General features: G+C 58.1%; 62 protein-coding genes (2 of these 62 cut by a window edge). 28 read left to right on the top strand and 34 right to left on the bottom strand.

What is annotated here, in order from left to right; genetic code table 11:
- Positions 1 to 624: the 3' portion of an amidohydrolase family protein gene (locus AC2FF7_RS13445; protein ID WP_480869140.1), read on the top strand. It extends 258 nt beyond the left edge of the window; 624 of the gene's 882 nt are visible here — the last part of the coding sequence; its start codon lies off the left edge, out of view; the stop codon is at positions 622 to 624.
- A gap of 40 nt (positions 625 to 664) precedes the next feature.
- Here the strand turns inward: AC2FF7_RS13445 and AC2FF7_RS13440 are convergent, their stop codons facing one another.
- Complete coding sequence (locus tag AC2FF7_RS13440) at positions 665 to 1,300, bottom strand: DUF1326 domain-containing protein (protein WP_170355995.1); 636 nt, start codon at positions 1,298 to 1,300, stop codon at positions 665 to 667.
- A gap of 256 nt (positions 1,301 to 1,556) precedes the next feature.
- Between AC2FF7_RS13440 and AC2FF7_RS13435 the strand changes: the two genes are divergently transcribed.
- The 3 genes from AC2FF7_RS13435 to AC2FF7_RS13425 all read left to right on the top strand — a co-directional run bounded on the left by AC2FF7_RS13435 (position 1,557) and on the right by AC2FF7_RS13425 (position 3,657).
- Positions 1,557 to 2,042: a PACE efflux transporter gene (locus AC2FF7_RS13435; RefSeq protein WP_480869139.1), complete on the top strand. Its 486-nt coding sequence runs from the start codon at positions 1,557 to 1,559 to the stop codon at positions 2,040 to 2,042.
- A gap of 133 nt (positions 2,043 to 2,175) precedes the next feature.
- Entirely contained in the window at positions 2,176 to 2,865 is a 690-nt protein-coding gene (locus AC2FF7_RS13430; RefSeq protein WP_480869138.1) for an outer membrane protein, read from the top strand.
- Positions 2,866 to 2,934: 69 nt separating this feature from the next.
- A complete protein-coding gene (locus AC2FF7_RS13425) occupies positions 2,935 to 3,657 on the top strand; it encodes a glycosyltransferase family 25 protein (protein WP_480869137.1) in 723 nt (240 codons plus the stop codon).
- A gap of 44 nt (positions 3,658 to 3,701) precedes the next feature.
- Here AC2FF7_RS13425 and AC2FF7_RS13420 read toward each other — a convergent pair whose 3' ends face one another.
- Positions 3,702 to 4,352, bottom strand: a complete 651-nt coding sequence (locus AC2FF7_RS13420; protein ID WP_170355987.1) for a peroxiredoxin — start codon at positions 4,350 to 4,352, stop codon at positions 3,702 to 3,704.
- 208 nt (positions 4,353 to 4,560) lie between these two features.
- Between AC2FF7_RS13420 and AC2FF7_RS13415 the strand changes: the two genes are divergently transcribed.
- On the top strand, positions 4,561 to 6,000 hold the full coding sequence (locus AC2FF7_RS13415; RefSeq protein WP_480869136.1) for an aldehyde dehydrogenase family protein: 1,440 nt from the start codon (positions 4,561 to 4,563) through the stop codon (positions 5,998 to 6,000).
- A gap of 50 nt (positions 6,001 to 6,050) precedes the next feature.
- On the opposite strand, the gene AC2FF7_RS13410 is transcribed toward AC2FF7_RS13415, so the two are convergent.
- Positions 6,051 to 6,893 (bottom strand): bifunctional helix-turn-helix domain-containing protein/methylated-DNA--[protein]-cysteine S-methyltransferase, encoded by an 843-nt coding sequence (locus AC2FF7_RS13410; RefSeq protein WP_480869135.1) that lies wholly within the window; start codon positions 6,891 to 6,893, stop codon positions 6,051 to 6,053.
- Between the two features lie 116 nt (positions 6,894 to 7,009).
- On the opposite strand from AC2FF7_RS13410, the gene nth reads away from it, so the two are divergent.
- Complete coding sequence (gene nth, locus AC2FF7_RS13405; RefSeq protein ID WP_170355982.1) at positions 7,010 to 7,654, top strand: endonuclease III; 645 nt, start codon at positions 7,010 to 7,012, stop codon at positions 7,652 to 7,654.
- Positions 7,651 to 8,640 (top strand): adenosine kinase, encoded by a 990-nt coding sequence (locus AC2FF7_RS13400; RefSeq protein ID WP_496905781.1) that lies wholly within the window; start codon positions 7,651 to 7,653, stop codon positions 8,638 to 8,640. Before nth ends, AC2FF7_RS13400 begins: the two co-directional genes overlap by 4 nt.
- Positions 8,641 to 8,644: 4 nt before the next feature.
- Here AC2FF7_RS13400 and AC2FF7_RS13395 read toward each other — a convergent pair whose 3' ends face one another.
- Together AC2FF7_RS13395 and AC2FF7_RS13390 are read right to left on the bottom strand one after the other, a co-directional pair.
- On the bottom strand, positions 8,645 to 9,484 hold the full coding sequence (locus AC2FF7_RS13395) for a DUF547 domain-containing protein (RefSeq protein ID WP_496905780.1): 840 nt from the start codon (positions 9,482 to 9,484) through the stop codon (positions 8,645 to 8,647).
- Positions 9,481 to 10,854, bottom strand: a complete 1,374-nt coding sequence (locus AC2FF7_RS13390; RefSeq protein ID WP_496905779.1) for a radical SAM protein — start codon at positions 10,852 to 10,854, stop codon at positions 9,481 to 9,483. The genes AC2FF7_RS13395 and AC2FF7_RS13390 overlap by 4 nt, the downstream gene beginning before the upstream one ends.
- A gap of 144 nt (positions 10,855 to 10,998) precedes the next feature.
- Between AC2FF7_RS13390 and AC2FF7_RS13385 the strand changes: the two genes are divergently transcribed.
- Positions 10,999 to 11,676 (top strand): NYN domain-containing protein, encoded by a 678-nt coding sequence (locus tag AC2FF7_RS13385; RefSeq protein ID WP_480869131.1) that lies wholly within the window; start codon positions 10,999 to 11,001, stop codon positions 11,674 to 11,676.
- On the opposite strand, the gene AC2FF7_RS13380 is transcribed toward AC2FF7_RS13385, so the two are convergent.
- Entirely contained in the window at positions 11,664 to 12,149 is a 486-nt protein-coding gene (locus AC2FF7_RS13380) for an RNA pyrophosphohydrolase (RefSeq protein ID WP_480869130.1), read from the bottom strand. The two genes, AC2FF7_RS13385 and AC2FF7_RS13380, sit on opposite strands and share 13 nt — an antisense overlap.
- A gap of 139 nt (positions 12,150 to 12,288) precedes the next feature.
- Here AC2FF7_RS13380 and AC2FF7_RS13375 point away from each other — a divergent pair, with 139 nt between their 5' ends.
- Positions 12,289 to 14,316, top strand: coding sequence for an FAD-dependent oxidoreductase (locus AC2FF7_RS13375; RefSeq protein ID WP_480869129.1), 2,028 nt, complete (start codon positions 12,289 to 12,291; stop codon positions 14,314 to 14,316).
- Positions 14,317 to 14,355: 39 nt separating this feature from the next.
- Here the strand turns inward: AC2FF7_RS13375 and AC2FF7_RS13370 are convergent, their stop codons facing one another.
- Entirely contained in the window at positions 14,356 to 14,796 is a 441-nt protein-coding gene (locus AC2FF7_RS13370) for a DUF4399 domain-containing protein (protein WP_480869128.1), read from the bottom strand.
- Positions 14,797 to 15,023: 227 nt separating this feature from the next.
- On the opposite strand from AC2FF7_RS13370, the gene AC2FF7_RS13365 reads away from it, so the two are divergent.
- Positions 15,024 to 15,929, top strand: coding sequence for a LysR family transcriptional regulator (locus tag AC2FF7_RS13365; RefSeq protein ID WP_170355969.1), 906 nt, complete (start codon positions 15,024 to 15,026; stop codon positions 15,927 to 15,929).
- Positions 15,930 to 15,980: 51 nt separating this feature from the next.
- On the opposite strand, the gene AC2FF7_RS13360 is transcribed toward AC2FF7_RS13365, so the two are convergent.
- The 4 genes from AC2FF7_RS13360 to AC2FF7_RS13345 are packed head-to-tail and all read right to left on the bottom strand — an operon-like array spanning position 15,981 to position 18,894.
- The gene (locus AC2FF7_RS13360) at positions 15,981 to 16,883 is read right to left on the bottom strand and encodes an OmpA family protein (RefSeq protein WP_496905778.1); all 903 of its coding nucleotides are present in this window, start codon (positions 16,881 to 16,883) and stop codon (positions 15,981 to 15,983) included.
- Positions 16,880 to 17,452 (bottom strand): peroxidase-related enzyme, encoded by a 573-nt coding sequence (locus tag AC2FF7_RS13355; protein WP_353392798.1) that lies wholly within the window; start codon positions 17,450 to 17,452, stop codon positions 16,880 to 16,882. Before AC2FF7_RS13355 ends, AC2FF7_RS13360 begins: the two co-directional genes overlap by 4 nt.
- Positions 17,453 to 17,467: 15 nt before the next feature.
- Entirely contained in the window at positions 17,468 to 18,175 is a 708-nt protein-coding gene (locus AC2FF7_RS13350) for a GNAT family N-acetyltransferase (protein WP_480869126.1), read from the bottom strand.
- Positions 18,172 to 18,894: a competence/damage-inducible protein A gene (locus AC2FF7_RS13345; RefSeq protein WP_170755225.1), complete on the bottom strand. Its 723-nt coding sequence runs from the start codon at positions 18,892 to 18,894 to the stop codon at positions 18,172 to 18,174. The genes AC2FF7_RS13350 and AC2FF7_RS13345 overlap by 4 nt, the downstream gene beginning before the upstream one ends.
- A 51-nt stretch (positions 18,895 to 18,945) precedes the next feature.
- Between AC2FF7_RS13345 and sfsA the strand changes: the two genes are divergently transcribed.
- Positions 18,946 to 19,647: a DNA/RNA nuclease SfsA gene (gene sfsA / locus AC2FF7_RS13340; RefSeq protein ID WP_480869124.1), complete on the top strand. Its 702-nt coding sequence runs from the start codon at positions 18,946 to 18,948 to the stop codon at positions 19,645 to 19,647.
- On the opposite strand, the gene AC2FF7_RS13335 is transcribed toward sfsA, so the two are convergent.
- On the bottom strand, positions 19,640 to 19,951 hold the full coding sequence (locus AC2FF7_RS13335) for a hypothetical protein (RefSeq protein WP_496905777.1): 312 nt from the start codon (positions 19,949 to 19,951) through the stop codon (positions 19,640 to 19,642). The two genes, sfsA and AC2FF7_RS13335, sit on opposite strands and share 8 nt — an antisense overlap.
- Before the next feature lie 304 nt (positions 19,952 to 20,255).
- Here AC2FF7_RS13335 and map point away from each other — a divergent pair, with 304 nt between their 5' ends.
- A complete protein-coding gene (gene map, locus AC2FF7_RS13330) occupies positions 20,256 to 21,068 on the top strand; it encodes a type I methionyl aminopeptidase (RefSeq protein ID WP_170755223.1) in 813 nt (270 codons plus the stop codon).
- Here map and AC2FF7_RS13325 read toward each other — a convergent pair.
- The 4 genes from AC2FF7_RS13325 to AC2FF7_RS13310 are packed head-to-tail and all read right to left on the bottom strand — an operon-like array spanning position 21,056 to position 23,651.
- The gene (locus tag AC2FF7_RS13325) at positions 21,056 to 21,235 is read right to left on the bottom strand and encodes a hypothetical protein (RefSeq protein ID WP_170755222.1); all 180 of its coding nucleotides are present in this window, start codon (positions 21,233 to 21,235) and stop codon (positions 21,056 to 21,058) included. The two genes, map and AC2FF7_RS13325, sit on opposite strands and share 13 nt — an antisense overlap.
- A gap of 22 nt (positions 21,236 to 21,257) precedes the next feature.
- Positions 21,258 to 21,893 (bottom strand): HAD family hydrolase, encoded by a 636-nt coding sequence (locus tag AC2FF7_RS13320; RefSeq protein WP_496850762.1) that lies wholly within the window; start codon positions 21,891 to 21,893, stop codon positions 21,258 to 21,260.
- Positions 21,886 to 22,443: a 16S rRNA (guanine(966)-N(2))-methyltransferase RsmD gene (rsmD, locus tag AC2FF7_RS13315; RefSeq protein WP_496905776.1), complete on the bottom strand. Its 558-nt coding sequence runs from the start codon at positions 22,441 to 22,443 to the stop codon at positions 21,886 to 21,888. Before rsmD ends, AC2FF7_RS13320 begins: the two co-directional genes overlap by 8 nt.
- Entirely contained in the window at positions 22,440 to 23,651 is a 1,212-nt protein-coding gene (locus tag AC2FF7_RS13310) for an NAD(P)/FAD-dependent oxidoreductase (RefSeq protein WP_496905775.1), read from the bottom strand. Before AC2FF7_RS13310 ends, rsmD begins: the two co-directional genes overlap by 4 nt.
- Positions 23,652 to 23,750: 99 nt before the next feature.
- On the opposite strand from AC2FF7_RS13310, the gene AC2FF7_RS13305 reads away from it, so the two are divergent.
- The 4 genes from AC2FF7_RS13305 (at position 23,751) to AC2FF7_RS13290 (ending at position 25,280) form a co-directional block, all read left to right on the top strand.
- Positions 23,751 to 24,236, top strand: coding sequence for a peroxiredoxin (locus AC2FF7_RS13305; RefSeq protein WP_480869119.1), 486 nt, complete (start codon positions 23,751 to 23,753; stop codon positions 24,234 to 24,236).
- Positions 24,237 to 24,336: 100 nt separating this feature from the next.
- Positions 24,337 to 24,582, top strand: a complete 246-nt coding sequence (locus tag AC2FF7_RS13300) for a glycine zipper 2TM domain-containing protein (protein WP_480869118.1) — start codon at positions 24,337 to 24,339, stop codon at positions 24,580 to 24,582.
- Between the two features lie 10 nt (positions 24,583 to 24,592).
- Positions 24,593 to 24,940 carry an EF-hand domain-containing protein gene (locus tag AC2FF7_RS13295; protein WP_480869117.1) on the top strand — a complete coding sequence of 116 codons (348 nt, stop codon included), beginning with the start codon at positions 24,593 to 24,595 and terminating at the stop codon, positions 24,938 to 24,940.
- Positions 24,941 to 24,968: 28 nt separating this feature from the next.
- A complete protein-coding gene (locus AC2FF7_RS13290; protein ID WP_480869116.1) occupies positions 24,969 to 25,280 on the top strand; it encodes a hypothetical protein in 312 nt (103 codons plus the stop codon).
- On the opposite strand, the gene AC2FF7_RS13285 is transcribed toward AC2FF7_RS13290, so the two are convergent.
- From AC2FF7_RS13285 to AC2FF7_RS13270, 4 genes are read right to left on the bottom strand one after another with little or no spacing between them, the layout of a single operon-like run.
- The gene (locus AC2FF7_RS13285; protein WP_170355939.1) at positions 25,277 to 25,570 is read right to left on the bottom strand and encodes a 4a-hydroxytetrahydrobiopterin dehydratase; all 294 of its coding nucleotides are present in this window, start codon (positions 25,568 to 25,570) and stop codon (positions 25,277 to 25,279) included. The genes AC2FF7_RS13290 and AC2FF7_RS13285 overlap by 4 nt on opposite strands.
- A complete protein-coding gene (locus tag AC2FF7_RS13280; RefSeq protein ID WP_496905774.1) occupies positions 25,567 to 26,754 on the bottom strand; it encodes a GNAT family N-acetyltransferase in 1,188 nt (395 codons plus the stop codon). Before AC2FF7_RS13280 ends, AC2FF7_RS13285 begins: the two co-directional genes overlap by 4 nt.
- Before the next feature lie 45 nt (positions 26,755 to 26,799).
- A complete protein-coding gene (locus AC2FF7_RS13275; protein ID WP_496905773.1) occupies positions 26,800 to 27,567 on the bottom strand; it encodes a glycerophosphodiester phosphodiesterase family protein in 768 nt (255 codons plus the stop codon).
- Positions 27,564 to 28,019: a RidA family protein gene (locus AC2FF7_RS13270; RefSeq protein WP_170355934.1), complete on the bottom strand. Its 456-nt coding sequence runs from the start codon at positions 28,017 to 28,019 to the stop codon at positions 27,564 to 27,566. The genes AC2FF7_RS13275 and AC2FF7_RS13270 overlap by 4 nt, the downstream gene beginning before the upstream one ends.
- Before the next feature lie 315 nt (positions 28,020 to 28,334).
- On the opposite strand from AC2FF7_RS13270, the gene AC2FF7_RS13265 reads away from it, so the two are divergent.
- Complete coding sequence (locus tag AC2FF7_RS13265; RefSeq protein WP_480869113.1) at positions 28,335 to 29,132, top strand: MlaA family lipoprotein; 798 nt, start codon at positions 28,335 to 28,337, stop codon at positions 29,130 to 29,132.
- Positions 29,122 to 29,730: an MlaC/ttg2D family ABC transporter substrate-binding protein gene (locus AC2FF7_RS13260; protein ID WP_170355932.1), complete on the top strand. Its 609-nt coding sequence runs from the start codon at positions 29,122 to 29,124 to the stop codon at positions 29,728 to 29,730. Before AC2FF7_RS13265 ends, AC2FF7_RS13260 begins: the two co-directional genes overlap by 11 nt.
- Positions 29,731 to 29,802: 72 nt before the next feature.
- On the opposite strand, the gene AC2FF7_RS13255 is transcribed toward AC2FF7_RS13260, so the two are convergent.
- Genes AC2FF7_RS13255 through AC2FF7_RS13240 form a run of 4 tightly spaced genes read right to left on the bottom strand, consistent with a single transcriptional unit; the run spans position 29,803 to position 33,976 of the window.
- Positions 29,803 to 30,897 carry an ABC transporter ATP-binding protein gene (locus AC2FF7_RS13255; RefSeq protein WP_480869112.1) on the bottom strand — a complete coding sequence of 365 codons (1,095 nt, stop codon included), beginning with the start codon at positions 30,895 to 30,897 and terminating at the stop codon, positions 29,803 to 29,805.
- 5 nt (positions 30,898 to 30,902) lie between these two features.
- Positions 30,903 to 31,808 (bottom strand): carbohydrate ABC transporter permease, encoded by a 906-nt coding sequence (locus AC2FF7_RS13250; RefSeq protein WP_180885230.1) that lies wholly within the window; start codon positions 31,806 to 31,808, stop codon positions 30,903 to 30,905.
- Entirely contained in the window at positions 31,801 to 32,673 is an 873-nt protein-coding gene (locus tag AC2FF7_RS13245; RefSeq protein WP_170355925.1) for a carbohydrate ABC transporter permease, read from the bottom strand. Before AC2FF7_RS13245 ends, AC2FF7_RS13250 begins: the two co-directional genes overlap by 8 nt.
- 58 nt (positions 32,674 to 32,731) lie before the next feature.
- Positions 32,732 to 33,976 carry an ABC transporter substrate-binding protein gene (locus AC2FF7_RS13240; protein ID WP_480869111.1) on the bottom strand — a complete coding sequence of 415 codons (1,245 nt, stop codon included), beginning with the start codon at positions 33,974 to 33,976 and terminating at the stop codon, positions 32,732 to 32,734.
- A 219-nt stretch (positions 33,977 to 34,195) separates the two neighbouring features.
- On the opposite strand from AC2FF7_RS13240, the gene AC2FF7_RS13235 reads away from it, so the two are divergent.
- The gene (locus AC2FF7_RS13235) at positions 34,196 to 34,930 is read left to right on the top strand and encodes a response regulator transcription factor (RefSeq protein WP_170755211.1); all 735 of its coding nucleotides are present in this window, start codon (positions 34,196 to 34,198) and stop codon (positions 34,928 to 34,930) included.
- Positions 34,927 to 36,369: a sensor histidine kinase gene (locus AC2FF7_RS13230; RefSeq protein ID WP_170355920.1), complete on the top strand. Its 1,443-nt coding sequence runs from the start codon at positions 34,927 to 34,929 to the stop codon at positions 36,367 to 36,369. The genes AC2FF7_RS13235 and AC2FF7_RS13230 overlap by 4 nt, the downstream gene beginning before the upstream one ends.
- Positions 36,370 to 36,373: 4 nt before the next feature.
- On the opposite strand, the gene fliP is transcribed toward AC2FF7_RS13230, so the two are convergent.
- The 4 genes from fliP to fliF are packed head-to-tail and all read right to left on the bottom strand — an operon-like array spanning position 36,374 to position 39,570.
- The gene (fliP, locus tag AC2FF7_RS13225) at positions 36,374 to 37,105 is read right to left on the bottom strand and encodes a flagellar type III secretion system pore protein FliP (protein WP_170355918.1); all 732 of its coding nucleotides are present in this window, start codon (positions 37,103 to 37,105) and stop codon (positions 36,374 to 36,376) included.
- Entirely contained in the window at positions 37,105 to 37,392 is a 288-nt protein-coding gene (locus tag AC2FF7_RS13220) for a FliM/FliN family flagellar motor switch protein (protein WP_480869109.1), read from the bottom strand. Before AC2FF7_RS13220 ends, fliP begins: the two co-directional genes overlap by 1 nt.
- The gene (locus AC2FF7_RS13215) at positions 37,385 to 37,981 is read right to left on the bottom strand and encodes a FliH/SctL family protein (protein WP_480869108.1); all 597 of its coding nucleotides are present in this window, start codon (positions 37,979 to 37,981) and stop codon (positions 37,385 to 37,387) included. Before AC2FF7_RS13215 ends, AC2FF7_RS13220 begins: the two co-directional genes overlap by 8 nt.
- A complete protein-coding gene (gene fliF, locus AC2FF7_RS13210; RefSeq protein WP_496905772.1) occupies positions 37,981 to 39,570 on the bottom strand; it encodes a flagellar basal-body MS-ring/collar protein FliF in 1,590 nt (529 codons plus the stop codon). The genes AC2FF7_RS13215 and fliF overlap by 1 nt, the downstream gene beginning before the upstream one ends.
- 119 nt (positions 39,571 to 39,689) lie before the next feature.
- Here fliF and AC2FF7_RS13205 point away from each other — a divergent pair, with 119 nt between their 5' ends.
- Genes AC2FF7_RS13205 through AC2FF7_RS13185 form a run of 5 tightly spaced genes read left to right on the top strand, consistent with a single transcriptional unit; the run spans position 39,690 to position 44,287 of the window.
- Positions 39,690 to 40,187: a flagellar basal body-associated FliL family protein gene (locus AC2FF7_RS13205; RefSeq protein ID WP_496905771.1), complete on the top strand. Its 498-nt coding sequence runs from the start codon at positions 39,690 to 39,692 to the stop codon at positions 40,185 to 40,187.
- A 9-nt stretch (positions 40,188 to 40,196) separates the two neighbouring features.
- The gene (locus tag AC2FF7_RS13200; protein WP_496905770.1) at positions 40,197 to 40,664 is read left to right on the top strand and encodes a hypothetical protein; all 468 of its coding nucleotides are present in this window, start codon (positions 40,197 to 40,199) and stop codon (positions 40,662 to 40,664) included.
- Positions 40,661 to 41,233 (top strand): MotE family protein, encoded by a 573-nt coding sequence (locus AC2FF7_RS13195; protein ID WP_480869105.1) that lies wholly within the window; start codon positions 40,661 to 40,663, stop codon positions 41,231 to 41,233. The genes AC2FF7_RS13200 and AC2FF7_RS13195 overlap by 4 nt, the downstream gene beginning before the upstream one ends.
- A gap of 46 nt (positions 41,234 to 41,279) precedes the next feature.
- Complete coding sequence (gene motA / locus AC2FF7_RS13190; protein ID WP_353392759.1) at positions 41,280 to 42,149, top strand: flagellar motor stator protein MotA; 870 nt, start codon at positions 41,280 to 41,282, stop codon at positions 42,147 to 42,149.
- Positions 42,146 to 44,287, top strand: a complete 2,142-nt coding sequence (locus tag AC2FF7_RS13185; protein WP_496905769.1) for a hypothetical protein — start codon at positions 42,146 to 42,148, stop codon at positions 44,285 to 44,287. Before motA ends, AC2FF7_RS13185 begins: the two co-directional genes overlap by 4 nt.
- A 19-nt stretch (positions 44,288 to 44,306) precedes the next feature.
- Here the strand turns inward: AC2FF7_RS13185 and AC2FF7_RS13180 are convergent, their stop codons facing one another.
- Together AC2FF7_RS13180 and AC2FF7_RS13175 are read right to left on the bottom strand one after the other, a co-directional pair.
- Entirely contained in the window at positions 44,307 to 45,668 is a 1,362-nt protein-coding gene (locus tag AC2FF7_RS13180) for an MmgE/PrpD family protein (RefSeq protein WP_480869103.1), read from the bottom strand.
- Positions 45,665 to 48,109 carry a GcvT family protein gene (locus AC2FF7_RS13175; RefSeq protein WP_496905768.1) on the bottom strand — a complete coding sequence of 815 codons (2,445 nt, stop codon included), beginning with the start codon at positions 48,107 to 48,109 and terminating at the stop codon, positions 45,665 to 45,667. Before AC2FF7_RS13175 ends, AC2FF7_RS13180 begins: the two co-directional genes overlap by 4 nt.
- A gap of 371 nt (positions 48,110 to 48,480) precedes the next feature.
- Between AC2FF7_RS13175 and AC2FF7_RS13170 the strand changes: the two genes are divergently transcribed.
- A complete protein-coding gene (locus AC2FF7_RS13170; RefSeq protein WP_170755199.1) occupies positions 48,481 to 48,810 on the top strand; it encodes a hypothetical protein in 330 nt (109 codons plus the stop codon).
- Positions 48,811 to 48,813: 3 nt separating this feature from the next.
- Here the strand turns inward: AC2FF7_RS13170 and AC2FF7_RS13165 are convergent, their stop codons facing one another.
- On the bottom strand, positions 48,814 to 49,314 hold the full coding sequence (locus AC2FF7_RS13165) for a potassium channel family protein (RefSeq protein WP_170755198.1): 501 nt from the start codon (positions 49,312 to 49,314) through the stop codon (positions 48,814 to 48,816).
- A gap of 69 nt (positions 49,315 to 49,383) precedes the next feature.
- Positions 49,384 to 50,289, bottom strand: coding sequence for an oxygen-dependent tRNA uridine(34) hydroxylase TrhO (gene trhO, locus AC2FF7_RS13160; protein ID WP_480869100.1), 906 nt, complete (start codon positions 50,287 to 50,289; stop codon positions 49,384 to 49,386).
- A 93-nt stretch (positions 50,290 to 50,382) separates the two neighbouring features.
- Between trhO and pncA the strand changes: the two genes are divergently transcribed.
- Positions 50,383 to 50,976 carry a bifunctional nicotinamidase/pyrazinamidase gene (gene pncA, locus AC2FF7_RS13155; RefSeq protein ID WP_480869099.1) on the top strand — a complete coding sequence of 198 codons (594 nt, stop codon included), beginning with the start codon at positions 50,383 to 50,385 and terminating at the stop codon, positions 50,974 to 50,976.
- On the opposite strand, the gene AC2FF7_RS13150 is transcribed toward pncA, so the two are convergent.
- Entirely contained in the window at positions 50,973 to 51,506 is a 534-nt protein-coding gene (locus tag AC2FF7_RS13150) for a hypothetical protein (RefSeq protein ID WP_170755195.1), read from the bottom strand. The two genes, pncA and AC2FF7_RS13150, sit on opposite strands and share 4 nt — an antisense overlap.
- A gap of 163 nt (positions 51,507 to 51,669) precedes the next feature.
- On the opposite strand from AC2FF7_RS13150, the gene pncB reads away from it, so the two are divergent.
- Complete coding sequence (gene pncB / locus AC2FF7_RS13145) at positions 51,670 to 52,962, top strand: nicotinate phosphoribosyltransferase (protein WP_480869098.1); 1,293 nt, start codon at positions 51,670 to 51,672, stop codon at positions 52,960 to 52,962.
- 3 nt (positions 52,963 to 52,965) lie between these two features.
- On the opposite strand, the gene AC2FF7_RS13140 is transcribed toward pncB, so the two are convergent.
- A protein-coding gene (locus AC2FF7_RS13140) for an aldehyde dehydrogenase family protein (protein WP_480869097.1) crosses the window boundary here: on the bottom strand, positions 52,966 to 53,721 show its 3' portion. The gene runs 696 nt beyond the window's last position; only the last 756 of its 1,452 coding nucleotides appear in the window; its start codon lies beyond the right edge, outside the window; the stop codon is at positions 52,966 to 52,968.

Raw genomic sequence — 53,721 nt, 5'->3', positions numbered from 1 at the left:
CAGGTGGCCTTCTGCGATCTGACGGCTGATGATCTGAGTGAACAACTCGATCGTCTTCAAACCTTGCCGTCCCTGCGCGGTGTTCGACAGATCATAGGCCGCGCGCCTGGCGAGGACGCAGTCACTGGCACCAATGCGCTGCTTGAGGACCCCAATTTCCTATCCGGCCTTCAACAATTGGGGGCGCGTGGCCTGTCCTTTGACCTGCAACTTCTGCCCGAGTTGATGCAACAGACCGCTGCCGTTCTTGCCCAATCCCCCGATACGCAGGTGGCATTGTGCCATGCCGGATCACCGCATGATCGAACGGATGAAGGCTTGCGCCAGTGGTCCGATGCCATGACGTCGTTGTCCTGTTTGCCGCAGGTTTTTTGCAAGCTGTCCGGTTTGGGGATGTTTGATCACAGCTGGAGCGCCAACAGCGTTTCGCCCATCATAAAGACCTGCCTGTCCCAATTCGGATCTGACCGCTGCATGTTCGGGTCGAATTTCCCGGTCGACAGCCTAAGCGCGACATACCAGGACACCGTATCCCGGCATGAGGCCATCGTCCCGGTCGCCAGTCATACCGATGTCTTTCACAACACGGCGAAACGCTTTTACCGCATTGAAGCAGCGCGTTAACGGCTCAGTGAAACAGGGGGCGGAAACGGTCAGAACGCCCCTAGTGGGCGACCCCCGACGGCCCGTGTTTCAACACATGCCACTGGCCAAAGCTATCCTTGAGGTCCAACGTGATCGCAGCATTCGCCGTGGTCGAGGCGCTGCCGATCTCGGCGATGGTGAATTCGATCCCACCGGGAATATCAATGCGCACCCGGTGCTCTCCGCCACCATGCGGGGCCTGAATCGGGCGTCCGGTTGATCGCAACACGTCGCCTACTGTGACATTGGCCTTGCGCCCTTCAATGTCGATATCAAAGTCTATCGGCAGATACAGGGTATCATGCACGGTTTTGCACATGGCACGGAACACGAACCAATGGGTGGCCATTTCGTCGGTTTCTTCCCCGTGGAACACTTTCTCCAGCGCATTCCGCTGCGCGTCTGTCGCACCCGGATCAATGATCACCTGCATTTCCCCTCCGCCCTCGAAAATCGGGCCGGGCCAGGCATATATCAGTGCCGCCTTGGTGCCCGTCAGGTCGATCTCGCCGAAATGCCCTTTGGACACCTCGAGCACTTCGAACCCTCGGCAATTCCCATGGGTGGGTAGTTCTTCGAACTGGCAGGGACAGGCGTAACCGCAATTGCAGTTCCCGAATGCCGCGCCCTCAACGTACCAATCTGTAAATGCCATCGTGACCCTCCTGAAATGAAAGCCCGATACCTGTCTTCATCTGCCCCGACGCCGGTATCCTAGCACATTTAGCCCAGAACTCCGAACCAAGGTGCCAATCATCTGGAACGCCTCAAAGGTCTGTGTCCAAGTTCACAGTCAACGAGCTCTCAGCATGACAGTTTACCCAAGGGAAACAATTTCCTGCCGACCTAAAAGACAGGTTCGGACAAAAGACCGAATTAGCAAGGTCATCACGTGTGTGAAGGGATGGGTCATGACACTGAGGACGTTCAAAGAACGCGTCATACAAACCGGCAGTTTTGAGCTTATAGGCATTGCCTTTGTCTCACCGGTCTACGCCTATATCGCGGGATCTTCTATGGCGCATGGATTTGCGTTGATCACACTGCTGTCCATCGTCATTCTGATATGGTCGCCTATCTTCAACACCCTGTTCGACCTGCTGGAAAGGAACCAAACCTGCCGTTTGGCCTGCGCCCGGCCGCATCGGATGCGAATTATTCATGCCGTGCTGCACGAGGTCACAGCGGTGATCATCACGTGCCCGTTGATGATGTATGTCGGAGGGCATTCGTTAAAAACCGCGCTGGCCTTTAACCTCGGCCTGACGATCACATACTCCGTCTATACCTATGTATTTCACATCGTTTATGACCGACTGCGGCCCGTTCAACCTGTGCGCGCAATTCAGAAGGCGGCTATGCAACCGCTGGAATTGTCAGCCCCGCAAAACGTATGAAAAAACGGGTTGCGATTATTTGCTCACACAGCCCCAAATACCTGTGAATCGAAGTGAAGCCTCCATGCCTTCCTATTGCCGAAGCGTTCGCCCACATGTGCGCTCGTAACCATTTGGAACAAAGGACATGGACATGGTTAAGCGTATTTTTCTCGCCTCGGCGGCACTGACGATCAGCGCATCGGTATTGTCGGCACAGAGTCTGGCAGACGGCCTGTATATTCAGGGCTTCGCTGGTTACAGCCAACTGCAGGACAGCGACTTCAGCGGCACCGTCAATGGCGGCCCAGAAAACGTCGACACCGATTTCGACGGTGGTTTCGGCCTGGGTGTGGCCGTTGGCAAAGAGATCCCGCAATGGAGCAACGACAACATTGGTACCCGGATCGAACTGGAACTGTCTTATCGTGACAACGATGTGGACGGCGTGAACTTTTCCGGAAACGGCCCGGCCGCCGAAGGCAATGTTTCGGGCGATGTGACCCAGACGTCTTTGTTTGCGAACGTTCTGGTCGACTTCAAGCAGGCCGGAGCCTTCACCCCTTACGTAGGCCTGGGCCTGGGTGCGATCTATACCGACCTGGATTTCGCCTATGGTCCGGGTGTCGAACTGGACGACAGCGACACGACCTTTGCAGCCCAGATCATCGCAGGTGTATCTTATGACGTAAGCGCCAACACCTCTCTGACGCTGGATACCCGCTATTCGCGCGCCTTTGACGTTTCGTCTGATCGTCTGGCCCCGAACGGAGCGCTGACCGGAACTGTCGAAGACGATATCGACGCGTTTAGCGTAAATTTCGGTGTCCGCCAGCAGTTCTGATAGCATAGGGGAAGAGTTTCTCTCCGGTTTCTCTTCCCCCGCGTGTTCCTGTGCTCTATGCACGGGGGCATGCGTTCATTTATCATTCATATGTCCTCCAGCACCGCCCGGCAGAAGAACGCTGCAAAGCTGTGCCAGGATCTGCCAAATGGCGAGTTAATCGAGGCTGTGGATGGTCGCGATCCGCAACAAATAAACGATGTCCAACTATTTCCGGGTAATCTTTACCGCCCCGAATACCCGTTTGAATTACGCCCGGCCGAGATCGGAGTGTTTCAAAGCCATCGGCGAATTTGGCAAAAAATGGTCGATGAAAAGATTGATCTGGCCATCACCACCGAAGACGACCTGCGCATCGACCCAGAACGCATGAAGCAGGCCCTTGAGCTGATCAAGCCGATTGCCACTCCGGATCACTACATACGTATCCCTGTCAAACAGCGTGAAACCGCTGCGGAGGTGCTGGCAAGACGAAAGGATTTGAGGCTTATTTTGCCCAAAGTCATTGGCTTGCAATGCGTCTGCCAACTGGTCGGGCGTCGGGCTGCGGAACGTTTGCTTGCGGTGACAAATCGAATCGACCGCCCGATAGATACGTTCCTGCAGATGCATTGGCTTACCGGACAACCGATCCATTCTTTGCAAGGCAGCGGCAATCAGGAAGTCGCGGGCGAGATTGGCGGCTCGACTATTCAATTCCGACCCCCGGTCAGCGACAAGCTGACACGCGAGTTCAAACGCGCGGCATACAGGGCAAAACTGATGCAACACCCTCAACGGGTTAACGCCTAACACGCGCAGTTAAAAAAGCGGGGCTTTACGCCCCGCTCTGTGTATTAGCTTGGCGCTTTGGTTTTGCGCAGATAGGGAAAGATCGTTTCGAACTCGCCGAATTTCTCTTTGGCTTCTTCGTTGGAAACTGCAGGCGGGATAATCACGTCCTCGCCCGGTACCCAGTTGGCCGGGGTTGCAACGCCCTTGCTGCTCATTTGCAGACCGTCCAGCGCACGCAGGATTTCCGCAAAGTTGCGGCCCACTGTCATCGGATAGGTCATCGACAGCTTCAATTGCTTGTCGGGGCCAATGATAAAGACAGAGCGCACCGTGGCGCTGTCTGCAGGGGTACGGCCGTCGGGCAAATACGCTTCGGCGGGCAGCATGTCGAAGGCTTTTGAAACCGCAAGCCCGTCATCAGCGATGATAGGGAAACCGGGATTGGCGTTGCCGTAAGCCTCGATGTCCTTTTTCCACTTCTTGTGGTCCTCTACGCCGTCGACCGAGACGCCAAGAACCTTGGTGTTTCGCGCCGCCCATTCGTCATTCAACTGCGCAACGGCGGAAAACTCGGTGGTGCAGACAGGGGTAAAATCCTTTGGGTGCGAGAACAGAATCGCCCAGCTATCGCCAATCCAGTCATGAAACTGAATGGTGCCCTGATCCGTTTCTGCGGTGAAATTCGGGACGGTGTCATTGATACGCAAACCCATGGGGCCTCTCCTTCTGATACTGGTAAGCCTGATGAGAACTTAATCAATTTGCCCATAAGTTAAACTGCTGTTTCCAGATCGAGTTTAAATTCACGCATTTCGATTTGAAGCCCACACGGAATTGTCCCTTGCCCGGCGTCTACCATGGTGACAAGGTTGCGGCGAAAAACCGACCAACCGGTCGGGTCAACTACGAAAGGGTTGCAGCATGATCGAAAAGCGTAACTTCTACATCAATGGCGAATGGATAAGTCCTGCAGCGACCAATGATTTCGAAGTCATCAACCCCTCGACCGAAGAGCCCTGTGCGGTCATTTCCCTTGGATCACAACCGGATACCGACGCTGCTGTAGCGGCGGCAAAGGCGGCCCTCCCGGGCTGGATGGGAACCCCGGTAGAAGACCGCATCGCTCTGGTCGAGAAACTGGTCGAGGTCTACGCATCACGTTCAGAAGACCTTGCGCAGGCGATGTCTATGGAAATGGGCGCGCCAATCGACATGGCCCGTACGCAGCAATCAGGCGCAGGGGTTTACCATCTTAAGAACTTTATCCGCGCCGCAAAGGCATTCCAATTTGAACGCCCGCTGGGCGATCATGCGCCCAATGACCGGATCATCTACGAGGCGGTGGGTGTTGCCGCATTGATCACGCCATGGAACTGGCCGATGAACCAGATTACCCTGAAAGTTGGCGCAGCGGCGATTGCAGGCTGTACGATGGTGCTGAAGCCGTCCGAGCAAAGCCCCCTGAACGCGATGATCTTCGCCGAGATGATGGACGCGGCAGGCTTTCCTGCAGGCGTGTTCAATCTGGTGAACGGTGATGGTGTGGACGTGGGGTCTCAGCTGTCGGCGCACCCGGACGTGGATATGATCAGCTTTACAGGTTCGACCCGCGCGGGAACTGCGATTTCCAAGAATGCAGCAGATACACTGAAGAAAGTGCATCTGGAACTGGGCGGCAAAGGCGCAAACGTTGTCTTTGCGGACGCCGATGAAAAAGCGGTCAAACGTGGCGTTTTGCACATGATGAACAACACCGGCCAAAGTTGTAATGCGCCAAGCCGTATGTTGGTTCAGCGCCCGATCTATGACCAAGCGGTTGAAACCGCAGCCGAGGTGGCCGCCAAAGTCGCCGTCGGTCCCGCGCTGGAAGAAGGTCGCCATATCGGCCCCGTAGTGAACGGACTGCAGTGGACTAAGATACAAGACCTGATCCAGAAGGGCATCGACGAAGGCGCTCGTTTGGTTGCCGGTGGCACCGGACGGCCCGAGGGTCTGAACAAGGGCTACTACGTGCGCCCCACCGTCTTTGCCGACGCCACCAACCAGATGACCATCGCGCGAGAGGAAATCTTTGGCCCGGTCCTGACCATGATCCCCTTCGACACCGAAGAAGAGGCCGTCGAGATTACCAATGACACGCCTTATGGCCTGACCAACTATGTCCAGACACAGGACGGTGACCGCGCCAACCGCATGGCCCGCGTGCTGCGATCCGGCATGGTTGAGATGAACGGCCAGTCGCGCAGTGCTGGGTCTCCGTTTGGTGGGATGAAGCAATCAGGCAACGGGCGTGAAGGCGGTGTTTGGGGGCTTGAAGATTTCCTTGAGGTCAAAGCCGTCGGCGGCTGGGCTACCGAGTAAGCATCCCTAGTGATCCAATAGTGAGGCACCTTGCGGTGCCTCGCTCTGTTTCAGGCATCCGCCTGCGCGGCTTCATAGGCCAGCATCGCACGTTTGACGGGCAGACCCCAGTGATAACCGCCCAGGCCGCCCGATTTGCGCAACGCCCGGTGACAGGGGATCAGCCAGCTGACCGGGTTGCGCCCAACCGCCGTGCCCACGGCCCGCACCGCCTGTGGTGACCCCACCCGCTGCGCGATCTCGGAATAGGTCGTGACCTGCCCCGAAGGGATATGCATCAGCGCTTCCCACACTTTGATCTGCAGGGGCGAGCCGATCAGGTGCAGCGGCGTCACCGCGCGATCGGCACCAAATGACGCCTCGACCCAGGGGCGCAGTTTTTCGGCATTCTCGACATAGCGGGCTTTGGGCCAGCGCGAGGTCATATCCTCCATCGCCGCCGCTTCGCCGGTTTCCGCGCCAAAGGCCATGCCGCAGATGCCCTTGTCGGTGCCCATCACCAAAGTCGGGCCAAAGGGGCAGTCGAACCAGCCCCAGTATATCGTCAGGCCATCGCCTTTGCGGGCGTATTCGCCGGGGCTCATGGATTCCCATTTCAGGAACAGATCATGCAGGCGACCGGACCCGGACAGCCCCACGTTATGCGCCGTCTCCAGCGTGGTGAACCGCTCGCGCAGCAGCGCCTTGGCGTGGCCCAGCGTCAGATATTGCTGATAGCGTTTCGGCGACACCCCGGTCCAGCGCGAGAACAGGCGCTGAAAATGCGCCGGGCTCATGTCCATCTGGCGGGCCAGTTCGTCCAGCGACAGGGATTCGCCGCCCTGATCGATCAGCTCGATCGCGCGGCGCATGACGTTGTAATGGTATCCGCTTTCCGGTGTCTGGACGTTCATATCTCACCTCATCTTCTGTCCCCGATTATATCCCGCCACGCTCATCCCCGCGACCCGAAACCTGCGCATTGGCTTTGGGCTTGTGTCACAGGCCCTTGGGCGGCATTAAGGCCCGGATGGCAAAGCAACTCGACTACCACACGATCCGCGAGATCTTTACGCGTTTTCAGGACGCCGACCCCGAACCCAAGGGCGAGTTGGATCATGTGAACGTCTACACTCTGGTCGTCGCCGTCGCGCTGTCGGCGCAGGCCACCGATGCGGGCGTCAACAAAGCCACCAAAGAGCTGTTCAAAATCGCCGACACGCCGCAAAAGATGCTGGATCTGGGCGAAGAGGGCCTGACCGAGCATATCAAGACCATCGGCCTGTTCCGCCAGAAGGCCAAGAACGTCATCAAACTCAGTCGTATTCTGGTCGATGAGTATGGTGGCGAAGTGCCCAATTCCCGCGCCGCGCTGCAATCGCTGCCCGGTGTCGGGCGCAAGACGGCCAATGTGGTGCTGAACATGTGGTGGCGGCAACCGGCACAGGCGGTGGACACGCATATCTTTCGCGTCGGGAACCGTACCGGTATCTGCCCCGGCAAAGACGTGGACGCGGTCGAGCGCGCCGTCGAAGACAATATTCCCGCAGATTTTCAACTTCACGCGCATCACTGGCTGATCCTTCATGGACGCTATCACTGCAAGGCGCGCAAACCCCTCTGCGGAACCTGTATCATCCGCGATCTCTGTCAATTCGAGGACAAAACCCTATGAAAACCTACCAGCTCACCGGTATCGGAAATGCCGTTGTGGACGTGATCTCACAGGCCGATGACAGCTTTCTGGAGCTGATGGGCATCGAAAAAGGCATCATGCAGCTGATCGAGCAGGAACGCGGCGAGGTGCTCTATGCATCGATGGAGGGTCGCGTGCAGACGCCGGGTGGCTCGGTTGCCAACACCATCGCGGGTGCGGGCGCGCTGGGTCTGGATGCGGCATTCATTGGCCGGGTGCATGACGACGCGCTGGGGCGGTTCTATGCCGATGCGATGAATGAGGACGGCGTCGATTTCGTCAACCCGCCGGTGCCGGGTGGCGAGCTGCCGACCTCACGCTCGATGATCTTTGTCTCGCCCGATGGCGAACGGTCAATGAACACCTATCTGGGCATTTCCTCGGAACTGTCATCTCGGGACGTATCCGAGGACGTGTCAGGCAACAGCCAGATCATGTTCCTTGAGGGGTATCTGTTCGACAAGGAAAAGGGCAAAGCCGCGTTTCTTGAGGCTGCGCGCACCTGTCACAAGGGTGGCGGCAAGGCGGGGATCGCGATTTCCGATCCGTTCTGCGTGGAACGTCACCGGGTCGATTTCCTGCTGCTGATCGAGAACGAGCTGGATTTCGTGATCGGCAACGAGGCCGAGATCAAGTCGCTGTTCGAAACCGATGATCTTGAGGACGCTCTGGCCAAAACTGCCGCGATTTGCCCTCTGGTCGTATGTACCCGGTCGGGTGATGGCGTGCCGGTTTTGTTCGGCGGTCAGCGCGTGGATGTACCGGTGGAAAAGGTTGTGCCCGTGGACGCCACCGGTGCGGGCGATCAGTTCGCGGCAGGGTTCCTGTTTGGCATGGCCACAGGGCGCGATTACGAGACCTGCGCCAAGATCGGCAATGTCTGCGCCCGCGAAGTGATCAGCCATATCGGCCCCCGCCCCGAGGCAAACATGCAGGAGCTGCTGCGGGCAGAAGGCTTGCTGTAAGCGCCTAAGACCCCGCTGCCGCGTCGTTCAGGGCCCAATCATATTGATAGGCCCGGACACGCGGCGCGTCCTGCAATCGGGCTTTCAGATCCGGATCTGCGACCGTCTGGATATACGCTAGAACCGCCTGCTCGTTCGGTCCGAAATCCTCGCGGAACCAGATGAAGATCTTGGACAGGATCAGCCCGCCATTGTCATTGAACAGCACCCCGCGCGGGTCGTTGATATAGGCGCGCTCGGCAGCGGCAAAGTCACGCTCCAACGTCTCGGCCTGCCAGGCACGGTTCATCAGGTTGGGGCAGCCCACAGCGGCGCAGTTCAACGCATAGTGGATGCGCGGTTCGTTGAATTCAGGGCGGATGATGCGGTGCTCGATCTCGTTCAGAGTCAAGCTCTGCCCCGCGACTGTGACCAGAGGCCGGTTCCACGGCCCGATCGACAGCGGCCCGTCCTTGATGTCGCGGATCGAGGCGACGGGGTAGTTTTCAAGGATCACATCCACCGTCACCGCGTTGTACATGTTGATCCAATAGGCCAACTGTTGATCACGGGTCAGCGCCGCAGGGTCCACCGCTTGCAAATCTTCGATATACCCGTCCAAACGCACCCTGTCGTCGGCCGAGACCTGCCCGTAAGCCACGCGATTCACCCCCTGCGCATCGGGTGCGACATAGCGGTTCAAAAAGGCGGTCCAGTCGCGGTGATCCACACGCTCTCCGGGTGGTTGGGCAGCGCGGGTCAGGGCACTGTTCGTCAAAGGTTCGGGCGCAGGGAGGGCCAGACGTTCGACACTGGCACAGGCGGTCAGCAAGGGCAGCAACAGAAGGATCAGCAAACGTCTCATGAGGCATCCTTTCGGATTTGGCGCAGGGCGCGCATCTGCCCTTTCAACCGTTTCATCGGGGCGAGGGCCGGGTCGCTAAGCTCGGGCAGGTCCGGCCCATTCGACAGGCGCGGAACAGCGGCGTTCCACCAGCTTGGGCCTGTGGGCCCGTCAATCCGGTCAGGGCTAGCCAGATGCATGTCGCGCTGCGCGTTGTGGACGCACATCGACAGCGGCCCATTCGCCGTGGCCACCATAAACACACACGAGGCGCAGCGATCCTCGTCCAACTGATCTGCCGCCATGAAATTGTGAATGAACACCGCCTGCCTCCTCACCGGGCCACGCAGCAGACCAGTGCCCAGACGAGTGATGCTCAGCCCAAGTTGACCCAATGCGCGCAAGGCCAGCAAAGGATGCCGCCGGATCATTCGCATGACCTTGGGACGAATGCGGATATGGGCATCCTGATTGTCGTCCACCCCTTCCAGCGCTGTCATCACCCGATGCACCAGCGGTTGGTTTGACAACAACGAAACAGCCCGCCCGCCTGCTGTTACAACACTGGCATAACTGTTGCACTTGGAATGCCCTACAGCTGCCGTGCCGAAATGCAGCGGGGCCTCGTATCCCGCTTCAATCGAACGCGCGACGCTGTCCTGCGTGATCATCTCGGGCCGTTCGCGCAACACGCCGCGCCCGGTATCGGCCTGCATCTGGAACGAGACAAAGGCGACCTCGGGTCGGTCACGCAGAAACCGCGCCAATGCGGGAAGGTCATCAAAATTCCCCTCGAACACGGTGGTGTTGAACAGGATGCGCAGGCCCAACCCGCGCGCGCGTCGGATATAAGCACGGCGGACGGTGTTCAACTCGACCTCGGAGGTGAACCCCTTGCGCTCTTGCGTCATATCCACGTGAAAAGCCACATCATCCAGCCCCGCCGCCGCCAACCGCGTCAGGAAAGCGCGACTGGCGCGGATGCCATTGGTCATCAGGCAGGACCGCATCCCCAAACGCTTGATTTCGCGGCATAGCGCCTCAAAGTCTTCGACCTTGCGCAGGGTCGGGTCGCCCCCGGTCAACTGAACCGACACTCCGGTACCATAGTGGCTGTGGATCGTCTTCAACCGCGCGAACAGAACCGAAAGAGGCGGATCATAGGTCATCTCGGCCCGGTCCGAGAGATAACACAGCGTGCAATCCAGATTACATCGCTGCGTGACCTCAAGCGCGACGCAGGCGATAGGATAGAACCGCCCCGCCGTCTGCCCGGCGTGATACTCCCCACAGCTTTGCAATCCCTCGCGCAGAGGCGCGCGGCGGTCGGAACCGGTGAATTTGCGCCCGGCGGGGACGATGGCGGGGGGGCTGTGAACGGTGTCTCTCATGCGCACCAAGCTAGAGACGGGCCGACGTGCGAACTACGCCCCCTCACGGCAAGTTGTCGCAGGGTGAGTGAAGGGGGGGGGGCCAAGTTTCGCCTTAAACCGAGACTATCAAACCGAGAATTGAACAAAGGATATTTAATACGCATGACACAGCGCGTTGCCGTATTGGTCAATGGCGACAATTTGAGTGCCCATCACAGCGATATGATCCTACAGGCCGGTCATCAGGCGGGTCGGGTGGACGTCGCGCGGGTATACATGAATGCAAGGCGCAATTCCTCCTGGCATGAGGTCGGCGCTTTTCACCTGATCCACAGCGGAAGCGGAAAGAACGCGACCGATCTTTTGCTTGCCATCGACGCGATGGACGTGGCTCGGCAACAAGGTATCGACGTTGTCGTGATCGCAAGCTCGGACGGGAACTTCGTTCACCTGCACCGGAGATTGCGCGAGCGTGGCGTGACCACAATCGGTGCAGGTGAGGGCAAAACCCCTGAAAGCATACGCGCGTCCTGTGTTCGGTTCGTCGAGTTAAAACTTTCGGAACCTAAGGCGCTGCGACCCAAATCGGTCTCGGATTTGGATTGCCAAATCCGCAATATCATTGCGAGCAACAGCAAAACCGGAACAGGGATGCAACTGACCATCCTTGGGGCCAAAATGCACCGGCAGCACGGCATCAGGATTAGCGACCGCCCCGAGAAAACCTGGCGGCAATACCTGAAATCCAAGCCTGAATTATATGAGTTGGACCCGGCTGGTCAGAATGCACATGTGCGGCTCAAACCGGACGGGTTTGAACAAATCGCTCAGTCCAGGTGATCCGCAAAAGCGGCGACCACTTGTTCGTAAACGCCCCGCTTGAAAGGCACGATCTCGTCCACCAGATGGGCGGGCTCCTGCCATTTCCATTGGGTGAATTCCGGGTGTTCAGTTTCGATATTGATCTGATCGTCGCGCCCCGTGAAACGCAGCAGGAACCATTTCTGTTCCTGCCCGCGATAGCGACCCTTCCAGATTTTCGGCACGATGTCATGAGGCAGATCATATGGCAGCCAGCCGGGGGTTTCGGCCACCACCTCGACCAGATCTGCGGTCACGCCGGTTTCTTCCCACAACTCGCGCAGGGCGGCATCGCGCGGGTCTTCACCTTTGTCCACACCACCCTGCGGCATCTGCCAGGCGTCCTTGTGGCGGTCATTACGTTGCCCGACGAAAATCTTGCCCTCTGCATTCATGAGCATCAACCCGACACAGGGACGATAGGGCAGTTTAGCGATCTGGTCGGGGGTCATGCTGGGCCTCGTAATTTTCCTATGCAGGTTCTGTATCAACTGCCAGACTAACAGCAAAGACTTTGACGTTAGGTTTCACGTGACAACGTTGACGTGAACGTCAATCTAACGCTCACACAACCGAGAGGGAGAGTTCGCCGTGACTGCGTACCCAAACATGCTGGCCCCGCTGGATCTGGGCTTTACCACTCTGAAAAACCGGGTCCTGATGGGCTCGATGCATACGGGGCTCGAGGAAACGGGCGATTGGAATCGCGTGGCCGAATTCTATGCCGACCGTGCCCGCGGCGAAGTTGGGCTGATGGTGACGGGCGGGATTGGCCCGAACCTCGAAGGCTCGGTTCTGCCGGGTGCGTCGATGATGACCAATGACGATGAGGTCGCCAAACATGCGATCGTGACGCAGCGCGTGCATGAGGCGGGCGGCAAGATTGCCATGCAGATCCTGCATGCGGGCCGCTATGCGTATGGTCCTAAATGCGTGGCCCCCAGCCCGGTGAAATCGCCCATCTCACCCTTCCCCCCCAATGAGCTGGATGAAGACGGGATCGAAAAGCAGATCAGCGATATCGTCAACGCCGCCAAGCTGGCCCAAAAGGCAGGCTATGACGGCGTCGAGATCATGGGGTCCGAGGGGTATTTCATTAACCAGTTCCTTGTGACCCACACCAACAAGCGGACTGACCGTTGGGGCGGATCATATGAGAACCGGATGCGCCTGCCGATTGAGATTGTGCGCCGTACGCGTGAGGCCGTGGGCACCGATTTCATCATCATCTACCGTCTGTCGATGATCGACCTTGTGCCCAATGGCTCCACCCATGATGAGGTTGTGCAACTGGCGCAAGAGGTCGAGAAGGCCGGTGCCACCATCCTGAACACCGGCATCGGCTGGCATGAAGCGCGGATTCCGACCATTGCCACATCCGTTCCCCGCGCGGCCTTTGCCTGGGTGACGAAAAAGCTGATGGGCAAGGTGAGCATTCCGGTCATCACCTCGAACCGGATCAACACGCCCGAAGTCGCAGAAGAAGTTCTGTCGACCGGATGTGCTGACATGGTTTCCTTGGCCCGCCCGATGTTGGCCGATGCGGATTTCGTCGCCAAAGCGATGAACGGCAACGCGGCCAAGATCGCGCCCTGTATTGCCTGTAACCAAGCCTGTCTGGACCATACGTTCAGCGGCAGGCTGACATCCTGTCTGGTCAACCCGCGCGCTTGTCACGAGACCGAGCTGGTGATCGAACCCGCCGAGACCCGCAAAACCGTGGCCATCGTCGGTGCAGGCCCCGCGGGTCTGTCCACCGCAATGACCGCCGCCCAGCGCGGCCATGACGTTACCCTGTTCGACCGCGCAAGCGAAATTGGCGGCCAGCTGAACATGGCCAAACAGGTGCCCGGCAAGGAAGAGTTCTGGGGTTTGGTCGATTGGTTCCGCACCATGATCGCTGATCTTGGGGTAAAGGTCGAACTGAACCGCGAAGTCACGGCTGACGACCTGACCGGCTTTGACGAGGTGGTCATTGCCACCGGCGTCACCCCGCGCGACCCGCAGATTCCGGGACAGGATCGGGACAACGTGATCGACTATATTGACGTGCTGCGCCACAAGGCCGAGGTCGGCAAATCCGTCGCCGTGATCGGCGCGGGTGGTATCGGGTTCGATGTGTCCGAATTCCTGCTGGAGGACGGCCACAGCATTACTACTGACCTGCCTGCCTGGATGAAGGAATGGGGCGTCACCGACCCCGCCGAGCATCGCGCCGGTCTGGCCCCAGAAGGCCCGCAACCCGCCGCGCCTGCGCGCCAGGTGACTCTGCTGCAGCGCAAGAAGCAAGCGCATGGCAAGGGTCTGGGTAAAACAACCGGGTGGATCCACCGCGCCACGCTGAAGATGAAGGACGTCAATTTCGTCGGCGGCGTGAATTATGAACGCATCGACGATGACGGCCTGCATGTCAGCTTTGGCGAAGAGCGTGCCGACCCGACCGTGATCGCGGCGGATACGATTGTTTTGTGTTCCGGTCAGGTTTCGGACCGCAGCCTCGCGGATGCGCTGATCGAACGCGGCATCACCCCGCATGTGATCGGCGGCGCGGATGTTGCGGCAGAGCTGGACGCCAAACGCGCAATCAATCAGGGTACACGACTAGCGGCTGGTTTCTAAAGCGGCAAGCCGGGCCTCGTTGCGGGGCCCGACTTGCTTTTATTCGACGGTGATTGTGATCACCTCGGAGACGATGGGCGGATTATGGGGCACATGCCCCGCATCGCCCAGCACCAGCTGCAGCGTGTGTTCACCAGGGGCCATCTCAAGCGTCACCTCGGTTTGGCCGCCGCCAAAATGGATGTGGTTGTCATCTGCGGGCAGACCATAGGCCAGCTCATCCGCGCCATCCTCGCCCTGCCCCAGAGGCGGACGGTCAATCAGAAGGTGATGATGGCCGGTACTTTCGACCTCTGTCCCGGCAGGCGCCACACCCATGCCGTTCAGGCCAAAGACGATTGTTACTGGGGACTGCACGGAATCACCGTCGGACAGATTAACGAAATAAACCTCGGCATCTGGGTTCGATGGGGTCTCTCCTGCGGCCAGAACGATGCTGGCAGAAAACATCAGAGCAGCGATGGAAAAAAAGGCTTTCATAATCTCCTCCTTGGTCACAAATTTGCCATTCTCATCTTAGCATATTTGCCTTGATCCCCATAAAACCCAGCGTTTATTGGGTTTGTGGCGAATTAAGAAACCACCGTTTCCACGTTTCCTATATTCGAACGATCCGTTTTAAATCCCTTTTATTATCCCGAATATGCCCTGTTTCCGCCCAGATTGCTGGCCAAACTGGTTGAAACGAAAAGACCTGGGGAACGAGAATGGACAGACTGACCGAAATGGAAGCCTTTGCCAACGTGGTGGACCAGGGTGGCTTCACTGATGCGGCGAAAAAAATGGGCATCTCCAAATCGGCCGTGTCAAAGCACGTCTCGAGCTTGGAGGCGCGCTTGGGCGCACGCCTTTTAAACCGCACAACGCGCCGTGTTTCACCGACCGAGATTGGCCTTGCGTATTACGACCGTGCCCGTCGGGTGCTCAATGACGCAGGCGAAGCCGATGCGTTGGTTACGTCAATGCAGTCCGCTCCGTCCGGCCTGCTCAGGATCAGTGTGGCGACCGATTTCGGCGTCAATCACCTGTCACCGGTTCTGTCCGAGTTTTTGTCAGCTTATCCCGATATCACCGTCAACATGGTCCTCAACAACCGCTACGTTGAACTGATCTCGGAGGGTTTCGACGTCGCGGTGCGTATCGGAGAGCTGGAAGACAGCACCTTGCGCGCACGCAAACTAACAGAAACCGTGAAACGAATGGTTGCTGCGCCAAGCTATATGGAAAAATACGGCTTGCCGCAGAAGATTGATGACCTGAACGAACATAAGCTGCTGCACTATTCCAGCCAGTCTTCGGGCAATGTCTGGAAGCTGACCGCCCCGTCGGGCGAAAAGCGTCAGGTTCGGACCGCCGGCTGGTTGAGCGTGAATGATGGGCAGTCTCTGCTGAACGCGGCGATCTCGGGCCTTGGGATCGCGCATTTGCCCAGCTACCTTTATGCCAGTGCGTTGAAATCCGGAAAAGTTCTGGACGCGATGCCATCTTTGCCAGACGAGGTTCAGGGTGTCTTTGCGGTCTATCCGCCTGGTCGCTTTACGCAACCCAAAGTACGTGCATTCATTGATTTCCTGGTCGAGTCCTTCAAGGACAGAGGACCAATGGATTGGTAATTTCTCCCCGGTGAAGACTGAACGGCCCGTACGAAAGTGCGGGCCTTTTTTTCAATTCACCAGCAGGACTGCCTCAACTCTTCGATTCTGATCACGGCCTTCTGGCGTCGCGTTCGTTGTCATCGGTGCCAGATACCCAATCCCGCGGGCTTCAAGACGACTTCCCGCAACGCCATGACCCTCGATCAATCGGACCCGGACAGCCTGCGCCCGCCCCGTGCTGACCGAGATATTCGCCTCGAGCGTGCCTGTATCGTCGGTGTTCCCGACAAGCGCCAGCCGAACATCAGGATTTTCGGACATATAGGCGGCAATCAACCCCAGCGACGGAAACGGACCTTCGCCCAGCGTAATCTCTCCGGTTCTGAAATGCAGGTCGTCCAAAATGACATGACCGTTCTGCTCCAGCTCAGACAGCAGACCACCGGCCTGATTTACCGTTTCTTCGACAACCAGCGCAGGCGGTTCGGGTGCATCCACAGGCGTCACGCGGATCATCTGCACATAGCCATCGGGGGGGGTACGGCTGACCAGCAGACTCAGGGCCTCTTCGCCGCGTGTGGCGGACAGAAAGCGATAGTCCTGAATGGCCACATACATGTCGGGCGTGGGTACGACCTCGGTGCCAAAACGGAAATCGAAGCCACCGCAGGTAATCGCCTCGCATTCGAATGCTATGTCAAAACCCTGATCCACGACTTGCTGACGCAGGGGCGCCAGTATCTGCAGCGTCGTACTGGACCCGGATTGCAATCGCCAAGTCAACCGCTCAACCCGGCCTTCAATCACGCGATCTGGGACTTTGCCCGATTCAAAGCGACCGATGGGCATGTTATAACTGTTCAGTGCACTGGTGCGATCGCTCACCAGACGCGACCCCGACGGCAAAGCAACTTCCTGCGCCACCGCCGACCCCGCCAGCAACATGGATATCAGGACCGCGCGGCGGATCATCGGGCCTGCGCGTGATACGCGTCATTCGGAGCCATCGCTGTTGCGCTGGCGACCCGGTTTGACATGTTGAAAAAGCCTGTGACGTTGGCGATATCCCAGATATCGCGATCGCTGAATCCCACGTCGCGCAAAAGCTGGCGGTCGGGCTCCTCGATCTCGGCGCTGGCGGTTGTCATTTTGACCGCAAAGTCCAGCATCGCCCGTTGCCGCGCGTCCAGAGGCGCGACCCGGTAGTTCATCACCAGCATCTCACCCAGTTGGGGGTTGCCCGACATCTGCCGCACCGCAGCCCCATGCGCCACAAGGCAGTAAAAGCACTTGTTGATTGCCGAAACGACCACTGCAATCATCTCACGTTCAAGCTTGGACAACCCGCTATCGGCCAACATCAGATCGTTATACATGGCGGTAAAGGTGTTCAGCTTGTCGACATCAAAGGCATAGGCCCGCAACACGTTAGGCACAAATCCCAGCTTTTCGACGCAGATATCGAAATACCTCTGCGTTTCGGGTGGCAGAGGATCAGCCATCGGTAAATTCAGCGCAGTCGGCAGAGGATGGTCGGTCACGTCAGGCTGTTCTCCTTAGATACACTGACGGTAATGGTATTCTCCGACGATCTCCATTCCAAGTGCCTGATAGAGACCATTGGCCCCAGCATTTGCCTTGGTGCAGATTACGCTTAGGGTTTGCGCGCCTTGTTCCTGCGCCCAGAACGCAGCTGCACGCATCGCCCATTTTCCCAGCCCGTGGCGACGATGATCGGGCAGGATCTCCAACGCATGGGCCATGGCAATAGCGTCATGCATGGCGACAAAACCCGTACCTGCGGGTTGATCCGAACGCCGCATTAGCAGACCCGTTTTCGGCCCCGTAGCACGAGCCATCACGGCCAATCGCGCAGGTCCGATCCCGCCTTTGGCCCAGATCTCATTCATGATGGCCAGCGGATCCCAGATGGCAAAGGCTGTCACACGTGGAATCGGGATATCCGTCAAATGACCAACCGGGCAGGAATAGATATTAACGGGGTCCAGAACCTCATAGCCTCGGTTCTCGAGTTGCCGATCAAGCACCTCATCGCCGGGCCACAAACAAAAGATGCGCTTCTGACCCATCGCCAGCATCGCCGTCTCGGCCGAGTCGATCTGTGCCTCGGTCGCCGGTCCAAGAGCACTGGCTGCCGACACACGAGAACCGCCGCCCTGCCCTTCGCGCAGTTGAAACGGCCCAAGCCGTTCGTACCGTGCGGCAGGCCATGTGCCGTCAACGATACTGGCCCAGCGCGTCAAAGCTGAAGCTCTTTCGCAAGCCGGGTGATTGCGGCATCGACTTGCGGCCCATCGGTGCCTCGGACGACAATATTGGCACCGAAGACACCGTTGACCTGAAATGGATAGCTGCCAATCGCCAAATCTGGAAAATCAGCAGCCAAGACGGCCAGAGGCCCCGCGATGTCGCCTTCGCCGCGATTGACGCGCAGCGTCTGAGACAGTAGCGGGCTTCCACCGGTCAGGCCCGGCAAAACGCTGGCCACCATGGCCTGAAACACCGAAGGCACCCCGGCCATGACATGCACGTTCTCGATCGTGAAACCGGGTGCTGTCGATACCGGGTTGTCGATCAGGGTCGCGCCATCCGGGATGCGTGCCATGCGCAAGCGAGCCGCGTTCAGCTCTAACCCGGAATTTTTATAATGTGCTTCAAGCAGAGCCCGGGCGTCAGCGCGCACATCAATGGCCGCACCAAAGGCCCGTGCGATGCAATCGGCAGTGATATCGTCATGTGTCGGGCCGATTCCACCGCTGGTAAAAACATGGTCATGTGCGTCCGCCAACGCTTTGATGGCCGCCTCGATCGCCGGAGCGTCGTCGCTGACAATGCGCACCTCTTTCAGGTCGATGCCTTGTTTGGTTAGCTCACCGGCTAGATAGTGCATATTGGCATCGCGTGTGCGGCCCGACAGGATTTCATCCCCGATCACCAGCATTGCAGCGGTTGGATTGGCCATGGCGCATACCCTCTCTTGATCGACCCTACGGGCAGGTATAGGCCGTGGGACATGCGATTTGAAACCCCTCTTGTCCCCGCCCACCTGATCCGCCGTTACAAACGCTTTCTCGCCGATTGCCAGCTGGAAGACGGGCGCGAGGTGACTGCCCATTGTGCCAATCCGGGCTCGATGATGGGGCTAGCGGAGCCTGGCCAGAAAATCTGGCTGGAACCCAATGACGACCCGAAGAAAAAGCTGAAATACGGCTGGCGGCTGGTCGACCATGAAAACGGGCATTTCACCGGGGTGGATACATCCGTTCCCAACAAAGCCTTGCGCGCCGCACTGCAGGCTCGTGACATCCCGGCTTTGGCTGCCTATGAAACCGTACGGCCCGAGGTCAAATACGGACAAAACAGCCGCGTTGATTTTCTACTGACCCAACCCGGCCTGCCCGACGCCTATGTCGAGGTCAAAAGCGTTACCTTGTCGCGCCAACCCGGTCTGGCCGAGTTTCCCGATAGCGTCACGGCGCGTGGCACCAAACATTTGGGCGAGTTGGCTGAGATGGCAACACAAGGACATCGGGCAATCATGCTGTATCTGGTGCAGCGCACCGATTGCGGCAGGTTTGCTCTGGCTGCAGACATCGATCCCGCCTATGTGGCAGCTTTTGAAGCCGCTAGAGGAGTGGAGCGGCTGATCTGCGGCACGACGATTTCGCCCCAAGGTGTTTGGGTCGACGCAGGCAAAGACTGGCAAATCACATAACTAAACCAGAGAACCGGAATTCGCCCAGATATGCACCGGTTTGCGGATTGAACCCGCGATAAGTGCCATCTTCTGCCAGTCCCACGACCGCGCACAGCTTGCGGCCCTGTCGGAAAGTGGCCCAACGGCTGCAAATTTCACTCCCTTCCAACCACCAATCACCAGTGTCCTGCCCCAGCTGCGGCACACGGATTTGAAATCCGCCGTCGCTATGTATCCGGGCGGATCCGGTGATATGAAACCGCTGAAACGCGATTTTGCGGTCCGTTGTCAACAAAGCGGACAGGTCATCCGCGGACAGCATCTGCACCTCCTCTCGGCACCCGGCAAGGACGCAAAGGGCAAGGATCAGGTTTCTTTTCAAACGTCGTGTCCTTTGTTGCGCGGCATGACTCTATCGTCATTCTGCGGGTGCGCAGATCACAAGATCGCGCGAAATTACCCGCCGACTGCCAATCCAATTGCATCTAAACTGCAGGCATGCTTGAATTTCTGCAGTATCAAACCATTTCTATTGATCTGCAAACCCGCGACCCATCGCCCTCTGGAACTTTCTGCACAAGCAGCGTAAACAAAGTGCTGCGCGAAACATTTGGAGCCTAGCGTCGATGAAAGAGCATCGTGGCCGCCTGACCAAGGACGGTATCCGCATCTATGAACAGGGTGACTTTGCCGGCATGCATGCGGCAGGAGCCTTGGCTGCACGGATTCTGGATGATATCGCCCCGCATGTGTTCCCGGGCCAGACCACCGGCGCGATTGACGGGTTGATCACCCAGATGGTCGAGGACGCGGGCGCGACCTCGGCAACCATTGGGTACAAGGGCTATCAGCACGCCAGCTGCATCAGCGTAAACCATGTTGTCTGCCACGGCATTCCCGGCGACAAGCGGCTGAAAGACGGCGATATCCTGAATATCGACGTCACGGTTATTGTGGATGGCTGGTTTGGCGACACCTCACGCATGTATGTGGCCGGTAAGCTGCCCCGCAAAGCCGAGCGTTTGATTCAAGTGACCCATGACGCCCTGTTCAAGGGCATCGAGATGGTCAAGCCCGGCAATACCTTCGGTGATATCGGCCACGCGATTCAGGCCTATGTCGAGGCGCACCGGATGAGCGTCGTGCGCGATTTCTGCGGTCACGGTCTGGGGCGTGTATTCCACGCACCGCCCAACGTGTTGCATTACGGCCGTCCCGGCACCGGTGCCGTTCTGGAAGAGGGCATGTTCTTCACCATAGAACCGATGGTCAATCTGGGCCGACCCGAGACCAAGACGCTGGCCGATGACTGGACCGCCGTGACTCGCGACAAGTCGTTGTCAGCGCAGTTTGAACACTCGGTGGGTGTAACGGCCAATGGGGTCGAGATTTTCACCCTGTCACCGGGCGATATGTTCCACCCAACCTATTCGTCCTGATCAAGCGCCTGATCGCGGAGCAGTTTCAGCAACAAAGTTTCATCCCGCCACGGGATGACGGCGTCATGGATGAACACAGGGGCACGCAAGGGCTTGCGCTCGGGGCTGGTTGAGGTGTCGGCATCCTGCGAAGGTGCCCAGAACGGAGGGGTGAGTGCGCGATCCATACCGCAGCTTACCACATCCCGGTCAGAGTCCCAAAATCACCGGAACTTGAGCCATATCCGTAAACAGCTCGGCCCCCAGATCGACCAGTTTTTGCCCTCCGCCCTGTGGCGCATAAGCCAGACAGCGCATATCGGCGCGCATTGCGGCGGTGACGCCGCTAGGGCTGTCCTCGATCACGACGGGAGCTTTCGCCCCAAACTGTTCAGCCGCCGTCAGAAACAGGGTTGGATCGGGTTTCGCCACCTTTAGAACATGGGCCGAGAAGGCCACATCCCGAAACCTGTCCCACAGTCCGTTTTGGCCCAGTGTGATCTGCATCTTGTCCGGACTGCCATTTGAGGCAACACAAAAGGGAACACCGCGCGCGTCCAGCGTGGCCAGCAGATCGGCAACACCCGGCATCAGGTCCACTCCGCCGCGCAGACGCGCGTAAGTCTCTGCATAGACTTCATCGACCCAATCCTGTGGCAGATCCGCGCCCAGCGCACGAGCTTTGTCGCGCACCCCGGTCATGGTGCCGCCAAGAAAGAACCCCACACTGTCTTCAAGAGTCAGGTCCAGCCCATAACGTGAAAGGTTTTCGACCAGCACCTGATTGGACAGCGGCTCACTGTCCACCAGCACGCCATCGCAGTCAAAGATCACCAGATCATGCATCCGTATCGCCCTTCCACATCAGCGTGATATGCGTATCGCCGTATTTGCGGCTATCTTGCAGGGTGAACCCTTCGGGCGGCTGCATGGGGGCGTTTTCCTCCCACACGATGAGGGCGTCATCGTCGATCCAGCCGGACAACGCGGCAATAGCCTTTTGGCCCATCGACTTGCCGTAAGGCGGATCGAGAAAGATCAGATCATAAGGCGCGCCGGTGTTTTCACCCAGCCGGGTTGCATCGCGGCGGATCAACTGGGTTCGGTCAGTACAGCGGGTCAGGTCGATATTCTTGCGGATTAGCCCCTGTGCCACGCGCCCGTCATCCACGAAGGTCACATGAGCCGCACCGCGCGACAGTGCCTCAAGCCCCAATGCGCCGGTGCCTGCAAACAGGTCCAGCACGCGCAGCCCGTCAAAATCAATCTGGTGACTTAGGACGTTGAACAGACTTTCGCGCACCCGGTCCGTCGTAGGCCGCAAATGCGCCCCCGCATCCCCCTTACCGACCGAGGCCAAAGCCCGGCCCCGGAATTCTCCGGCGATAATCCTCACGCTTTGAGCAGCGGTTTCAGGTCCGCATTCGGGTCGGCCACCACGGCGGGATCGGCGGTTTTACCTGCGTCGATCAGGCGTTTGCCAACCATATAAGCGCGCGGATCGTTCATCGCGTCCACCGCAATCAGTTGATCGCCTTTGTAATACCAGAAGGACACGGTTGCGCCCTCTGCCTGCCGGGTCACGACGCGATCATAGCCGGTGTTCAAACCGGCGATTTGGAGTTTGACGTCATACTGATCCGACCAGAACCACGGCGTCGCGGTGTAATCCTTGGCCGCGCCCAGCATGTTCTGGGCCACGATCTCGGCCTGATCAATGGCGTTGGGTACGCTCTCCAGACGGATACGCCCTTCGCCATGCGGGAAAGACGCGCAATCGCCCGCCGCCCAGATCGACGGATCCGAGGTGCGGCCATGGGCGTCGGTTTTGATGCCGTTGTCCAGCTCCAGCCCTGCCATTTCAGCCAGCTGAGTCGCGGGCGCTATGCCCACGCCGACCACGACGAAATCAACGGCAATCTCGGTGCCATCGGTCAAAATTGCGCCTGTCACCTTACCATCTTCGCCCAGCAGACGGTCCAGCCCGACGCCTTCACGGATATCGGCCCCGTATCCGGAATGCAGCGCGCGGAAATAATCGCTGGTCTCAGGCGCTGCGACCCGTTGCAGGATGCGGTCGGCCATCTCGACCAAGGTCACCTTGACCCCGCGCTTGGCGCAGACCGCAGCCGCCTCGAGCCCGATATAACCACCGCCCACGATCAGCGCGCGGGCGCCGTCGGTCACGCGCGGCTCCATCTCGTCGATATGGGCAAGATCGCGCACCACATGTACGCCCGCCAGATCACCACCAATCGCAGCAGGCAGGCGGCGCGGATCGGATCCGGTGGTCAGGGCCAGTTCGTCATAGGAAATGACCTCATCACCCAGCGACACGGTCTTGGCTTGCGGATCAATCGCAGTCACGCGCTGGCCCAGACGCAGAGTAATGTTGTTCTCGGCATAAAAGCTCTCGGGGCGCAGGAACAGGCGCTCCAGCTCCATCTCGCCCAGCAGATAAGCCTTGGACAAGGGCGGGCGCTGATAAGGCAGATGCGGCTCGGCCCCGATCAGGGTGATGTCGCCCTCAAACCCGTCTTTGCGCAGCCGCGCCACCAGCGATGCACCCGCCTGCCCGGCACCGATCACGACAATATGGCTCATCTTCCCCTCACCCTGTCGAATTCCCGTGGTCTCCTCCACGCGACCACCTATATTGCGGCTGAGCCCGACTCTGCAAATCCAAACGACAGGAGCACAAAAATGATTTCAACAGGTGATACGCTGCCCGACGCCACACTGACCCAGATGGGCGCTGAAGGCCCTGAAGAGGTTCGGATTTCCGACAAGACAAACGGGCGCAAAGTGGTGATCTTTGCCGTCCCCGGTGCATTCACGCCCACCTGCCATTCGGCTCATGTGCCCAGCTTCATGCGCACCAAGGATCAGTTCGATGCCAAAGGCGTGGACGAAATCATCTGCCTGTCGGTCAACGACCCCTTCGTGATGAAAGCCTGGGGCGAGGCCACAGGCGCGTCCGATGCGGGCCTGACCATGCTGGCGGATGCCGCGTCCGAGTTCACCAAGGCCATCGGTATGGATTTCGACGCTCCGCCGGCCGGGCTGATCGCGCGCTCGAAACGCTATGCGATGCTGGTCGAGGATGGCAAAGTCACCGCGCTGAACCTGGAAGAAAGCCCCGGCGCGTGCGAAATCTCTGCTGGTGAGGGCCTTTTGGACGTCATCTGATCCGGTTTGGCCCCGGTTCTGTCGGGGCCTTTGCCCTATTTAACTTGATAGATAACTCTGAACGGCAAATACTCGGCCTAGTTGTTCAGGGAGTTCTTTTATGAAGGTCAAGTCCATTACCCTATGTCTGGGCACGGCAGGCGCACTGGCCGCGTGCGGTCCGGCCCCCACACCCCAACAACAAGCCGCCCGCCAGCATGAGATCGCCTGCCTCAGCGGCACGGTCGGCGGCGCGCTATTGGGTGGCGTCATCGGCAATCAGTTTGGCGGCGGGTCCGGCAAAACGATCCTGACAGCAGCAGGGGCTGCCGTCGGCGGGATCGAAGGTCAGAAATTCGCGTGCTGAGGAGGACATCATGAGACTTGGGATTTTGACACTTGGCCTGACACTGTTGGCCGACACCAGTGTGGCCGAAACCGTGGCAGAGCTGCATGAGAACGAACTGAAAGCCATCGACGCCAACAATGACGGTTTTCTGTCCAAAGACGAGTTCAACGCCTTTTCAGACTATGCATTTCAGGCGATGGATGAGGACAAGAGTGGCACGCTGGGTCTGGAGGAAGCCAAACCCTTTCTGGACATAAAGCAATTTCAAAGCGTTGACCGCAATCGGGATAACGTTATCTCTCGACCAGAATATGATGCGCAGATGACTGAGGATTTCTCATCTGCCGACAAAAACAGGAATGGTCAGTTGGACTAGGACCGCCCCAACCCGACAGGAGCGCGCTATGAAAAAATGGATTTCTCTGGGTGTTCTGGCTTTGCTTGCAGCGTGTGACGTGCCGCAAGCGCCGATTGTAACCGGACCGGATGGTCAGCAGCGGATACAAATAAACACCAGCGGGCTGACCTGTTATGACACGCGGTGTCTAGACATTAACCCGGCGGCGCGGTCGGTGCGATCGAATGGCCTTCGAGAAACTCGCATCCCGAAAAATATCGACGTGAGCAGTGGCACTGTAACGCCTGATGAATTCCGGCAAATGGGTGTGGCTGCCTCGCTAGCGGGTGGCGTCGGCTCGGCAAGCGACCGGGGTTAGACCAGACTGTCCATCTTTCGGGCCAGCTTTGCGTCCAGCGCCGACAATCCACCCACATCATGGGTAGACAAGGTCACCTCGACCGTACGGTAGACATTGAACCATTCGGGGTGATGGTTCCATTTCTCGGCAAAGATGGCCACTTGGGTCATCCAGCCAAAGGCGTGGACAAAATCCTGGAAGATGAAAGTCTTGGTGATTGCGTCCCGGCCTTCCACCATTGTCCAGCCATTTTGAAACAGAGGGTCCAGAAGGGGGCCGCGCGTTTCCGTTGACAAAAGTTCGGTCATTGCTGTTCCTCCGGGTTCGCTTTTCTGAACGGGCCGTAATCCGTCAGAATCTCGATCTCTTCTCCCACTGCGCGGGCCTCGGCGTCCAGATATTTTCGGATCGCGTCGGAAAAACCAGGGTCGTTGACCCAGTGAAGACTGTGCGTGCGCGTTGGCAGATAACCGCGGGCCAGCTTGTGTTCCCCCTGCGCGCCCGCCTCGACCCGTGACAAGCCTTGCGCAATGGCGATATCGATTGCCCGATAGTAACACAGTTCGAAATGCAGGCAGGCGTGATGTTCGATGCAGCCCCAATAGCGGCCATAAAGCGTCTCGCGCCCGATGAAATTCAACGCACCTGCAATTGGATATCCATCCCGTTCAGCTAGCACCAACGCCATGTCGTCGGCCATGGTTTCATGAGCGATGTCAAAGAACTGACGGGTCAGATAGGGGACCCCCCACTTACGTGACCCAGTGTCCTGATAAAACCGCCAGAACGCATCCCAGTGCTCTGGCCGTAGGTCATCGCCCGTGTAGGTGCGAATCTGGCCGCCAAATCCACAGGCCTGCGCACGTTCCTTACGGATATTCTTACGTTTGCGCGACGAGAGCGCCGCCAGAAACCCGTCGAAATCCGCATAGTCATGATTGAGCCAGTGAAACTGTTGCGAATGACGCACCATCAGGCCCATTTCTTCACCCGCTTCGGCCTCGGCCTCGGTGCAAAAGGTCGCGTGGATGGATGAGACCTGATTATCCGCCGCCAGTTGCACCGCACCTTGTACGAGGGCCGACAGGCCAACGCCCTCATACCCCGGCCGCACCAGAAACCGTCGCCCCGTGGCGGGTGTGAAGGGCACCGCAATTTGAAGCTTGGGGTAATAGCGCCCGCCCGCATTCTCATAAGCGTGCGCCCAGTTGTGGTCAAAGATGTACTCACCCTGCGAATGCGACTTGGCATACAACGGGGCCGCGCCGATCAGCATTCCATCCAGATACGCGGTCAGATATTGCGGTTGCCAGCCTGACCCGCGCCCGACCGAGCCGCTGTTCTCCAGCGCCAACAAAAACCGATGCGTGGTAAACGGATCAAGTGGGCGACCGCCATCCGCAGCCTCGGGACAGGCACAACTGTCCCACTCTGCAGCAGGGATTTGCGAAAGCGACCCCAGTACCCGAACCTCGATTTGCGCCTGATCCATGTGCCCTCCGCGTCTTGTCTTTATCTGTGACGGATGGGGTGGGGTTCAACCCGGGTGGGCGGCCAAATACCCCTCGAAGGTCACATTATCGGCAACCTTGCGGGCCTCTGCCTCTTGTTCGGGCGAGCGGATGGTCCAACACAGGATCGGCACACCCTGCGCCTTCAACTCGGCCACACGGGGACGCGCCAGGTCTGCAGCCTCATGACTTATGAAACTGGCGCTGACCCGTTCGAAATCGGGAATGCTACGCAAATGGTCGCAGACTGCTTGCGGCAGATGTTCGACCTTGGGCTGATACGAACAGGTTGTGATGCCGCGCGGCAGATGGGGGGCAATTCGTGCCAGTTCGGCGACGGAATTAGGGTTGAATGACATCAGCGCCACGGCCCCGTCATAGCCCTGCAAAGCACGCACGGTGTCTTGCTCCAGAGGGCCAACATCAGTGCCCATCGCGCCATCCTGATCTTTCAATTCGATCAGCAGAGGCACTTGCCCGGCCACGATCTCAAGCACCTCGTCCAGCGTCGGGATACCGTCTGCGGCATGCAAAAGCTGCGTCGTCTGCGCCTCGGCCGCCGAGATTTGCTGAATCAGGCCAGAACGGCCCGTCAGACGGGTCATGTCATAGTCGTGAAACACCATCGCCCGGTTGTCGCTGGTGCGTTGCAGGTCAATCTCGATACCATATCCGGCCTCGACAGCCGCGCGAATGGCCGCCCGGCTGTTTTCCGGGCGGTTGTCCGAGAGGTCGTGCAATGCCCGATGCGCGATCGGAGCCTGCAGGAACACGTCAGGCAAGGCGGGTGTCATGCGACCTCGAAAATACCTTCGATCTCAACAGCCACGCCCAAAGGCAGCGCCGCAGCACTGACAGCCGAGCGCGAATGGCGACCAGCCTCACCCAGCGCTTCGACCAGAAAGTCCGACGCGCCGTTGATGACCTGTGGCTGTGCTGTGAAATCAGGGGTCGAGTTCACGAACCCTGTCAGTTTGATCACCCGCACCAGCTTGTCGATATCACCGCCACATGCCGCTTTGACTTGCGCCAGCAGGTTGATCGCACACACTTTGGCGGCTGCTGCACCAGCCTCGACCTCCATGTCATCGCCCAGCTTGCCGATGATCATCGAACCATCGTTCGAAATCTGCCCCGAAACATAGACGATGTTACCAACGCGCACGAAAGGCACATAGTTGGCCGCCGGTGCCGGCGCGTCGGGCAGTGTAACGCCCATGCTGTCCAGTTTTGCTGCAATGCTCATGTGATGGTCCTCACCTTAATTCGAGTCGGTCGGACGCTAACCGGGAAAGACCGGTTCGAAAAGCACCAAACCGCCGAATTAAGCGTCAATGGTGCTGTAAGCATGACTTCTCTTATTCTTTAGTGTTGAACTCGTGTCACTTTACCTTGACCTCTTAACCGGGTTACACGCTGGCTGTTTCAATAGATTTGTGAAACACCTATGTGACATTGAATTGCGCCGTTAGAAACGGCCAAAGGCAGTATTGATTGAACGTTCAGGCGCATTCGTTCCTGACGTGTTGGAGTGGCAAAGACCGTGCTAAGCAAAATCCGCTTGAGGCCCCTTATCCTCCTGTCCCTAGTGGCTACTCTCGGCGCCTGCGCTACACGCCCGCCGGAAGGCACCCCTCCGGGTGAGGTGTTTGACCCTTACGAAAGAAACAATCGGGGTATCCATAAGTTCAATCTGGGCGTTGACCGGTTTCTGTTCCGTCCCGCCTCGAAAGGCTATGTGAAGATCTTCCCCGATCCGGTTGTGACCAGTTTCAGCAATTTCGCGGAAAACCTGACCATGCCGGGGCAGGCGCTGGACTATCTGTTGCAGGGAAATCTGAAACAGTCAGGCAATGCCCTGCTACGCTTTGCAATCAATACTACCGTTGGCGGGGCAGGCTTATCCAAACCTGCGGACGAGTTGAACCTGCCGCCGGTTGACACCGACTTTGGCGAGACACTGCATGTCTGGGGTGTCGGAGAAGGCGCTTATGTGGAACTGCCACTATACGGCCCATCGACCCAGCGCGACGCAATTGGTGTTGTGGTCAATCTTTTCTCGAACCCGATCAACTTTTCGCCTGTGCGCCCGATCGACAATATCGGCGTCTATGCCGAGGTTGTGCGGCGCGCCGGGGATCGGGGTCGGTTCTCGGATACGGTCGACTCGATCCTGTATGAAAGCGCCGACAGTTATGCGCAGTCACAGACCATCTACCTGCAAAACCGCCGGTTTGAACTGGCGCGAGACGATGAAGACGCCTATCTGGGCCTATATGACGACCCCTACGCAGACATCGGAACCGACCCTGTCAGGGACCCCTACCTAGACCCCTACGAGGACCCCTATGCTGAATAACCATCTAAATCGACGCGGATTTGTCGCCACTGGCCTGGCCGGTGTTTTGATGGCCGCCCTGCCCGCCTACGCCCAGACCGAAGCCAGCGCCAAGGCGCTGGTGGTCAGTGTGGTGGACGATATCAACCGCGTGATCGCCTCGGGCAAGTCCGAAAAGTCGATGATCCGCGATTTCGAGAAGATTTTTGCGCAATATGCCGACGTACCAATTATGGCACGTTACGTGTTGGGGGCCGATGGCAGATCTGCCAGCCCGGCGCAGCTGCGACAATTCACCGACGCCTTTCAGGGCTATATCTCGAACAAATATGGCCGCCGATTCCGTGAATTCATCGGCGGTCAGGTCACCGTGCGCAACGCCCGCAAGATCAAAGCAGGGTATGAGGTGCGCACCTCGGTTAAACTTCAGGGCTCGTCCCCGTTCGAGGTGACGTTCCTGGTGTCGGACAAATCGGGCCGTGACCGGTTTTTCAACATGTTCATCGAAGGGGTGAACATGCTGCTGACCGAGCGCACCGAAGTTGGCGCGCTGCTGGACGCGCGCGGAGGCGATCTGAACCGTCTGATCAAGGACATGAAGCAGAACAAGCTGAGCTGATCGGGTTCACATGACAAAAGCGCCGCGCGACCCCCATCGCGCGGCGCTTTTTTTGTTGGCGCTTGAACACCCTTAGTTCAAGCGCTCGCCGGTTTCTTTGGCGAAATACGACACTTTGCTCATGTCGAAGGCGAGGTTCAGAGGTTTCCCCGCCTGCGCGCTGGTTTCCGCGTGCAGACGCGCCGTGACCTGCTTGCCGCCCAGCTCCGAGACCACATAGGTGTCGGCCCCTGCAGGTTCGACCATATCGACAAGACATTCAGCCTCTTGCACCCCGTCGCCTGCGCGGAACCCGGCCTCAGCGATGTCCTCGGGACGCAGACCCAGGATCACATCCTGCGGAAGGGCCAGATCACGCGAATCCGTCAACAGCAGGTCGCCACCCTCACGCGCGATGGCGATCTGGGTGCCCGAACCATTCTTGCGCGCCTGTGCCGGGATCAGGTTCATCGCGGGTGAGCCCATGAAATCCGCCACAAACAGATTGGCCGGGTTGTTGTAGATCTCGGCCGGGGTGCCGATCTGCTGCACCACCCCACCTTTCAACACAACGATCTTGGTCGCCAGCGTCATCGCCTCAATCTGGTCGTGGGTGACATAAACGATCGACGCATCCAGCGTCTGGTGCAGTTTCTTGATCTCGGTGCGCATCTCGACCCGCAGCTTGGCGTCGAGGTTGGATAGCGGTTCGTCGAACAAGAACAGCTTGGGATCGCGCACCAGCGCCCGACCCATGGCCACACGCTGACGCTGTCCACCTGACAACTGGCTTGGGCGGCGGTTCAGCAGTGGTTCGATCTGCAACAGCTGTGCGACCTCTTTCAGCTTGGCATCCTGCGTTGCCTGATCGACCCCGCGCACTTTCATGCCAAAGGTGATGTTCTTGGCCACGGTCATGGTCGGATACAAAGCGTAGGACTGGAACACCATCGCGATGTCGCGGTCCTTGGGGCTGACATGGGTCATGTCATTGCCACCAATGGACAGGGTGCCGCCAGTGATCTCCTCCAACCCCGCAATGCAGTTCAGCAGGGTGGACTTGCCGCAGCCCGAGGGGCCAACCAGCACCAGGAAATCGCCCGGCTCGATCGAGATGTTGATGTCCTTCAGAATCTCGGTCGCACCGTAATTCTTATAGAGTTTGTTGATATCAAGGATGGGTGCCATGGGTCTTATCCCTTCACAGAACCGGCGGTCAGGCCGCGGATGAAATACTTACCGGCAACGACATAGACGAGCAGCGTCGGTAGGCCCGCGATGATCGCGGCGGCCATGTCGACGTTGTATTCTTTGACGCCGGTGGTGGAGTTTACGATGTTATTCAGTGCCACGGTCACGGGTTGCGTGCCCGCCTGGCTGAAGGACACGCCGAACAGGAAGTCGTTCCAGATCTGCGTGAACTGCCAAATCACGGTCACAACGATGATCGGCAGCGACAGCGGCAGGAAGATCGACCAGAAAATCCGCAGGAACCCGGCCCCATCGACGCGTGCGGCCTTGGTCAGCTCGGACGGGATGGTGACATAGTAGTTGCGGAAAAACAGCGTGGTGAAACCCAGCCCGTAGATCACATGGACAAAGATCAGGCCCGGGATGGTGCCGGCGATCCCCATCATACCCAACAGGCGCGCCATCGGCAGCAAAACCACCTGAAACGGAATAAAGCAGCCAAACAGCATCAGCGAAAAGATGATGTTCGCGCCTTTGAACCGCCATTGCGCCACGACATAGCCGTTCAACGCGCCGAGCAGGGTCGAGATCGCCACCGCAGGCACCGCGATGAGGACCGAGTTCCAGAAATAGGGGCGCAGGCCTTCGCACTGAATGCCGGTACAGGCACCGGACCAAGCTGTCTTCCAGGCGTCGAAGCTGACCTCACGCGGCAGCGATATCAGAGACCCGGTGCGGATTTCCTCAAGGCTTTTCAGCGATGTGGTCAACATCACGAACAGCGGCATCAGGTAATACAGCGCAAAGAGGCCCAGCAGGACGTAGAGCAACCAACGCAGGGCAATCTTGCCAGCGGCACTTTGGCTACGAGGTTCGGTTTGGGATTGGGGCATCGACAGATCAGTCATTTTTCGCCCTCAGCTCTGAGTAAAGATAGGGAACGACGATGGCAAAGACGACCAGCATCATGATCATCGCGGATGATGCCGCCTGACCAATATCGCCGCGCGAGAACGCCATGGCGTACATGTAGGTGGCTGGCAGATCGGTTGCGTAACCGGGGCCACCACCCGTGAGGGCGATGACAAGGTCAAAGCTCTTGATCGCGAGGTGGGCCAGCACGATGAAGGCCGACAGGAAGATCGGAGCCATCGACGGGATGATAATCGCCGTATAGATGCGCCATGTTGGGATACCATCGACTTGGGCTGCCTTGATAATCTCACCATCGACCGAACGCAGGCCAGCGAGAAACAGCGCCATGACGAAGCCCGAGCTTTGCCAGATCGCGGCCATCACGATGGTGTAGATGGCGTAGTCCGGGTTCACCAGCCAGTCGAACTCGAAATTCGTGAAACCCCAACCCTGCACCATGGATTCGATCCCCAGACCGGGGTTCAAGATCCACTTCCACGCGGTGCCGGTCACGATCATCGACAGCGCCATCGGGTACAGATAGATCGTTCGGATGGCCCCTTCGACCCGGATCTTCTGATCCAGCAGAATAGCCAGAAGCAGGCCAAGCACCATCGCAATGATGATGAAAAGCGCGCCAAAGATATACAAGTTGTTGATCGCCGTATCCCAGCGGGGCGAGTCAAACAGGCGTTCATACTGGATGAATCCCTTGATCTCGTATTTCGGCAACAGTTTCGATCGGGTCAGTGACACCCAGGCCGTCCATCCGATAAAGCCGTAGACAAAGATCAATACGGCAATGAACGACGGTGCCAGCACCACCTTGGGCAGGTGGTTTTCCAGCCATTCGGACATGATTTCCTCCGGGGAAAGATGCTCTGCCCCGTCAGTATAGGGGGCAGAGCGATTTGGATCAGTAGCTGTTAGCCACTGCTGCCGCCAATTGCTGAACCGCGTCAGCCGACGACATATCCGAGTTGAAATGCGCGGTCACAACATCCGTGATCGCACCAGACTGCGACCCGCGCAGCGCCATGCCGTGGGCATAAGACGGCAGCAGCGAGCCTGCGTCCGAGGTCGAACCCATATCTTCGGCCGACAAGTTGGCGCAGATGTCAAAGTCATCCAGTGCCACGTCGGTCCGTGCCGGGATCGAGCCTTTGTTCAGGTTGAATACTTTCTGGAAGTTCGGTGCGACGATCAGCTTGGCCAACAGGTCCTGACCGGCTTTCTTGTCATCTCCGTCCACATCGAACATTGCAAAGCTGTCGACATTGTACAGATAGCCGTCACCGGGGGTCGAGGCGCACAGGAAGTCCTCACCCGGTTTTTTGCCCGCTGCCAGGAACTCGCCCTTGGCCCAATCACCCATGATCTGGAACGCCGCCTCACCGTTCATGACCATCGCGGTGGCCAGGTTCCAGTCGCGGCCCGAGAAGTTCTCGTCCACGTAGCCGCGCATTGTGCGCATCTGGTCGAACACCTGCACCATCGTGTCCGAGGTCAGCGCCTGAGGGTCCAGATCAACCAGCGCTTTCTGGAAGAACTCGGGACCGCCAATGCCCAGTACCACGGTTTCAAAAACGGTCGCGTCCTGCCATGCCTGACCACCATGGGCCAGCGGGATCACACCTGCGGCTTGCAGCTTATCCGCGGCAGCGTTGAATTCGTCCCACGTGGTCGGCATCTCGATGCCATTTGCGGCCAGAACGTCGGCGTTGGCCCAGATCCAGTCAACGCGGTGTACGTTCACAGGCGCGGCGCACCACGTGCCCTCGCATTTCATATGGCCCGCAATTGAGGCGGGCAGAACGTCTGCCCAACCTTCGGCCTCTGCCACGGATGAGATGTCGGCCAGCACGCCTTCCTCATACCATTCCTGAATGGCCGGGCCTTTCAACTGAACGGCCGTTGGCGCGTTGCCCGACAGAACGCGAGCGCGCAACGCGGTCATCGCGGCATCACCGCCACCACCGGCCACGGGCATATCGGTCCAGCTGCCACCATTGGCCGCGAATTCCTCTTGCAGGACGGCAACCGACTTGGCCTCGCCCCCCGATGTCCACCAATGCAGAACTTCTGCCTGGGGGCCCGCCAACACCGACGATCCGGCCACAACAGCCAGCGTCGATACGGTGGCAAATGCAAAACGTTTCATTTCTTGTCTCCTCCCTAGAGAACGAAGTGACTGCCGCAGCAGCGATGTCGGCCATACTGGGGCGCACAGGCCGTCTGGCAACTTGGAATCCGCGCCAAACCCGTGCATCAGCCCAATTTTTCACCGCTTCTGTTACCGCGTGTTACGTTGACATTGAATCTGTTTCCGTTCGTTACAATTGACGATATCGGAGGAACAGTGACTGGGAGGACAAACCGCGTGAGTATCCCGCGACTTTTGGTGGTGGATGACGACCCCGAGATGCGGGCGATGATGACCCAGTTCCTGCAACAGAACGGGTTCATCGCCCTGCCCGCCAGTTCTGAAAATGAAATCCGCAGCCACCTGAACACCGGCCGCATCGACCTGATCCTGCTGGACGTGATGCTGGGCGATGAAAACGGCGTCGAGATCTGCGCCCGCCTGCGCGCCGAACAGGATGTGCCGATCATTCTGGTCTCGGCCCTCTCAGCCGACCATCAGCGCATGGCGGGGTATGAAGTCGGGGCCGATGACTATATCGCCAAACCCTTCAACCCTCAGCTTCTGCTGGCCCGCGTGCGGGCGGTGATGCAACGGGCGCGGCGGTCATCGTCACTGGCCTACCGCCGCCGCATCCACAGCTTCCGCTTTGACGGCTGGCTCTATGATGGCAAACGCGATGAGGTGCATTCGCCCGAGGGCTATTTGGTGGCGCTGTCACAACGTGAGACGGCGTTGCTCAAGGTTTTGCTGGCCAATCCGCATATCCCCCTGACAAGGGATGAGATCGTCGCCGCGCTGGATGTCACCGGCGGCACCGACAAACCCGAGGCGCAGGGCCGCGCCATCGACATGCTGGTCGGGCGGTTGCGGTCAAAGATCGAAGTCAACCCGAAGGACCCGCAGATGCTGCGCACCGAACGCGGCGTCGGCTATGTTTTTGCCGCCGACGTGTCGGTGCAAGAGGAATGACGCTGCGCCTACGCAATTTAGGCTGGTTTTGGGTGATCTCAGCCTTCGCAACAGGGCTGGTATCGGCCAGCCTGTGGTTTGCTTCGGCCCGCGCCTGGAATCAGTTCCTGACGCAATCCTTCGTCGCGGGGTTTACGGTTTACGAAGACCTGCGCACCGGAATGGCCCCAGCAGCCCCGCTGTCCATTACGCCCTTGTCACCGGCGGATGCCGTCCTGGCCGATAAGGGAGAGTTCCAGCAATTGCCTGGGTCTTCGGGCCGTCGGTTCCTGACCAACCTTTCGATCCTGACCGACAGTTCAGCGCCGCTCAACGGGCGTGAATTGACGCTGGCGATCCTGTCCGATCGTCTAGTCTATCCGGTGTCAGATATCGTCTCGCGTAGCGATCAGACAGGGCCCGAGAAGATGGGTAACCTGACACGATTGCTGGCCACCTATTGCAGCGAGCCGATCCTGATCGCGCAGTTTGGACGTGGGCCATGGTACCGCGTGGACGGAACCGGTATCTGGGGGTGCGGCGCGGCCCCGACCGATCTACGCCTGCCTGCGATATTGCTGGGAATCGTAGCGCTGGCGGTGATCCTGACCTCGGTTGGTAATGTGTCTGACACGTTCACCCGGTTTGCCCATGCCCTGCGCGACCGTCGGAGGCGCGGAGGACCCGATAGTTACGACGCAGATGGCCCGACCGAGCTGCGGGACATCGTGTCTGCCGTAAACGCCCATCTCGATGCCGAGCGCGCTCAGTTGGAACAACGTGCCACTGTCCTTTCGGGCGTCAGCCATGATCTGGGAACCCCTGCAACCCGAGTCCGATTGCGCGCTGCGCTCATCGCGGATGACGAACTGCGTGAAAAGCTCGAAGCGGATGTGGATCAGATGACAGGCATGATCGAAAGTGTCCTGACATACACGCGCTCCGAACTGAGTGTCGAAGAGCCTCGTCAGATTTCACTGACATCCCTGGTCGAGTCGGTTGTCGACGACTATCAGGATATGGATCGCCCCGTGACCTTGCAGAACATTGATCCTGTTGCGGTTGAAGGTGCGCCATCCGTTTTTATGTCCCGGCGCGGGCACGGCACCTTGCAGGAAGCGCGGCGCATGCTGGTCACCGCCAGACCGATTTCGCTGAAACGCGCCTTGACCAACCTAATCGACAACGCGCTGAAATACGGCCGCCATGCCGAGGTCCAGCTTGAAACCGACGCGCATTCTGCCACGATCACGGTCGAGGACAAGGGTACCGATCTGTCGGTTCAGGATATCGAAGCTCTGATGGCCCCTTTCCAGCGCGGAACCAATACAGGGTCGTCAGACGGGTTCGGCCTGGGTCTGACCATTGCCGCGACGGTCGCGGAACAGCATGGCGGCGCGCTGCGGTTTGAGGCCGGAGATCAGGGGTTGCGCGCCCGATTGACGATTACACGGCACTGATCTGTCAGGCCATATAACTTCGGACCAAGGCGCTTGCGATCAACGACCATCCGTCCGCAATTACAAAAAACGCCAGCTTGAACGGAAGTGATACCGTGGCCGGCGGTACCATCATCATACCCATCGACATCAGCACCGCCGCAACGACAAGGTCGATGATCAGGAACGGCAGAAAGATTAGAAAGCCGATCTGAAAAGCGCGCGCGATCTCGGACAGCATGAAAGATGGCATCAGGATCGACAGCGGAGCATCCAGTGACACATCGACTGTATTGCCTTCTGGTCGAAGCGCAGCCATTGCGTGAAATGTATCGGGGTCCAGCCTTGCGGCCATGAAGGCGCGAAATGGCTGCAACGCCCGTTCCAAAGCAGGCTCAACCTCCATCGTTTCATTGACCATGGGACGGATGCCAGTGGTCCAGGCTTCGGTAAAGACGGGCTCCATTATGAAATAGGTCAGAAACAAAGCCAAGCTGACGATCAGCATGTTGGGGGGCGATTGTTGCAACCCGATCCCTTGCCGCAGAATTGCCAGTACCGTGATCAGAAACGGGAAGCAGGTGATCATGATCGCCAATCCGGGTGCCAGGCTGAGAACGGTGATCAACAGGATCAACTGGACCGTCCGAGCCGAGATCGAGCCCCCATCCTCCAGCGACAAAGATAGCTCCTGCGCCATGGCAAAGGACGGAGTCATCCCTATCAGCGCAACGATAAGCCACGGCAATACGCGCATCAGCCGATCCCGTTCTGCAGGTCAGCAATCTCGGTCAGGCGTACAGCCAGTTGGCCCGACTGATCCCCTTCCAACTCTTCCAGAAGACCCCGTGCAACAAGCTGGTCGCCGACATAGAGGTCGACCGGGTCCTCGATACGTTTATCCAACGTGAGCACCGCATTCTCACCCATGTTCAACAGGTCGCGGATCAAAGGTCGGGCGCGCCCCACGGATACGGTGACTTCGATCGGAACAGACTCGAACGGATTGGCTTTCTCTGGTTTTGGGGTTTGGGGATCACTCATTGCTCATTGCCTCTTTTGCCTCAAATACATACGCGTCGAACGCCCCGGCGACCGATGCCAGCAGCCCATCAGTATCAACTTCGCGCTGGGCCACGCCAACCTGCAGCCTTGCCTGTCCGGCTTCGAGCGAGGGATCTTCGATCACATTCGCCGCCGTTGACAGGCTGGGTGGGATCAAATTCTGAACCTCAACCGCGCGCCCCTTGGGAACAAACACTTGCATCGGTTGTCCGATCTGTTCCTGTGCCATCTCGCTGAGCTGTTCAACCAACCGCGCGGCGAACCCGCGATCTAGCGTGTCGGGCAGAACCGCGTTCACAAGGCTGTTGAACATGGACTCCAGCGACAAAGTCATACGCGTCACGGCTTCATGGTAGGTGAAGGACATGTCCTCCAACGACTTGGCCAGCTCGGCTGAGGCTTGCTTACGGCTTTGCTCTTGCGCTTGCAGAGCGTCTTCCCAACCTGCGCTGTAGCCTTGTTCGAATGAGGCCAACCGCTGTTCTTCAAGCGCGTCTTCATCCAACAGGTGGAGCTTTCCTCCACCGGTTTGCAGAGTGAAATCTTCAAGAAGATGGGCTATCGACATCAAGCACGCTCCTCACCTTCTTCAAGCCAGCTGCGCAGGATTTCCACGGTCTCTTCCTGCTTGTCGCCGATCATCGTTCGCAACCGGTCCACAGGATCGGCGCCGGGCGCGTTGGTGAGGGTCGGAACATCACCTGCCGGAGCTTGTCGAGGCACCGGCTGGTATTGGCCAACTTCATCGGTCGCGATCTCTCCGGTCAGGTACGCTTCGGGTTCTGTCGCGGAACCTGCCGGCAACAAGGCAGGCACGGCAGCCGGTTTCATCAGAATGGGTCGAATGACAAACAGGGCAAGGATCAGCGAAACCGCTGCCAGAATGGTCATCTGGATCAACGACATCGCATCAAGATGGATACTCCCCCAAATCGAGGAAGAAGCCACGGTTCCCTGCGGTTCAACCACGGGCAAATTCATGGACTTCAGTGTAATAACATCACCACGCTCGGCATCGAAGCCAACAGCCGAAGCGACAAGCTCTTTCAGTGCTTCCATCTCGACTTCCGGCATCGGCACAAAGCTCTCGACGCCACTTGCGTCTGACGATGTCGTACCGTTTACCAGAACGGCAACCGTCAAACGTTTGATGGCTCCTGGCGCGTTGTGGACCTCCAGCTCGGTTTCCGAAACCTCATAATTCACCCGCTCGCGCGTTTGGGTTGCATTCGAATTCGATTCATCGCCACCGGCCCCGTCCCCATCAGGCAAGTTCGATGCAACGGTCACATCTGCAGATTGGTTCCGGGCACTATCCGATCGTTCTTCGACATCGGTACTGATTGCGACACGGCCACTAGGGTCAAATCGACGCTCACGGATCGACTCGGTTTTGGTAACGGTGTCAACGCTGACTTCGACCACGGCGTTGCCGGTCCCCACGCGGGCTTCAACCAGGCGCAGAACACGCTCGCGCAGCTGTTGGGCTTTGTCGTCGGCCGTATCGCCCGCCACAGGATTGTCTTGCGCACCAATGACCGCACCATTCGAGTCGATCACAGCGACGTTTTCCGGCGCCAAGCCACTGACAGCGGACGACACAAGAAAGCGGATTGCCTTGGCCTGATCCGAAGTAATGTCGGCCCCTGAGGATACCAGATAGACCGATGCCGTCGGAGCAACGCTGCGTTGGAACGGATTCGAGGATCCGTTCGCGATATGAACCCGTGCCTGACTGATGTGCGGACCACCGACAATGGTACGTGCCAGTTCCCCCTCTTTCGCGCGCCAGTACGCAGCGTCGAACATCTGGGACGTCGTGCCAAAGCCGCTCAGCGAATCCAGCAGCTCATATCCCCTATTTCCGTTCGCAGGCAGTCCATCACTGGCCAGGGTCATGCGCAGTTCATCACGCTGCGAACCCGGTACATAGATCGAGCCGCCGCGAATCTCATACGGCACACCACGCTGGTCCAGCGACCGCACGATATCGCCAGCTGCGCCACTTTCCAGCCCCGCATAAAGCAAGGTCATCGACGGCGCGCTTACCAGTCGCGACATCGTTAGAACCCCAAGAAACACCAGCACGACTGCACCGGCAACGATGATTTGTTTACGCCTGTCCAAACTTGCCCAGACAGTCCCGATCTGCTGCACGCTCACCTCCGACTCGCCGGCATTCTGCCCGGCACATCCCTTGTTTGAACGATTGCCCTTAACAATCGGTTAGTCCCTGCCGGGTTATGACAGTTGCGGAACGGATGAATGAGGACGTCATGACCGACGCGACTGCAGAACAGGCAGAAGAGGCTGAAAAATCAGGGAAAAGTGGGTTGATTATCGGTGCGATTCTAGCCGTGGCCGGGGCAGCTGGCGGATACTACCTGACCACGTCGGGAATGTTGCCCTTTGGCCCGAAACCAACCGCTGACGCACCTATGAAAGAAGGTACGGAAAAACCTCTCAAGGCCCTGCCCGACGTGGTTTTTGTCGAACTGCCGCCGGTCATCGTTTCGATCAAGTCGGGCGATTCGCGGCACCTGAAGTTTCATGCGCAGCTTGAGATGAATCCAGAACACCTGAGCGACGTTGAAAAAATGAAGCCGCGAATCATGGACGTCCTGAATGGATATTTGCGTGCCGTTCAAGTTGGGGATCTGGAAGATTCCCTGGCGCTGATGCGCATACGCGGCCATCTGCTACGTCGAATCGGGATCGTCGTCGGAGAAGACCGCGTGCGCGATGTTCTCGTGATGGAATTCGTACTGAACTAGGAGGCGAAATTGGAATTGATCGCAGATATTTTTCTGGTTGCCGGCGCTCTTGGTGCAGGCCTGTATTGTTTTGTTCTATCGCGCCGCCTCAGGCGTTTCACGGATCTTGAAAAAGGCGTTGGCGGAGCGGTGGCCGTTTTGTCTTCGCAGGCGGACGAACTTAAGAAATCACTGGATTCGGCTCGTGTGACGTCAGATCAGGCCAGTGATGAACTCAAGTCGCTAACTCTCAGGGCGGAATCTGTGGCCCAGCAGCTAGAGTTGATGATGGCGTCGATGCACGACGTCATTCCAGAAAAAGACGAGGTAGAAGAAACAGTTTCAGCAGGGGCGACCGAAACCGCTTTTTTACCGAAGGACGAGGTTTCAACAGAACCCGAATCCACGACCGAGCTGACAGAAAAGCCCGAGCCCAAACGCGCGATGGGTCTCATGTTTATGCGACATACGCGCAAAATCGGTGAGGGAACGGCATGACTCGCAAGGCTTCCAACCGGCCCAAAGGCGGCGTTCTTACAGTGATCTCGTTGTTGATGGTCGGGTCTGCAGCAATCCGCGTTGGGCTTGAAGCCGGACCTGCTTTGGCTAAGGCCGCTGAGCCGTCGGTCACTGCCGCGAAGCCGATAATGGACGACCATCCCAAAACCCGAGAATTGCTAACTGCTTTGTTGCGCCGCGAACAAGCATTGAAAGAGCGTGAGGCGGCGATTTTGGAAAAGGAAAGAGCCCTCGATATCGCTGATCAGGCGATCGAGACACGCCTTGTTGCATTACAGGACGCCGAAACGAGCCTTCGGGAAACGTTGTCCTATGCCCAAAAAGCAGCAGAGACCGATTTGACGCGGCTGACCGATGTGTACCAAAGCATGAAACCGAAAGACGCCGCAGCCTTGTTTGAGACAATGGATCCGGGTTTCGCAGCAGGTTTTTTGTCGCGCATGCCGCCGGACGCAGCTGCCGGCGTCCTTGCCGGGCTCAGCCCCGAGGCGGCCTATACGATCAGCGTCATCATGGCGGGGCGAAATGCTGCCGCCCCTCAGGAATAAACTCTATGTCCTTTAATCCCGCATTTGACTTCGTCGGAGAGCCCACATGATCGGAATAATCGGAATCGTCGTCATTTTCGCCATGGTGTTCGGCGGCTATTTGGCTGCGGGCGGCAAAATGACGATCATCCTTAAGTCATTGCCATTCGAGATGATGATGATCGGAGGCGCGGCCGTGGGCGCCTTTTTGATCAGCAACGACATGAGCGCCGTGAAACACACCATCAAGGATATGGGCAAGGTTTTCAAAGGTCCCAAGTGGAAACCCGAAGACTATCGCGATCTGCTTTGTCTTCTGTTTTCGATGATCCGTATTGCCAAGGCGAACCCGGTCGAGGTCGAACAGCACATTGAAGACCCTCAAAACTCGTCTCTTTTTTCCGCCTATCCCAAGATCCAATCGGATAAGGAAGCCGTTGACCTGATTTGTGACACAATGCGATCCGCGTCGATGAATTACGACGATCCGCATCAGGTCGAGGAAGTTCTGGAAAAGCGGATGGAGGCGAATTTCCATCACGCCATGCATTCCAGCCATGCTTTGCAAACGGTGGCCGATGGCCTGCCCGCGTTGGGTATCGTTGCTGCCGTTCTGGGGGTTATCAAGACAATGGGCTCGATTGACCAACCACCCGAGGTATTGGGTAAGTTGATCGGTGGTGCTCTAGTCGGTACGTTTCTAGGGGTTTTTCTGGCTTATGGTCTGGTCGGACCCTTCGCTGGCAAGCTGAAGGCCGTGGTTGAAGAGGACAACCATTTCTACCAGTTGATCAAGGAAGTACTGGTCGCCAATTTACACAACCATAATGCCGCGATGTGTATCGAGGTTGGCCGACAGAATACACCGACGCATAACCGCCCCGGCTTCTCGGAACTTGAAGAGGCGCTGAAAGAGCTTAAGCAGGCAGCCGCATGAAAAAGTCCTGGGGCATAGCGGCCATTTTGCTTGGGGCGGCTCAAGCCGTTTTCGCCGAGGAATTGACCGTCCGGACGGGTGAACATGATGGTTATACCCGATTGGTTGTACAGATCCCGCCTGATACCGGCTGGATTCTGGCTCAAACGAAAAATGGTGCCCGCCTCGACGTGGCACTCGATGACGTGACTTTCGAAACTGGATCTGTGTTCCGCCGTTTAACGCAATACCGCCTGTCGGCATTATCACAAAAGAAACCGGGGGATGCGCTAGAGTTGCAATTTGGTTGCGACTGTGTGGCGTCCTCATTTCTTTACAAAGACACGATGATCGTGGTGGATATTGCGCCCGCTGCCTCCCTTCCACCGCTCAGCGAAGATATCCCACCGCCTTTGCTCCCCAAAGCGGCTGTGCAGGAAAACCCGCTTGAGACAGTCCAGAAAACCGAGGTGGTGGCGCTTCCCTTGCTTAATTTGAACGCGCGGCAATTTGAAAATCAGCTATCCACAAAACTGCTGCAAGGTGCAGACCGTTCTATCGTCGATCTGAACCTTACTCCTGCTGGCCCAAGATCAACCGGATTCCAAAACGCGCCTCTTCTGCCTTCAGATCTGGAGGCGAATATCAACGTCACCTCAATTCTTGACGAATTGAATGATCTGCTTGGCCCAAATCTCATTGAACTTGAACGTCAGCCGTCCTGCATTACCAACGCCGAGATTGGGTTTGACACCTGGTCTGACCTGCGACCGTTCTCGAAACAAGTGGCAAGCGCCCGCGCCGCTCTGTTTCATGAATTTGACCGCGTCGATCGCGCACGCGCGTTAGGGCTTGCGAGGCTCTATGCCTATCACGGGTTTGGCGTTGAAGCGCTCGCCATGTTGGACCTTGCGAAGCCTGACGAAAGCGAGCGGCATATGATTGTAACAATCGCCCAGATTCTTGACGAACGCTCGGTGGATGAGCCGAACCCGTTTCAGAGGCAACAGCGATGCGACAGTGACGCAGCCTTTTGGTCTGTATTGTCGGAAGGCGTACTAGCAAAAGATGCGCAACTGACGTCAATCGAACATGCATTTGCTCGTCTACCTGATCATTTGCGCAAGCAAATTGGCCCCAGACTGTCGGAAATTATGGTGGAAGGCAGCCAATTGGAAGCCGCAAGACGGGTGCTTCGATCCGTTGATCGGGTTGAGAACACCAGCAGCGCCGATACGTCCAAAGCCAAAGCAGCGATAGCTAAGGCGGAAGGCGACGGCCAAGAAACAGAGCTCCGTCTGAAAGAAGCAATCGAAGCGGAAGATGCGGGTTCCGAAGCGCCCCTTTCTTTGGCGCGCCTTATTGAAAAACGTTGGTCTGAACGCGGTGCGGTTTCACCCAAGGAATTGGGTTTGGCTGCGGCCTTTGAGATAGAATATCGCGAGTCCGAGATGCATCCAATGTTACAGCGTGCGCATGCGGTTGCACTAAGCCTAAGCAATGATTTCGATCAGGCGATGAATACCGCAATGCAAATACCCGATGGGCAAGACCGCGAGGGAGCCGTTAACCGCGTTGTGCAAATTCTGGCTGAGCGGTCCGAGGACATAACATTTCTGCGCCATACAATCGGCTTATCCGGTAATGTCTCGAAGGTTTTGACCACTGAAACCGCTGTCTCTGTCGCAGAGCGTTTGGTAGAACTTGGGTTCGCCAGCCGGGCATTTGCGCTAGCGAACCGGCCTCAGGACACGTCTTTTAGGTCCAAAAGAGCAAGGCTTAGGGCGCATTCATCAATACTGCGGGGACGTCCACATCAAGCTTTGCTGGAGTTGGAGGGAGACATATCCCAAGACGCGATGGCTCTTAAGACGCGAGCCTTGCAGGACATCGGGGATTTTGTACAAGCGGGACAACTTTTGGGCGATGCTAACGACCATGATGAAGCCAACAGGTTATTCTGGCTCGCTGGTCAATCCGACGCAATCACCAAAGAGCTTGAAGCCAAATATGGAACGGTCAACGACTTGACGCAGACTCTCGCCAGTTCGCCTGAACGACACCCCGGAAAACCCTTGGCAGATGCAGAGGGCCTTTTGCAGGACAGTGCGGATACACGGGAAAATATCTCGACGCTTCTTGGAACGTTGAAAGACTAACTCTTTGAGTCTCTGAAATTTACTGTGCTTTTCTAAAAGCAGGTGCAAAAAGTTGTGGGCTTAGATCGGAAAATCGTGAAGACTCACCCGTCCAGCCCAAAATAGCCGCGGCGATGGCGTTTGTGCGCTCGACACCGATCGCAGGCATGGCAAAGTCTTTAAACTTTGCGATCACATCTGCGCGGCTGAACGGATCTTCGGGCCCGCCTCGCGCGTGAACGTCGCCAGACGCCAAGACACGGCCGTCAGTTGTAGTAATACGCACATCCGCCCAACGTCCTTCGGGAAACCGTAGGGAATGACGTTGATCCTCGGATACCTGAATACGGGTGATGAAGGCGGCAACTTTTGGATCGCACAGACCCGCGCCCGAAATATGTTCGACCCCGATCCGCCCGTAAATCGCCTGAACGGCAACCGCAAAAGGCAGCGAGTATTGTGCTTGAGACGTCGTATCGGGCATTCCTGCGAATAAACGGGCGGCTTCATGAAAGCTGTTGATTTGCACCGTTTTGATCTGATCCGCCGATAGTGCATTGTTCAGCATCAGCATTCGCACCCCGTCAATGGCAGCGTGGGCCCATCTGCAGATAGGGTAAGGCTTCACGTATTGATGCTCGACTTGCCAGAACTGGCCCAGGTCAGCCCAGTACTGCGCGGCCGACTCGGCCTCGACCGTGATCGCTGGAGCGCCCGTAAACCCGCGTTCGGCCAGAACGGTGGCAGAGAGCCCGACCAATGCCCCCCAGCCCGAGCCATCATGCAACATGGTAGGGTTCGCAATCTCGCGCATCATTTGACTGCGCGGGCCGTGATATTCGGCAATGCCCATGGCATGTCGCATCTGTTCGCTAGAATGGCGGCGCATCCGGGATGCCATGGCGACAACGCCCAACGCATTCCAGGCGCCCGATGTGTGATAATCACTGGCAGATGCGTGCAGTGACATACCGGCACGCCCGGCAACCTCGTACCCGGTGACGACGGCTGCCAGTGCTTCGGGGCCGGTCAGGTCCGGGCAATGTTCAGCCAGAGCGACCAGAGCCGGTAAAACCACCACGCCGATATGCCCTTTGGTAGGGTTGTAGCCGTCATGGCCGTCCAGATTGTCAATCTGCGTTGCCGCAGCATAGGCCGCGCCGGCCAGGCTTACGGTCCGCCCGTCAAACATCATGTGCGCGCTGAAACCAGGATCGGAACTGGCATAGAGCAGCGCTGCGGTATCCCGCGCGATCACACCAGCCTCCATCTGGGCGGACGCGATCAGGATACCCATCGTATCCAGCATCATCAGCGCAGCCGCTTCCTTGGCGGACTCTGGCATATCCGCCGCTGGCCGGTCCAAGGTAAACTCAGCAACACGGGTGAAAGCATTGGTCATTCGGCGGGCTCTGCTGCGGGTTGATGGAGGCCGCGCAAGCGAAGCCCGGACGGATCGAACGGAGGCTCTGCCAAGACAGTTGCGCTGTGTGGAGTGCCCAGAATGAATACCTCGACCTTGTCGCCGGGTTGCGCAGCGTCGGGGTTCACATATCCAATGGCGAGCGACTTGCCGACGGAATACCCATAAGCACCCGATGTGACGCGCCCGACCGGGCGTCCGTCAGGCGTGAAAATGGGCTCTCCCCCCGACGCATCGGCTATCTTGGCATCAATCTCAAAGATCGACAGTACTTCTCGGGGCGGAGTGTCCTTGATTGCCCGATAGGCGTTTTTGTTCAGGAAGTCCTTATCCAGTTTGATCAATCCTGACAGGCCGACCTCGTGCGGCCAATATTCCTGTGAATATTCGCGACCCCACGACCCATACCCCTTTTCGATGCGCAAAGACCCCAGCGCGCGACCACCAACAGGGCCTCCGCCAAGATCGTTTGCAGCGCCTAAAAGGGCAGTATAGAGCCTAACTTGATCCTCTTCGGCACAGTGCAACTCCCACCCCAAATCCCCGGTAAAGCTGACACGGATGGCTAAACACTGAACGCCCGCCACCTCGATTTGACGAGACCGCATGAAACGGAACCCCTCGTTAGACAGGTCTGCATTCGTCAGCCGTTGCAACAGATCGCGCGATCTGGGGCCGGCAACGTTGAAGCCAGCGATGCGGTTTGTGGCAACCTCGAAACTGGTGCCTTCTGGCAGATCAACCATGTTGAAGAACCGCTGGTGGTACCGCTCAGCCATGCCTGAACCGATCATCATGTATTCGTCATCTGCGACTTTGGTGATGGTAAAGTCGCCCGCCACGCCACCACGTACCGAGATCAGAGGCGTCAGGCAGGAGCGTCCAACCTCGGTCGGTACCCGGTTGGCAACAAGACGATCCAACCAATCGTGCGCCCCCAACCCCTTGATCACGTAGTTGGCGAAGTTCGAGATGTCGATCACACCCACATTGTCCCTCAGCATCTGGACTTCACGGCCAACCGGTTCCCACCAATTCTGGCGGGTGAAGCCGGCAGTCTCGACCACACCAGGCTGATCGGCGAACCAGAGGGGGTGCTCCCACCCGCAGTTCAGGCCAAAGACACAGCCCATGTTCTTTTGTATCTGATAGGCAGGGCGCACACGGGCGGGGCGGCCCGCGCTGCGTTCTTCGTTCGGGAAGTGAATGGCGAAGCGGTGCGTGTAAACGTCCTGCACCCGCGCTTTTGTGAAGGCCTTGTCGGCCCAGTCGCCAAACCGCGCCAGATCCCAGGCAAACATGTCGTATTGCGGCTCGCCCTCGATCATCCATTGCGCCGACAACAGGCCAAGCCCGCCCGATTGCGAAAATCCGGGGATGATGCCGGTGCAACAGAAATAGTTCTGCAGCTCGGGCACAGGCCCCCAGATCGCGTTCGAATCCGGCGACCAGATCATCGGGCCATTGATCACCCGCTTCACACCGGCGGTCGCGGCCACTGGTACACGGTCGGTTGCGCGGATGACGTTCTCCATGATGCGATCCAAATCGTCGGGGAACAGATCATGGGCGAAATCAAGCGGCGTGCCGTTTTCAGCCCAAAACCGCATGTCTTTTTCATAGGCACCGATCAGCAAACCGTTGCCTTCTTGCCGGAAGTAGTACTCGCCATCCCGGTCGGCGATGGACGGCAAGCGGCGGCCCAACGCGGCGACTTCATCAATCGCTTGGGTGACGAAATACTGATGTTCAGTCGGTTGCAGGGGCAGTTCAATACCCGCCAATGCGGCCACCTCACGCCCCCACAGGCCGCCGGCATTCACCACCCATTGCGTGTGGATATCGCCCTTTGCGGTGCGTACGATCCACGATCCATCTGGTTGCTGTTCAGTGCCTAACACAGGGCAAAATCGCTCAATGCTGGCACCCATCGCGCGTGCTCCGGCCGCATAGGCATGGGTCACGCCCGAGGGGTCAACATTGCCGCCATCGGGTTCGAACATGATACAGCGGATATCATCGAATTGCGCCAGAGGGTGCAGTTCCATAGCCTGTTCGCGGCTGATCTCGTGGAAGTTAAGACCGTAGAAACGCGCCTTGGCTTCTTGCAGGCGCAGTTGGTGTTCGCGATCCTCAGTCTGCGCCAAATAGAGCGAGCCGGATTGAAACACGCCACAGCCCTGCCCGGTTTCAGCCTCCAGCTGCTTATACAGGTTCATCGTATAGTGCTGGATACGGGTGATGTTGTTGTTGTCGTGCAGCCCGTGGATATTGGCCGCCGCGTGCCACGTGGATCCGCTGGTCAGCTCATCGCGTTCCAGCAGGACAACATCAGTCCAGCCCAGCTTGGCCAGGTGATACAGGATCGAGCAGCCGACCAGCCCCCCTCCGATGACAACGGCCTGAGCATGGGTTTTCATTGGCGCACCTCCTACAGAGCTTGCAGGAAAGTCAGCCACAGGTCAGGGGCTACTGATGCTCTGTTCCCGACGCAAAATGTCGGTAATGACGATCAAAACGCCGGAAGCAAACGCCGCGTCGGCGGATCATCGCCCGGTGGCACCAAACGCGCGATGTCGTGAGCGTTTGTGTCTTGAAATGAGACGCACTGATTCTTTGATTAAATTAGGAAGCACGAAAATACGTGCCGAATTGGTCGAAACGCGACGGGACAGGCTGGTTTGAAACGCGGTGAAAACCGTGTGGATCAGCGGAAATCTTGAAAAAGTTCCTAAAATGTTCTATATTTGTTCCATCATTATGTCTGAGGTGGAACGGAGGTATTCGAGCTATGGCCAACGCTGCCCGTCAAAGCTGGTACGACGCACCCAGCAACGATTATCACATGCTGCCCGTCACAGACCGGCAGATGCGCTATGCGCGCGCGATTGCCCAGCAATCGGCGCTTGAAATCCCGGTCGAGGCACAACGCGACCGCAGGGCCATGTCCCAGTGGATTTCGGCGCATAAACAAGATGACCCGTCGCCATTTGCCAATTACCCCACGGGCAAACAGGTCGCTTTTGCTGAACGGATCTCGCGTTCCAAACGCAGGCCGATACCGTCTGAGTGTTTCCGCGACAAGCACATGATGTCCCGGTGGATTGACACCAACAAATAGGCTCTAATCCGAGTGGTTTCGGGCATAAAGTGCCACGGCAGCGGCGACGAAGAGGCCCAGCAGGATGTAGCCTGTCACCGCTTCGGACACGGCCAACGCGCGGCACAGGCCGGTCGGGGCCATGTCACCATATCCAACGGTGGTGAAGGTGACGTATGAGAAATACAGGATGTCCCCCGGTCCGCTGGCACCGACCACGCAGTTGTCTTTATAGCCGAACGCACCGTAGACGGCGGCGAACAGGAAGGGGACGACCTGAATAAAGGAAACGCCCATCAAGAACAGCACACGACGCGGCGATTTCACTTGGGTCATGTAGAACCAGGACTGCGACACGATCCACAACAGCAAACCGACCGAGGCGAGGGTACCGATCGTATCGCCTGCGGTGGCCTCGCTCAGGCGTGATAGGCCGAACCACGCCACGAAACTGGCCACAACCATGCCACCCGCCGCCAGCAGGGTCGATTTCCATTCCTCCAGAGTGGTGGGTTTGCGCGACATTGGGCCTCCGGTCACAGGGTCTGCGTGTGATCATCCCGGTTTGCACCGGGGCCTGCAACCGGAATTGGCTTAATCTGCTCCCAGATGTTCCTGCCCGCGCGAACGTGCTAGACCTATCTGCTTTTGCCGCTCGCGGAAGCGCATTTTGTCCGCTTCCGAGGTCTCATCTACGCATTGGTGGCACGCAACGCCGTGCTCATATTCGGGCCGTTTCATATCCTCGGGCCGGATCGGGCGGCGGCAGCCGTGGCACAGGTTATGAGGCCCCTCGACCAGCCCATGCCCCACAGAAACGCGGTTGTCGAACACAAAGCACTCACCTTGCCAGGTGCTGTCCTCGGCGGGCATTTCCTCAAGGTAACGCAGGATACCACCCTTGAGGTGATAGACATCCTCGACCCCCTGCCCCAGCAGGAAGTTGGTTGATTTCTCACAGCGGATACCGCCGGTACAGAACATGGCCACGCGCTTGTTGTGGAAGCGCTCCTTGTTTTCTTCCCACCACGCCGGGAATTCGCGGAAACTGGCTGTTTCAGGGTCTATTGCGCCCTCAAACGTACCAATCGCCACCTCGTAATCGTTGCGCGTGTCGATCACCACCACATCGTCCGAGCGGATCAGGTCGTTCCACTCCTCAGGCTCGACATAATTGCCGACGCGGGCAAGCGGATCGACATCCGGTTGGCCCATGGTCACGATCTCTTTCTTCAGGCGCACCTTCATCTTGCCAAAGGGCGGGTGGTCGGCGGTGGCCTCTTTCCACTCCAGATCGGCACAACCCGGCAGCGCCTTGATATGGGCCAGCACCGCGTCAATCCCGGCGCGGGGGCCCGCGATGGTGCCGTTGATCCCCTCTTGCGCAAGCAGCAGCGTACCTTTGACGGATTGCGCGCGGCAAAGCTCCAACAGGGGCGCGCGCAAGGCGGCGTGATCAGCGAAACGGGTGAAGTGATAGAGGGCAGCGATCGTATACATGCGCGCGGTCTAGCCTCACGCGCACAGAGTCGCAAGGGACCGGATTGACGCCCCCTGCCTGCACCCTTACCGATATCAAAAAAGGAGATCACGATGACCCATGCCCTGATCGTAATCGACGTCCAGAACGATTTCTGCCCCGGCGGCGCGCTGGCCGTGCCCGAAGGCGACCAGATCGTGGCCCCTATCAACGCGATGATGGACGACTTCGACGCGGTGGTCCTGACTCAGGATTGGCACCCGGCCGGGCATTCGTCTTTCGCCAGCTCTCATGCGGGGAAAAACCCCTATGACATGACCGAAATGCCCTATGGTCCGCAGGTTCTATGGCCCGATCATTGCGTGCAAGATACGCACGGCGCCATGTTTCACCCCAATCTGCGCACAAATGCGGACCTGATCATCCGCAAGGGGTTCCGCCCAACCATCGATAGCTATTCTGCCTTTTTCGAAAACGACAAGACCACCCCAACGGGGTTGGAAGGGTACCTGAACACGCGCGGCATACGAAAACTGACGATGGTAGGGTTGGCAACAGACTTCTGTGTACACTTCTCGGCCGTGGACGCAGCCCAGCTGGGTTTCGAGGTCACAGTTCGGTTGGACGTTTGCCGCGCTATTGATCTGGATGGTTCACTAGCGACGGCTGAAACCGCGATGCGTGACGCCGGTGTAACGCTGTCCTAAGGGGTCGCGCCACGCTCGGCCAGGTATTTGACAATAACAAACAGAATTACGGCCAGCCCCAGTGCCACGCCGATCCGTCCCGGCAAGGTACGGCGTTCGGGCGATGCAGGGGATTTGTACCGAGGGTTTGGCGTCCAGTCCGCAACTGTACGGCGTTGACCATTGCGCGGACGGGCGTTTTTAATGTCCCGAAGGAACTTTCGGAAATCGAACTCGCCGCAATATTCGCCCTGAACGCCCATCTTGCGAATATTGGCAAACAGAGCGCGCAGGATCCGCTCCCGTTCAGCCTCATCCCTTGGCCGGTATAGGCCGTGCACAAGATCGCTGCCGGTTGCGTCCAGACCAAAGCCTGCATCCTGAAAAATCTTGCGAATTTTTGGAGAGGCCGCCCTCAGAGCATCCGCAGTCTTCACACTGCGAAACATCGCACGCAGCACTGGTTTCTTCGAAAAACCATCCGGGCCCGAATCTGAATCCCCTTCCCCCGGATCGACGACAACAATGTCAAAATCGTACTCGAGAACCATTCACCAACTTAACCTCGTCCTTCGACCTCTCTTCTCACTAACCGGTGAAAAGAACACACAATATGCTCGCTTTGTGACCTGACATTGTCATTGTCACCAAACCAGCGACTCTTGCCATTCCACACACCGATTGATCTAACAACGGAAATCGCAGGAGTTCCTCATGGTCGATATTGCGGCACGTGTGTACAATCATAAATGGCAGATTGACCCGATTGTACGGTCTTTAATCGACACAGATTTCTACAAACTGCTGATGTGCCAGTCAGTGTTTCGAAATCGGCCCCAAACGGATGTTGTGTTTTCGCTGATTAATCGGTCGAATCACATCCCTTTGGCGAAGCTCATCGACGAGGGTGAACTGCGCGAACAGCTGGATCATATCCGCTCACTCAGCCTCAGCCGCGGTGAAAGCACTTGGCTGCGGGGCAATATGTTCTATGGCAAGCGGCAGATGTTCCGGTCCGATTTCATGGAGTGGTTCGAGAATCTGCGCCTGCCCCCCTATCATCTGGAACGTAAGGGCGATCAGTACGAACTGACGTTCGAGGGCAAATGGCATGAGGTCATGCTGTGGGAAATTCCCGCGCTTGCCGTACTGATGGAGCTACGCTCGCGCGCCGTGCTGAACGACATGCGCCGGTTCGAGCTGCAGGTGCTCTATGCCCGCGCAATGACCCGCGTTTGGGAAAAGATTGAACAATTGCGCGACATTGATGGACTGGGCATTGCAGATTTCGGCACCCGGCGGCGTCATTCGTTCCTGTGGCAGGACTGGTGCGTACAAGCCATGATCGAAGGACTAGGGTCTGCATTTTCCGGCACCTCGAACTGCCTGATCGCTATGCGGCGCGAGGTTGAAGCCATCGGCACCAACGCGCATGAACTGCCCATGGTCTATTCCGCGCTGGCCGATACGGACGCGGAACTGGCGCAAGCTCCGTATGATGTTCTCAGCGACTGGCATGAAGAACATGACGGCAACCTGCGTATCATCCTGCCCGACACCTATGGAACACAGGGCTTTCTGGACAGTGCGCCCGACTGGCTTGCAGGCTGGACTGGCATCCGTGTTGATAGTGGCGACCCGGCAACGGGGGCGGAAACCGCGATCAACTGGTGGAAATCACGCGGTGAGGACCCACGCGAGAAGCGGGTGATATTCTCGGATGGGCTGGATGTGGACAAGATCCGAGAGCTGCATGGCCAATTCGCCGGACGGACAAAAGTATCCTTTGGCTGGGGTACATTGCTGACCAACGATTTCCGCGGGCTGGTCCCGAATGACGCACTGGCGCCGTTTTCGCTGGTGTGCAAAGCGGTCTCGGCCAATGGACGTCCGACGGTGAAATTGTCGGACAACCCTGAAAAGGCGATGGGACCGGCGGACGAGATCGAACGTTACAAACGCGTCTTCGGCGTTGGCGCGCAAAAAGCGATCGAGGTGATCGTTTAGACCCTAACCATGATAATTCGCCACGGTTTTAAGCTGTGAAAAGCCGTATAGCGCCTCGAAACCCTTTTCTCGGCCATGACCGGATTTGCCGACGCCGCCAAAGGGCAGCTCGACCCCGCCGCCTGCCCCGTAGTTATTGACGAAGACTTGCCCCGCATTCAGCCGTTTCGCCAGCCGCATCTGCCGCGCGCCGTCGCGGGTCCAGATGCTGGCGACAAGCCCATAGTCGGTGCTGTTGGCGATCTCTGCGGCTTCGTCCTCGGTGTCGAAAGGGATCAGCACCTGCACCGGGCCGAAAATCTCATCCTGCGCCAACATGTGATCAGGCGGCACATCGGCGAACAGGGTTGGCCGCACATAAGCACCTTGAGCCGGAGCATCCTCAACGATCTGTCCTTGGCCGGCGATGGTCAGATCTTTGCCTTTGGCCAGAAACCCTTCGACAATCTCTTTTTGACGGGCCGAGATCAACGGCCCCACCCGCAAATCCTGCGCCGCAGGTCCAACGGTCAGATCAGCATAGGCCGCAACCACGCGCGCCTTGACTTGGCTATAAACCCCACGCTGCACTAGAATACGGGACGAGGCCGAACAGGTTTGCCCCGCGTTCTGAATACCCGCATTCACCAGAAACGGAAGGGCCGCGTCCAGATCGGCATCATCAAACACCAGTTGCGGGGATTTTCCGCCCAATTCCAACGTTACTGGTACAACATTGCGCCCCGCCGCCTGCTGCACCAAGGCCCCTGTCGCGACCGA

This window comes from Ruegeria sp. YTSC325, from assembly GCF_059609525.1.
This window is presented reverse-complemented; position numbering and strand designations above follow the sequence as displayed.

Excerpts from the sequence above, each read along its gene's own strand:
- AC2FF7_RS13440 (WP_170355995.1), bottom strand. The coding sequence starts at position 1,300 with ATGGCATTTACAGATTGGTACGTTGAGGGCGCGGCATTCGGGAACTGC.
- AC2FF7_RS13435 (WP_480869139.1), top strand. The coding sequence starts at position 1,557 with ATGACACTGAGGACGTTCAAAGAACGCGTCATACAAACCGGCAGTTTT.
- AC2FF7_RS13430 (WP_480869138.1), top strand. The coding sequence starts at position 2,176 with ATGGTTAAGCGTATTTTTCTCGCCTCGGCGGCACTGACGATCAGCGCA.
- AC2FF7_RS13425 (WP_480869137.1), top strand. The coding sequence starts at position 2,935 with ATGCGTTCATTTATCATTCATATGTCCTCCAGCACCGCCCGGCAGAAG.
- AC2FF7_RS13420 (WP_170355987.1), bottom strand. The coding sequence starts at position 4,352 with ATGGGTTTGCGTATCAATGACACCGTCCCGAATTTCACCGCAGAAACG.
- AC2FF7_RS13415 (WP_480869136.1), top strand. The coding sequence starts at position 4,561 with ATGATCGAAAAGCGTAACTTCTACATCAATGGCGAATGGATAAGTCCT.
- AC2FF7_RS13410 (WP_480869135.1), bottom strand. The coding sequence starts at position 6,893 with ATGAACGTCCAGACACCGGAAAGCGGATACCATTACAACGTCATGCGC.
- nth (WP_170355982.1), top strand. The coding sequence starts at position 7,010 with ATGGCAAAGCAACTCGACTACCACACGATCCGCGAGATCTTTACGCGT.
- AC2FF7_RS13400 (WP_496905781.1), top strand. The coding sequence starts at position 7,651 with ATGAAAACCTACCAGCTCACCGGTATCGGAAATGCCGTTGTGGACGTG.
- AC2FF7_RS13395 (WP_496905780.1), bottom strand. The coding sequence starts at position 9,484 with ATGAGACGTTTGCTGATCCTTCTGTTGCTGCCCTTGCTGACCGCCTGT.
- AC2FF7_RS13390 (WP_496905779.1), bottom strand. The coding sequence starts at position 10,854 with ATGAGAGACACCGTTCACAGCCCCCCCGCCATCGTCCCCGCCGGGCGC.
- AC2FF7_RS13385 (WP_480869131.1), top strand. The coding sequence starts at position 10,999 with ATGACACAGCGCGTTGCCGTATTGGTCAATGGCGACAATTTGAGTGCC.
- AC2FF7_RS13380 (WP_480869130.1), bottom strand. The coding sequence starts at position 12,149 with ATGACCCCCGACCAGATCGCTAAACTGCCCTATCGTCCCTGTGTCGGG.
- AC2FF7_RS13370 (WP_480869128.1), bottom strand. The coding sequence starts at position 14,796 with ATGAAAGCCTTTTTTTCCATCGCTGCTCTGATGTTTTCTGCCAGCATC.
- AC2FF7_RS13365 (WP_170355969.1), top strand. The coding sequence starts at position 15,024 with ATGGACAGACTGACCGAAATGGAAGCCTTTGCCAACGTGGTGGACCAG.
- AC2FF7_RS13360 (WP_496905778.1), bottom strand. The coding sequence starts at position 16,883 with ATGATCCGCCGCGCGGTCCTGATATCCATGTTGCTGGCGGGGTCGGCG.
- AC2FF7_RS13345 (WP_170755225.1), bottom strand. The coding sequence starts at position 18,894 with ATGGCCAATCCAACCGCTGCAATGCTGGTGATCGGGGATGAAATCCTG.
- sfsA (WP_480869124.1), top strand. The coding sequence starts at position 18,946 with ATGCGATTTGAAACCCCTCTTGTCCCCGCCCACCTGATCCGCCGTTAC.
- AC2FF7_RS13335 (WP_496905777.1), bottom strand. The coding sequence starts at position 19,951 with ATGCTGTCCGCGGATGACCTGTCCGCTTTGTTGACAACGGACCGCAAA.
- map (WP_170755223.1), top strand. The coding sequence starts at position 20,256 with ATGAAAGAGCATCGTGGCCGCCTGACCAAGGACGGTATCCGCATCTAT.
- AC2FF7_RS13325 (WP_170755222.1), bottom strand. The coding sequence starts at position 21,235 with ATGGATCGCGCACTCACCCCTCCGTTCTGGGCACCTTCGCAGGATGCC.
- AC2FF7_RS13320 (WP_496850762.1), bottom strand. The coding sequence starts at position 21,893 with ATGCATGATCTGGTGATCTTTGACTGCGATGGCGTGCTGGTGGACAGT.
- AC2FF7_RS13310 (WP_496905775.1), bottom strand. The coding sequence starts at position 23,651 with ATGAGCCATATTGTCGTGATCGGTGCCGGGCAGGCGGGTGCATCGCTG.
- AC2FF7_RS13305 (WP_480869119.1), top strand. The coding sequence starts at position 23,751 with ATGATTTCAACAGGTGATACGCTGCCCGACGCCACACTGACCCAGATG.
- AC2FF7_RS13300 (WP_480869118.1), top strand. The coding sequence starts at position 24,337 with ATGAAGGTCAAGTCCATTACCCTATGTCTGGGCACGGCAGGCGCACTG.
- AC2FF7_RS13295 (WP_480869117.1), top strand. The coding sequence starts at position 24,593 with ATGAGACTTGGGATTTTGACACTTGGCCTGACACTGTTGGCCGACACC.
- AC2FF7_RS13290 (WP_480869116.1), top strand. The coding sequence starts at position 24,969 with ATGAAAAAATGGATTTCTCTGGGTGTTCTGGCTTTGCTTGCAGCGTGT.
- AC2FF7_RS13285 (WP_170355939.1), bottom strand. The coding sequence starts at position 25,570 with ATGACCGAACTTTTGTCAACGGAAACGCGCGGCCCCCTTCTGGACCCT.
- AC2FF7_RS13280 (WP_496905774.1), bottom strand. The coding sequence starts at position 26,754 with ATGGATCAGGCGCAAATCGAGGTTCGGGTACTGGGGTCGCTTTCGCAA.
- AC2FF7_RS13275 (WP_496905773.1), bottom strand. The coding sequence starts at position 27,567 with ATGACACCCGCCTTGCCTGACGTGTTCCTGCAGGCTCCGATCGCGCAT.
- AC2FF7_RS13270 (WP_170355934.1), bottom strand. The coding sequence starts at position 28,019 with ATGAGCATTGCAGCAAAACTGGACAGCATGGGCGTTACACTGCCCGAC.
- AC2FF7_RS13260 (WP_170355932.1), top strand. The coding sequence starts at position 29,122 with ATGCTGAATAACCATCTAAATCGACGCGGATTTGTCGCCACTGGCCTG.
- AC2FF7_RS13255 (WP_480869112.1), bottom strand. The coding sequence starts at position 30,897 with ATGGCACCCATCCTTGATATCAACAAACTCTATAAGAATTACGGTGCG.
- AC2FF7_RS13250 (WP_180885230.1), bottom strand. The coding sequence starts at position 31,808 with ATGACTGATCTGTCGATGCCCCAATCCCAAACCGAACCTCGTAGCCAA.
- AC2FF7_RS13245 (WP_170355925.1), bottom strand. The coding sequence starts at position 32,673 with ATGTCCGAATGGCTGGAAAACCACCTGCCCAAGGTGGTGCTGGCACCG.
- AC2FF7_RS13240 (WP_480869111.1), bottom strand. The coding sequence starts at position 33,976 with ATGAAACGTTTTGCATTTGCCACCGTATCGACGCTGGCTGTTGTGGCC.
- AC2FF7_RS13230 (WP_170355920.1), top strand. The coding sequence starts at position 34,927 with ATGACGCTGCGCCTACGCAATTTAGGCTGGTTTTGGGTGATCTCAGCC.
- fliP (WP_170355918.1), bottom strand. The coding sequence starts at position 37,105 with ATGCGCGTATTGCCGTGGCTTATCGTTGCGCTGATAGGGATGACTCCG.
- AC2FF7_RS13220 (WP_480869109.1), bottom strand. The coding sequence starts at position 37,392 with ATGAGTGATCCCCAAACCCCAAAACCAGAGAAAGCCAATCCGTTCGAG.
- AC2FF7_RS13215 (WP_480869108.1), bottom strand. The coding sequence starts at position 37,981 with ATGTCGATAGCCCATCTTCTTGAAGATTTCACTCTGCAAACCGGTGGA.
- AC2FF7_RS13205 (WP_496905771.1), top strand. The coding sequence starts at position 39,690 with ATGACCGACGCGACTGCAGAACAGGCAGAAGAGGCTGAAAAATCAGGG.
- AC2FF7_RS13195 (WP_480869105.1), top strand. The coding sequence starts at position 40,661 with ATGACTCGCAAGGCTTCCAACCGGCCCAAAGGCGGCGTTCTTACAGTG.
- motA (WP_353392759.1), top strand. The coding sequence starts at position 41,280 with ATGATCGGAATAATCGGAATCGTCGTCATTTTCGCCATGGTGTTCGGC.
- AC2FF7_RS13185 (WP_496905769.1), top strand. The coding sequence starts at position 42,146 with ATGAAAAAGTCCTGGGGCATAGCGGCCATTTTGCTTGGGGCGGCTCAA.
- AC2FF7_RS13180 (WP_480869103.1), bottom strand. The coding sequence starts at position 45,668 with ATGACCAATGCTTTCACCCGTGTTGCTGAGTTTACCTTGGACCGGCCA.
- AC2FF7_RS13175 (WP_496905768.1), bottom strand. The coding sequence starts at position 48,109 with ATGAAAACCCATGCTCAGGCCGTTGTCATCGGAGGGGGGCTGGTCGGC.
- AC2FF7_RS13170 (WP_170755199.1), top strand. The coding sequence starts at position 48,481 with ATGGCCAACGCTGCCCGTCAAAGCTGGTACGACGCACCCAGCAACGAT.
- AC2FF7_RS13165 (WP_170755198.1), bottom strand. The coding sequence starts at position 49,314 with ATGTCGCGCAAACCCACCACTCTGGAGGAATGGAAATCGACCCTGCTG.
- trhO (WP_480869100.1), bottom strand. The coding sequence starts at position 50,289 with ATGTATACGATCGCTGCCCTCTATCACTTCACCCGTTTCGCTGATCAC.
- pncA (WP_480869099.1), top strand. The coding sequence starts at position 50,383 with ATGACCCATGCCCTGATCGTAATCGACGTCCAGAACGATTTCTGCCCC.
- AC2FF7_RS13150 (WP_170755195.1), bottom strand. The coding sequence starts at position 51,506 with ATGGTTCTCGAGTACGATTTTGACATTGTTGTCGTCGATCCGGGGGAA.
- pncB (WP_480869098.1), top strand. The coding sequence starts at position 51,670 with ATGGTCGATATTGCGGCACGTGTGTACAATCATAAATGGCAGATTGAC.